General features: G+C 46.9%; 51 protein-coding genes (2 of these 51 cut by a window edge). 25 read left to right on the plus strand and 26 right to left on the minus strand.

The genetic code is table 11. From position 1 onward, the window contains the following. Nucleotides 1–1,325, minus strand: partial view of a DUF885 domain-containing protein gene (locus tag ACO0KV_RS02820; RefSeq protein ID WP_423039662.1) — the 5' portion only. 475 nt of this gene lie to the left of the window's left edge; 1,325 of the gene's 1,800 nt are visible here — the first part of the coding sequence; the start codon lies at nt 1,323–1,325; its stop codon lies off the left edge, out of view. A 263-nt stretch (nt 1,326–1,588) separates the two neighbouring features. Here ACO0KV_RS02820 and ACO0KV_RS02825 point away from each other — a divergent pair, with 263 nt between their 5' ends. From ACO0KV_RS02825 to ACO0KV_RS02860, 8 genes are all read left to right on the plus strand, one after another. Continuing rightward, nucleotides 1,589–2,725, plus strand: a complete 1,137-nt coding sequence (locus tag ACO0KV_RS02825; protein ID WP_423039664.1) for a methyltransferase — start codon at nt 1,589–1,591, stop codon at nt 2,723–2,725. Between the two features lie 95 nt (nt 2,726–2,820). Continuing rightward, nucleotides 2,821–3,033 (plus strand): hypothetical protein, encoded by a 213-nt coding sequence (locus ACO0KV_RS02830; RefSeq protein ID WP_422993493.1) that lies wholly within the window; start codon nt 2,821–2,823, stop codon nt 3,031–3,033. A gap of 260 nt (nt 3,034–3,293) precedes the next feature. Next, complete coding sequence (locus ACO0KV_RS02835) at nt 3,294–4,274, plus strand: bifunctional riboflavin kinase/FAD synthetase (RefSeq protein WP_423039666.1); 981 nt, start codon at nt 3,294–3,296, stop codon at nt 4,272–4,274. Between the two features lie 50 nt (nt 4,275–4,324). Further along, entirely contained in the window at nt 4,325–7,189 is a 2,865-nt protein-coding gene (ileS, locus tag ACO0KV_RS02840) for an isoleucine--tRNA ligase (protein ID WP_423039668.1), read from the plus strand. Nucleotides 7,190–7,339: 150 nt separating this feature from the next. Further along, nucleotides 7,340–7,876, plus strand: coding sequence for a signal peptidase II (lspA, locus tag ACO0KV_RS02845; RefSeq protein ID WP_423039670.1), 537 nt, complete (start codon nt 7,340–7,342; stop codon nt 7,874–7,876). Between the two features lie 18 nt (nt 7,877–7,894). Beyond that, the gene (gene coaBC / locus ACO0KV_RS02850) at nt 7,895–9,097 is read left to right on the plus strand and encodes a bifunctional phosphopantothenoylcysteine decarboxylase/phosphopantothenate--cysteine ligase CoaBC (RefSeq protein WP_423039831.1); all 1,203 of its coding nucleotides are present in this window, start codon (nt 7,895–7,897) and stop codon (nt 9,095–9,097) included. Between the two features lie 68 nt (nt 9,098–9,165). Then, nucleotides 9,166–9,615, plus strand: a complete 450-nt coding sequence (gene dut, locus ACO0KV_RS02855; protein ID WP_423039672.1) for a dUTP diphosphatase — start codon at nt 9,166–9,168, stop codon at nt 9,613–9,615. A 249-nt stretch (nt 9,616–9,864) separates the two neighbouring features. Next, the gene (locus tag ACO0KV_RS02860) at nt 9,865–11,493 is read left to right on the plus strand and encodes a SulP family inorganic anion transporter (RefSeq protein ID WP_423039674.1); all 1,629 of its coding nucleotides are present in this window, start codon (nt 9,865–9,867) and stop codon (nt 11,491–11,493) included. A gap of 87 nt (nt 11,494–11,580) precedes the next feature. On the opposite strand, the gene ACO0KV_RS02865 is transcribed toward ACO0KV_RS02860, so the two are convergent. The 3 genes from ACO0KV_RS02865 to clpS all read right to left on the minus strand — a co-directional run bounded on the left by ACO0KV_RS02865 (nt 11,581) and on the right by clpS (nt 14,540). Then, nucleotides 11,581–11,859 carry a hypothetical protein gene (locus ACO0KV_RS02865; RefSeq protein ID WP_423039676.1) on the minus strand — a complete coding sequence of 93 codons (279 nt, stop codon included), beginning with the start codon at nt 11,857–11,859 and terminating at the stop codon, nt 11,581–11,583. A 75-nt stretch (nt 11,860–11,934) separates the two neighbouring features. Beyond that, a complete protein-coding gene (gene clpA, locus ACO0KV_RS02870; protein ID WP_423039678.1) occupies nt 11,935–14,235 on the minus strand; it encodes an ATP-dependent Clp protease ATP-binding subunit ClpA in 2,301 nt (766 codons plus the stop codon). After that, on the minus strand, nt 14,232–14,540 hold the full coding sequence (clpS, locus tag ACO0KV_RS02875) for an ATP-dependent Clp protease adapter ClpS (protein ID WP_186862136.1): 309 nt from the start codon (nt 14,538–14,540) through the stop codon (nt 14,232–14,234). The genes clpA and clpS overlap by 4 nt, the downstream gene beginning before the upstream one ends. 387 nt (nt 14,541–14,927) lie before the next feature. Here clpS and ACO0KV_RS02880 point away from each other — a divergent pair, with 387 nt between their 5' ends. From ACO0KV_RS02880 to ACO0KV_RS02890, 3 genes are all read left to right on the plus strand, one after another. Continuing rightward, entirely contained in the window at nt 14,928–15,131 is a 204-nt protein-coding gene (locus ACO0KV_RS02880) for a cold-shock protein (RefSeq protein ID WP_110257373.1), read from the plus strand. 132 nt (nt 15,132–15,263) lie between these two features. Further along, the gene (locus tag ACO0KV_RS02885; RefSeq protein ID WP_423039680.1) at nt 15,264–16,625 is read left to right on the plus strand and encodes a cache domain-containing protein; all 1,362 of its coding nucleotides are present in this window, start codon (nt 15,264–15,266) and stop codon (nt 16,623–16,625) included. A 2-nt stretch (nt 16,626–16,627) separates the two neighbouring features. Continuing rightward, complete coding sequence (locus ACO0KV_RS02890; protein WP_423039682.1) at nt 16,628–17,269, plus strand: response regulator; 642 nt, start codon at nt 16,628–16,630, stop codon at nt 17,267–17,269. Between the two features lie 82 nt (nt 17,270–17,351). On the opposite strand, the gene icd is transcribed toward ACO0KV_RS02890, so the two are convergent. Next, nucleotides 17,352–18,605, minus strand: coding sequence for an NADP-dependent isocitrate dehydrogenase (gene icd, locus ACO0KV_RS02895; RefSeq protein WP_423039684.1), 1,254 nt, complete (start codon nt 18,603–18,605; stop codon nt 17,352–17,354). Nucleotides 18,606–18,845: 240 nt separating this feature from the next. Between icd and ACO0KV_RS02900 the strand changes: the two genes are divergently transcribed. The 3 genes from ACO0KV_RS02900 (at nt 18,846) to ACO0KV_RS02910 (ending at nt 20,294) form a co-directional block, all read left to right on the plus strand. Next, nucleotides 18,846–19,391, plus strand: a complete 546-nt coding sequence (locus ACO0KV_RS02900; protein ID WP_423039686.1) for a pseudouridine synthase — start codon at nt 18,846–18,848, stop codon at nt 19,389–19,391. 169 nt (nt 19,392–19,560) lie between these two features. Beyond that, nucleotides 19,561–19,743 (plus strand): hypothetical protein, encoded by a 183-nt coding sequence (locus ACO0KV_RS02905; RefSeq protein ID WP_423039687.1) that lies wholly within the window; start codon nt 19,561–19,563, stop codon nt 19,741–19,743. A gap of 95 nt (nt 19,744–19,838) precedes the next feature. Further along, entirely contained in the window at nt 19,839–20,294 is a 456-nt protein-coding gene (locus ACO0KV_RS02910; protein ID WP_423039689.1) for a DUF192 domain-containing protein, read from the plus strand. Between the two features lie 285 nt (nt 20,295–20,579). On the opposite strand, the gene rpsT is transcribed toward ACO0KV_RS02910, so the two are convergent. After that, nucleotides 20,580–20,843, minus strand: a complete 264-nt coding sequence (gene rpsT, locus ACO0KV_RS02915; protein WP_423039691.1) for a 30S ribosomal protein S20 — start codon at nt 20,841–20,843, stop codon at nt 20,580–20,582. 287 nt (nt 20,844–21,130) lie between these two features. Here rpsT and ACO0KV_RS02920 point away from each other — a divergent pair, with 287 nt between their 5' ends. Beyond that, entirely contained in the window at nt 21,131–21,724 is a 594-nt protein-coding gene (locus ACO0KV_RS02920; protein ID WP_423039693.1) for a GNAT family N-acetyltransferase, read from the plus strand. Nucleotides 21,725–21,789: 65 nt separating this feature from the next. Next, the gene (locus tag ACO0KV_RS02925; RefSeq protein ID WP_423039695.1) at nt 21,790–22,959 is read left to right on the plus strand and encodes a vWA domain-containing protein; all 1,170 of its coding nucleotides are present in this window, start codon (nt 21,790–21,792) and stop codon (nt 22,957–22,959) included. 38 nt (nt 22,960–22,997) lie between these two features. Here the strand turns inward: ACO0KV_RS02925 and ACO0KV_RS02930 are convergent, their stop codons facing one another. Continuing rightward, complete coding sequence (locus ACO0KV_RS02930) at nt 22,998–23,834, minus strand: response regulator (RefSeq protein ID WP_423039697.1); 837 nt, start codon at nt 23,832–23,834, stop codon at nt 22,998–23,000. Nucleotides 23,835–23,967: 133 nt separating this feature from the next. Between ACO0KV_RS02930 and ACO0KV_RS02935 the strand changes: the two genes are divergently transcribed. Next, entirely contained in the window at nt 23,968–25,959 is a 1,992-nt protein-coding gene (locus ACO0KV_RS02935) for a DNA topoisomerase IV subunit B (protein WP_423039699.1), read from the plus strand. 83 nt (nt 25,960–26,042) lie between these two features. Continuing rightward, a complete protein-coding gene (parC, locus tag ACO0KV_RS02940) occupies nt 26,043–28,358 on the plus strand; it encodes a DNA topoisomerase IV subunit A (RefSeq protein WP_423039701.1) in 2,316 nt (771 codons plus the stop codon). Between the two features lie 106 nt (nt 28,359–28,464). On the opposite strand, the gene ACO0KV_RS02945 is transcribed toward parC, so the two are convergent. The 7 genes from ACO0KV_RS02945 to hutU form a co-directional block, all read right to left on the minus strand. Then, nucleotides 28,465–30,117 carry a diguanylate cyclase gene (locus ACO0KV_RS02945; protein WP_423039703.1) on the minus strand — a complete coding sequence of 551 codons (1,653 nt, stop codon included), beginning with the start codon at nt 30,115–30,117 and terminating at the stop codon, nt 28,465–28,467. Further along, nucleotides 30,118–30,561, minus strand: coding sequence for a response regulator (locus tag ACO0KV_RS02950; protein WP_423039705.1), 444 nt, complete (start codon nt 30,559–30,561; stop codon nt 30,118–30,120). It lies immediately after the preceding gene. Nucleotides 30,562–30,707: 146 nt separating this feature from the next. Then, a complete protein-coding gene (locus ACO0KV_RS02955) occupies nt 30,708–34,445 on the minus strand; it encodes a DUF748 domain-containing protein (RefSeq protein ID WP_423039707.1) in 3,738 nt (1,245 codons plus the stop codon). A 150-nt stretch (nt 34,446–34,595) separates the two neighbouring features. After that, entirely contained in the window at nt 34,596–35,807 is a 1,212-nt protein-coding gene (gene hutI, locus ACO0KV_RS02960) for an imidazolonepropionase (protein WP_423039709.1), read from the minus strand. After that, complete coding sequence (locus ACO0KV_RS02965; RefSeq protein ID WP_423039711.1) at nt 35,807–36,418, minus strand: HutD family protein; 612 nt, start codon at nt 36,416–36,418, stop codon at nt 35,807–35,809. Before ACO0KV_RS02965 ends, hutI begins: the two co-directional genes overlap by 1 nt. Nucleotides 36,419–36,447: 29 nt before the next feature. Beyond that, nucleotides 36,448–37,989, minus strand: coding sequence for a histidine ammonia-lyase (gene hutH, locus ACO0KV_RS02970; RefSeq protein ID WP_423039713.1), 1,542 nt, complete (start codon nt 37,987–37,989; stop codon nt 36,448–36,450). A gap of 81 nt (nt 37,990–38,070) precedes the next feature. Then, complete coding sequence (gene hutU, locus ACO0KV_RS02975) at nt 38,071–39,774, minus strand: urocanate hydratase (protein WP_423039715.1); 1,704 nt, start codon at nt 39,772–39,774, stop codon at nt 38,071–38,073. A 198-nt stretch (nt 39,775–39,972) separates the two neighbouring features. Here hutU and hutC point away from each other — a divergent pair, with 198 nt between their 5' ends. The 4 genes from hutC to ACO0KV_RS02995 all read left to right on the plus strand — a co-directional run bounded on the left by hutC (nt 39,973) and on the right by ACO0KV_RS02995 (nt 42,018). Continuing rightward, nucleotides 39,973–40,686, plus strand: coding sequence for a histidine utilization repressor (gene hutC / locus ACO0KV_RS02980; protein ID WP_423039833.1), 714 nt, complete (start codon nt 39,973–39,975; stop codon nt 40,684–40,686). Nucleotides 40,687–40,861: 175 nt separating this feature from the next. Next, nucleotides 40,862–41,059, plus strand: coding sequence for a hypothetical protein (locus ACO0KV_RS02985; protein ID WP_422991286.1), 198 nt, complete (start codon nt 40,862–40,864; stop codon nt 41,057–41,059). Nucleotides 41,060–41,086: 27 nt separating this feature from the next. Continuing rightward, complete coding sequence (locus ACO0KV_RS02990; protein ID WP_423039717.1) at nt 41,087–41,791, plus strand: DUF2242 domain-containing protein; 705 nt, start codon at nt 41,087–41,089, stop codon at nt 41,789–41,791. 17 nt (nt 41,792–41,808) lie between these two features. Then, nucleotides 41,809–42,018: a DUF3820 family protein gene (locus tag ACO0KV_RS02995; RefSeq protein WP_423039835.1), complete on the plus strand. Its 210-nt coding sequence runs from the start codon at nt 41,809–41,811 to the stop codon at nt 42,016–42,018. 207 nt (nt 42,019–42,225) lie between these two features. Here ACO0KV_RS02995 and ACO0KV_RS03000 read toward each other — a convergent pair whose 3' ends face one another. From ACO0KV_RS03000 to ACO0KV_RS03020, 5 genes are all read right to left on the minus strand, one after another. Beyond that, nucleotides 42,226–42,630 carry a hypothetical protein gene (locus ACO0KV_RS03000; RefSeq protein ID WP_423039719.1) on the minus strand — a complete coding sequence of 135 codons (405 nt, stop codon included), beginning with the start codon at nt 42,628–42,630 and terminating at the stop codon, nt 42,226–42,228. A gap of 256 nt (nt 42,631–42,886) precedes the next feature. Then, nucleotides 42,887–43,714, minus strand: coding sequence for an SAM-dependent methyltransferase (locus tag ACO0KV_RS03005; protein ID WP_423039721.1), 828 nt, complete (start codon nt 43,712–43,714; stop codon nt 42,887–42,889). 35 nt (nt 43,715–43,749) lie between these two features. Then, nucleotides 43,750–45,471, minus strand: a complete 1,722-nt coding sequence (locus tag ACO0KV_RS03010) for a diguanylate cyclase (RefSeq protein ID WP_423039723.1) — start codon at nt 45,469–45,471, stop codon at nt 43,750–43,752. Between the two features lie 58 nt (nt 45,472–45,529). Next, nucleotides 45,530–45,748: a hypothetical protein gene (locus ACO0KV_RS03015; RefSeq protein ID WP_423039725.1), complete on the minus strand. Its 219-nt coding sequence runs from the start codon at nt 45,746–45,748 to the stop codon at nt 45,530–45,532. A 95-nt stretch (nt 45,749–45,843) separates the two neighbouring features. Next, nucleotides 45,844–47,550 carry a M14 family zinc carboxypeptidase gene (locus ACO0KV_RS03020; protein WP_423039727.1) on the minus strand — a complete coding sequence of 569 codons (1,707 nt, stop codon included), beginning with the start codon at nt 47,548–47,550 and terminating at the stop codon, nt 45,844–45,846. A 120-nt stretch (nt 47,551–47,670) separates the two neighbouring features. Here ACO0KV_RS03020 and ACO0KV_RS03025 point away from each other — a divergent pair, with 120 nt between their 5' ends. Further along, the gene (locus ACO0KV_RS03025) at nt 47,671–48,765 is read left to right on the plus strand and encodes a threonine aldolase family protein (RefSeq protein WP_423039729.1); all 1,095 of its coding nucleotides are present in this window, start codon (nt 47,671–47,673) and stop codon (nt 48,763–48,765) included. A gap of 428 nt (nt 48,766–49,193) precedes the next feature. Here ACO0KV_RS03025 and ACO0KV_RS03030 read toward each other — a convergent pair whose 3' ends face one another. Genes ACO0KV_RS03030 through ACO0KV_RS03055 form a run of 6 tightly spaced genes read right to left on the minus strand, consistent with a single transcriptional unit; the run spans nt 49,194 to nt 55,077 of the window. Beyond that, a complete protein-coding gene (locus tag ACO0KV_RS03030; protein WP_423039731.1) occupies nt 49,194–50,531 on the minus strand; it encodes a TAXI family TRAP transporter solute-binding subunit in 1,338 nt (445 codons plus the stop codon). A gap of 25 nt (nt 50,532–50,556) precedes the next feature. Continuing rightward, nucleotides 50,557–51,351 carry a competence/damage-inducible protein A gene (locus ACO0KV_RS03035; RefSeq protein ID WP_423039733.1) on the minus strand — a complete coding sequence of 265 codons (795 nt, stop codon included), beginning with the start codon at nt 51,349–51,351 and terminating at the stop codon, nt 50,557–50,559. A gap of 15 nt (nt 51,352–51,366) precedes the next feature. Continuing rightward, on the minus strand, nt 51,367–52,179 hold the full coding sequence (locus ACO0KV_RS03040; RefSeq protein ID WP_423039735.1) for an EI24 domain-containing protein: 813 nt from the start codon (nt 52,177–52,179) through the stop codon (nt 51,367–51,369). Next, nucleotides 52,176–53,174: a sterol desaturase family protein gene (locus ACO0KV_RS03045; protein WP_423039737.1), complete on the minus strand. Its 999-nt coding sequence runs from the start codon at nt 53,172–53,174 to the stop codon at nt 52,176–52,178. Before ACO0KV_RS03045 ends, ACO0KV_RS03040 begins: the two co-directional genes overlap by 4 nt. A 60-nt stretch (nt 53,175–53,234) precedes the next feature. Continuing rightward, on the minus strand, nt 53,235–54,047 hold the full coding sequence (locus tag ACO0KV_RS03050) for a polysaccharide deacetylase family protein (protein WP_423039837.1): 813 nt from the start codon (nt 54,045–54,047) through the stop codon (nt 53,235–53,237). 55 nt (nt 54,048–54,102) lie between these two features. Then, nucleotides 54,103–55,077 carry a cytochrome D1 domain-containing protein gene (locus ACO0KV_RS03055; protein ID WP_423039739.1) on the minus strand — a complete coding sequence of 325 codons (975 nt, stop codon included), beginning with the start codon at nt 55,075–55,077 and terminating at the stop codon, nt 54,103–54,105. A 247-nt stretch (nt 55,078–55,324) separates the two neighbouring features. Here ACO0KV_RS03055 and ACO0KV_RS03060 point away from each other — a divergent pair, with 247 nt between their 5' ends. After that, complete coding sequence (locus ACO0KV_RS03060; protein WP_423039741.1) at nt 55,325–55,681, plus strand: FKBP-type peptidyl-prolyl cis-trans isomerase; 357 nt, start codon at nt 55,325–55,327, stop codon at nt 55,679–55,681. A gap of 153 nt (nt 55,682–55,834) precedes the next feature. On the opposite strand, the gene orn is transcribed toward ACO0KV_RS03060, so the two are convergent. Continuing rightward, complete coding sequence (orn, locus tag ACO0KV_RS03065; RefSeq protein WP_423039743.1) at nt 55,835–56,422, minus strand: oligoribonuclease; 588 nt, start codon at nt 56,420–56,422, stop codon at nt 55,835–55,837. Nucleotides 56,423–56,461: 39 nt separating this feature from the next. On the opposite strand from orn, the gene ACO0KV_RS03070 reads away from it, so the two are divergent. After that, nucleotides 56,462–57,671, plus strand: partial view of a M48 family metallopeptidase gene (locus ACO0KV_RS03070; RefSeq protein ID WP_423039745.1) — the 5' portion only. The gene runs 47 nt beyond the window's last position; only the first 1,210 of its 1,257 coding nucleotides appear in the window; its start codon is at nt 56,462–56,464; the stop codon falls past the right edge of the window.

Below are 57,671 nucleotides of genomic sequence, written 5' to 3' on the forward strand. Positions count from 1 at the left end.
TGTTGCAACTGAGTATAGTGACCAGGAATGGCTTCATGAATACACAGAATTTGCAATACCCAGCGATTATATTCACGCAAGGTGCTCTCAATTTTTTCAGCAGATTGCCCATCAAATGGCGTGACGTTAAAGTAGGTATTATCGTGTGGACGAAAAATCCCCGGCGCCTCAATCGACGCAATCGTCACGCCGCGTTCATACTCCGGCGTCTCACGAACGATTAACGGTTTTTTACTGTCCAGCTCCAACAAATCATGGTCTTTGATCCATTTTTCTAACACCGGCAGTTGCTGGCGAATAGCGGGAAATAGCTCTTCGCCTTTGATGTGTTGCTCAGACAGTTTAGCGATCACCATCGCAATTTTTTGTACACGATCGTCTGGCTTAGGCTGATCGCCCATGGTTTTAGACCAGAGTTGATCGGCGAGTTTTTCCATATTGCGATGCGCCTCATCTTTCGCCGCTAACGCCCGCTGATAAGTCTGCTCGGCGGTGAAGGAGGATTGAATATCAGCTTTAAATTTACCTTCATACCGCTCTTTCCCGATACGGAATGAACGCGCTGTATCAGGCGTCAGATGTTTTGCCGTCTCGGTCAAAAAGGCAACATAATCATTCAGTGCTTCACGGGCATTTTTTAAACCAGTCTGAAGCGCTTGTTTCTGCTGAGTCGTTAGATTTTCTTGCGCTGCAGCTTGTTCAAGTTCGGATAATACTGTCAACGCACCGGCGCTTTGCTGAATTGCCAGTTGTGTATGCTCTATTGTCGGTGAATGGATGCTCGCTTTTGCAGCCGCATAATACGCAGAAACCGCCTGCAGACGACGTATGGCGATACGTACCCGTTCTGCTTTGGGGGCAAAATCGGTATTCAGAATCGCATCAAAATTACCCGCGATATTATGTTGCGTTGGATTCCACTCAAATTCACGAAATTGGGTCAGATACCAGCGTGTCCCCTCAAGATACTGACGCATCAACACCAGATCTGTCTGGTCATTGACGGATAAAGTCTCGCTAGAAACGATCAACAAATGGGTCAACCAGCGATCAATAAACTTCAGATATTGATCCCGAGTCGCCTGATCTGGCAAGGTCAACTTTGCCGCATCGGTGTACTTTCCGGCGGCCATCGCCATATCCGGATCCTGCTTCCACAGCGCGACCAGAAACTCCTGTTTTAATCGAGTAAATGCAGATGCACTTACCGATGCCGTTGCAGCAGTTGATCGTGTTCTCGCAATGCCGTCGGCATGGGCAACAGGCGTTATCTCAGAGGTAGAAATCAACGTTGCAATCGCTGCACGGTAGAAATGTTTTTGCATGGTTTTCCAGGAGTTCAATGCTGTCGATAAAAGAGGAAAGTGGACAGGTTACTTAATATATTTATACAGATAGCCTAACATAAGCTTATTAGACGCAAAATCCCATCCCTTATAAACAATTTATTATTCGGAAATGGGGTAAAGGTTTTCCGTAAATCTTGCCTTATTCGGTCAATTTGCAGTCATTTCTTTGCTACACTGCTGTCTTAGTCACGTTCAATCTCCATATCGCCCATCAATCGGGCGACTTCCATAAGAAAATAATGAATTCCCCTTCTCCGCAATTGCACTGGATAGAAAACGACGAACCCCGCTCATGCCGTTGGCATGCAGAAAACGGAGCGCCACCGCCTAAACGGGTGCAGATCGCAGATGACCGGATGAATACCGAAACCGCCTACAAACTCGCCTGCGAGGGTACAGCTTTACTTTGGCGTGGGGATTTCCATAACGGCAAGCAATTGCTGCAATCACTGGCTCGACGGATTGATAAAAAACCCGCCAGTAAAAAAGCAAAGATACCAACTAGTGCGTCTGAAGCATTTCATTTATATCGCCAGGCACAATCGCAGCGAGCACGCGTCTTGGCAATGGTGCTGATTCCGTTTGAAGCGGATTACGGCATTTCATTACGTCGCGCGCCGGATGTCAGACTCGCCTGCACCGAAGTCTACGGCCCGCCCAGCGACGCCTTCGTTGCTTCATTACGAGAATTATTAGGGCTCATTGGCGCGCATGAGTGGCGTAAAAATGGCGTCGCGATTAAGGCACTGGATGCAAAAATTCATCCGTATTACGGCGTCTTCTCGCCAGTACGCGGCGAATACATCGATCTCGTTGCGAAAGCGCCACTACCCTCTACGGAACTTGCTTTTGATATCGGTGTCGGTACCGGCGTGTTATCTGCCATATTGGCAAAACGTGGAGTGAAAAAAATCGTTGCCACAGACCAGGACAAGCGCGCCCTCGCCTGCGCCAACGAAAATCTGCAAACATTAGGCTTTTTAAATCAGGTCACGCTGCAGGAAACCGATTTATTTCCAGAAGGACGTGCACCGTTAGTCGTGTGTAATCCGCCGTGGGTACCGGCACGCCCGAATTCGCCAATTGAATATGCAGTCTATGATCCAGACAGCCAGATGTTAAAGCGCTTTCTGGCAGGCGTGGCCGAACATCTTGCACCACACGGGGAAGCATGGCTGATCATGTCAGACTTTGCACAACATTTGGGATTACGTAGCAGCGAAGAGTTCTTTAGCTGGATTGACGCTGGCGGTTTAACGGTCATCGGCAAAATGGACATTAAACCACAACATGCAAAATCGACGGACGCAACGGACCCCTTACATGCTGCTCGGGTAAAAGAAGTCACCTCGCTGTGGCGTTTAAAATTGAAATAATATTCCATCAAGGCAATCACGTTATATAAAATACGCCACCAACGTTCGCAGGCACGCTCGTGCCTGCGACGGCTTTCAAATTGAATCGACTTATCATGAATAAACCAGCCCGCATCCTCACCTTCAAATGCAAAAAATGCAGCAAATCTGTACAAGTATTCTTGCAAAAAGTATCCGCCTGCTCTCATATCCAGCCGTACCAAGGTATCTGCACTTGCGGTGAAGTGATGAAACATGCAACGGGAAACAAAGATGCTGTTGAATCCTTTCTGAGCTCAGATAGTGTTACTTGGTCACATCACCACTGATCATCTGGTTGATTTAACACGGCCCCGTCGGTGTGATAATTTCTTACTAAAAATCAATTGTCTTTTTACCACCCATATGAGTCCAGTGGTGAAAAAGTTACCTAAAAAACATCCTTGTGCAGTTCAAGCCTGATTCGACTGCTTTTCAAGCCGTAACGCCGTGTGATTAACCACGAGAATCGGCTTTTTCAAGGCGAATCAAGGCTATTCACTGCGAAGTCATTTATAATCTACCGCTTTGCAGCAGTTTTCTGGAAACAATGAAGGTATTTCGCGGACTTCCAAATGAAGCCTCCCGTGCTCCCTGTGCACTGGCGATAGGCAATTTTGATGGTGTACACTTGGGACACCAGACTTTGCTCGCGCATTTACGTGCTGCGGCAAACCGTTTGAACCTAGAATCAGCGGTGATGACCTTTGAACCTCATCCACGTGCATTTTTTGCAAAACTCGCTGGTGATCTCTCTCTCGCGCCGACTCGAATTGCTAATTTACGTGACAATTTATCATCACTAAAACGTGCAGATGTAGATCGTGTGATCGTTGAACACTTCAATGCCCATTTTGCCTCGTTGTCACCACACGACTTTATCAAGCAGATCCTTGTCGATGGCTTGCACGTCAAATGGCTGATGGTTGGCGATGATTTTTGTTTTGGTGCTAAGCGTGCAGGTAACATTGCCATGTTGGAAGAAGCCGGCAAGCAATACGGTTTTGAAGTCGTGACCTTGCCTGCTGTGCAGAACAAAGGCGTCAGAATATCGTCTTCAGCGGTACGGACTGCGCTGGCGGCTGGTGATTTTAACGAGGCCAAAGACTTACTCGGCCATCCTTACCGGATTTCTGGTCATGTGATTCACGGTCAAAAACTAGGACGCACAATCGGCTTCCCAACGCTTAATCTGCGCATTGCGCACCATCGCCCTGCTGTCGTTGGCATTTTTATTGTACAGGTGCATGGTCTCTCTGAGCAGCCACTGCCAGCGGTTGCCAGCCTTGGTGTCCGGCCAACGGTCGACGACAGTGGTCGTGTGTTACTGGAAACGTATGTCTTCAACTATCAGGGCAATGCCTATGGTAAGGTCGTACAAATCGAGTTTTTAAAGAAACTGCGTGACGAAGAAAAGTACAGTGATCTGGAAACGCTGACTGCCGCGATCAACAACGACGCTGACCAAGCACGCGCCTATTTTGCAGCGACTTCCCGCATTCCGGCCAGCAACGCGACCGACCGAATTTGAAGAAACTCTCAGCCGTTTCTTCTTCCTCTATTTATAAAAGAAAATTCATCATGTCCGAAAATAAAACAGCTAAAGCTGCGAGCAAATACCCGGTTAATATGACCGAAACACCATTCCCCATGCGTGGCGATCTCGCTAAACGCGAACCAAAATGGGTTAAGGAATGGCAAGAAAAAAATATCTATCAACGGATTCGTAAAGCCAGTGCTGGTCGTCCTAAGTTTATTCTGCACGACGGCCCACCGTATGCGAATGGCGATATCCATATTGGCCACGCCGTTAATAAAATCCTGAAAGACATGATTATCAAAGCACGCAGCATGGCTGGCTTTGATGCACCGTACGTACCAGGCTGGGATTGCCACGGGATGCCAATTGAAATTCAGATCGAAAAATTGTTCGGTAAAAACTTGCCGGTCAATGAAGTTCAATCCAAAGCCCGCGTTTATGCTGAAGAGCAGATCGGTCGCCAGAAGGCTGACTTTATCCGCCTAGGCGTGTTAGGTGAGTGGGACAATCCCTACAAAACCATGAACTTCAGCAATGAAGCCGATGAGTTGCGTGCGCTCGGTCAATTGCTGGAAAAAGGCTACGTCTATCGTGGTCTGAAGCCAGTTAACTGGTGTTTTGATTGCGGTTCGGCGCTGGCTGAAGCTGAAGTTGAATACGAAAACAAACGTGACCCGTCGATCGACGTTGGCTTTCCGTTTGCCGAACTTGACAAGCTGGCACAAGCCTTTCAGTTAGATAAACTGCCGCATGACAAAGGTTATTGCGTGATCTGGACCACCACACCGTGGACCATTCCGTCAAACCAAGCCTTGAACATGCATCCGGAAATCACTTACGCGCTCGTAGAAACTAGCCGTGATGGTGCACCGTTATTGTTGATCATCGCCAAAGATCTGGTGGAAACCAGCTTGGCAAAGTACGAACTCGAAGGCAAAGTGATCGCTACTTGCCTCGGAGCCGCGTTGTCTGAAATCAAATTCAAACATCCATTGTCTGCACTCGATGCAGGCTATGACCGTTACTCTCCTGTGTACATGGGTGACTATGTCACGCTCGATAGTGGTACTGGCGTTGTTCACTCCGCACCTGCTTACGGTATCGAAGATTTCCAGTCATGCAAAGCGCATGGCATGAAAGATGACGACATCATCGCGCCTGTCATGGGTGATGGTAAATTTGCGTCGACACTGCCATTCTTTGCTGGCATGACCATCTGGGAAGCATCCAAGCCGATCTGCGAAAAACTACGCGAAGCTGGTGCCTTATTCTCATTGAAGATGTTTGACCACAGCTACATGCATTGCTGGCGTCATAAAACACCGATTATCTATCGTGCGACGTCGCAATGGTTCGCCAGTATGGACAACACACCAAACGATGGCGCTACCAGCCTGCGCGAAACAGCACTCAAAGCCATTGATGAGACAGCGTTTTTCCCGAGCTGGGGCAAAGCTCGCCTGCACGGCATGATCGCGAATCGTCCAGACTGGACGCTGTCACGTCAACGTCAATGGGGCGTGCCAATGGCATTCTTCTTGCACAAAGAAACGGGCCAGTTGCACCCACGTACTCCAGAATTGCTCGAAATCATTGCCAAACGCATCGAAACCGAAGGCATCGAAGCCTGGCACAAAATCGAGCCATCAGATTTATTGGGTGACGAAGCGTCAATGTATGTCAAAAACCGCGATACGCTCGACGTTTGGTTTGATTCTGGTGTCACGCACAAAACGGTCTTACGTGGTTCACATAAAGAACAATCCGCTTACCCTGCCGATCTGTACCTCGAAGGGTCCGATCAGCATCGCGGCTGGTTCCACTCTTCTCTGCTGACTGCTTCCATGCTGGATGGACACGCGCCTTACAAAGCCTTGCTGACACACGGTTTCGTGGTTGATGGCGAAGGCAAGAAAATGTCGAAGTCCAAAGGTAATGTGGTTGCGCCACAAAAGATCTCCGATACCCTTGGCGCTGACATTCTGCGTTTATGGGTAGCGTCGACTGATTATTCAGGTGAATTGTCGATCTCTGACGAAATCCTCAAACGCGTCACAGAATCCTATCGCCGTATCCGTAACACCTTGCGTTTCTTGTTGGCCAATACGTCGGACTTTGATATCAGCAAAGATGCGGTGGCGATTGCGGACATGCTGGAAATCGATCGTTATGCAATTGCGAACATGGCTGTTCTGCAAACAGAAGTACTTGCTCACTACCAACAGTTTGAATTCCATCCTGTGGTCAGCAAACTGCAATCTTACTGCTCTGAAGATCTGGGTGGATTCTATCTGGATATTTTGAAAGACCGTTTGTACACTAGTGGCACGGCCTCAACTGCGCGCCGTTCTGCGCAAACAGCGATCTGGCATATTACACAAGCGTTGTTACGTCTGATGGCACCGATGTTGTCATTCACGGCAGAAGAAGCATGGCAGTTCTTCGCCAGTGCTGATGCATTCAAAGACAGTGACGAAACGATTTTCACGCAGACCTATTATGCGTTACCTGAAATTGCTGAGAGTGCAGCATTACTGCAGAAATTTGCAACTCTGCGCGCAGTTCGCAATGACGTGACCAAGCAACTCGAAGAAGTACGTGTTGCTGGTGGCATCGGTTCATCCCTGCAAGCGGAAGTCGTGATCAAAGCCAGTGGCGATAAATTTGATGTGTTGAATAGCTTTGCTGATGATCTGAAATTTGCGTTGATCACATCGGCAGCGAGCGTTGAGCAAGTCACTGACGAAACCGCAGAAACAGTCACTGTGACACCATCGACGTACCAAAAATGCGAGCGCTGCTGGCATTATCGTGCGGATGTTGGCAGCCATGCTGAACATTCTGGCTTGTGCGGTCGCTGCTACAGCAACCTCTTTGGCGCGGGCGAAACACGTCGTTTTGCTTGATGACTGATCTCATTGATATCATCGATATCAGCGCTGACATCACGACAATGACAGTCGTCATATAAAGAAAAGACCGGCAAACTACCGGTCTTTTCTATTGCAAGATAAAGAAGCACCCTTTAGTAACTTACCTCTTTTTAATGAAAACTCATGGCGACTAAAAAACGTTCTAATTTTTCTGCAGGCTCCCGCTCATCAAGCTCCTCTGGCTCGTCAGGATCGTCACTCATCCCTTGGTTAGGCTTAGCGGCGATTGTGATTTTGCTTGATCAGGTCAGTAAAATCACCATCACGAAATTATTCAGCTACGCCGAATCAATGAGCGTGACCTCGTTTTTCAATCTGGTCTTGGTCTACAATAAAGGTGCTGCATTCAGCTTTCTGGCCACCGAATCGGGATGGCAACGCTACGTCTTTACCGCGCTTGGTCTGGTTGCTGCGGCTTACATCACGTACTTATTGAGTCGTCATGCAAGCCAGAAATTATTTTGCTGGGCATTATCCTTAATTATGGGTGGCGCGTTGGGCAATGTAATCGACCGCCTGATGTACGGACATGTGATTGATTTTCTGGATTTTCACTATCAGGATATTTACCACTTCCCAGCATTTAATCTGGCGGACAGCGCTATTTGTCTGGGCGCAGCTTTGTTCATTCTCGATGAATTACGTCGCGTCAAAAAATAAGGAGTTTGCATCATGAGTCTGCGTCTCTCCGGAAAAAAAATCGTTCTCGGCCTGACTGGTGGCGTCGCCTGTTATAAAGTAGCGGAACTGACCCGCGCCTTGGGCAAAGCAGGGGCATCAGTACAAGTCGTCATGACTCAGGCTGCAACCCAGTTCATCACGCCAGTGACGATGCAAGCCTTGTCAGGCAACACGGTATTCACCGATCAGTGGGATGCGCGTATTCATAACAATATGCCGCATATTGATCTGACCCGCGATGCAGATGCTATCGCCATTGCGCCTTGCAGTACCGATTTCATGTTCAAGCTGGCACACGGCGCGTGTGACGATCTGCTATCGACCTTGTGTATCGCCCGTCCCGCCCATGTGCCGTTACTGATCGCACCGGCGATGAACGTAGAGATGTGGCAAAACCCAGCGACCCAACGTAACGTGGCACAAATCAAAGCAGATGGCATTCAGGTCATGGGTCCCGCTGCAGGCGATCAGGCTTGTGGTGAGACAGGCATGGGCAGAATGTTGGAGCCAGATCAGTTACTGACTGAGATCATTGCTTCGTTTCAGAAAAAAAGTCTCGCTGGCAAACATCTGCTCATTACCGCTGGCCCTACCTTTGAACCTATCGATCCGGTACGTGGCATCACCAATTTATCCTCAGGCAAGATGGGTTACGCCATCGCCCGTGCCGCATGGGAGGCAGGTGCCAACGTGACGCTCGTATCAGGCCCAACCGCACTGGAACAACCTTATGGCATCAAGCGTATCAATGTACAGACCGCTCAACAAATGCATGACGCAGTGATGACCAGCCTCAAGGCACACTTGCAGGATGCGTTTATCGCGGTCGCCGCGGTGGCCGACTGGCGGGTGGTGAACGCCAGCGATCAGAAAATTAAAAAGATGTCTGACAGCGATACGCCACAGCTAGAATTTGCACAAAATCCTGATATTCTGGCACTGGTTGCCGCCTTACCAGACGCGCCTTATTGCGTCGGTTTTGCCGCGGAATCAGAAAATTTATTGCAGTATGGCACGACCAAACGCATCAAGAAAAACATCCCACTACTGGTCGGAAATATCGGCCATCAAACCTTCGGTCAGGACGACAATGAGCTCATATTATTTGACGCCCTTGGTCACGAGGCACTTGGTCGCGCGGATAAACAAACTTTGGCTGGCAAGCTGATCGCAGAGCTGGCAAACCGCTTACCCAATTAACACGGTTGACAACGAACCCACGAGGGGTTGTTGTCAGCGCTATTTTTCACTTTACTACCGTACACATCATGAAACAGATCGACCTCAAAATCCTTGATCCACGTATGCAAGACCAGTTACCAGCGTACGGCACGCCAGGTAGTGCAGGACTGGATCTGCGCGCTTGTATCGATGAAGCCATCACTATTAAACCAGGTGAAACGGTGCTGATTCCAACGGGTCTCGCAATTCACATCGGTGACCCTGCTTATGCCGCCATGATATTGCCGCGCAGTGGAATGGGTCATAAACATGGCATTGTCCTCGGCAATCTGGTCGGCTTAATCGATTCCGATTACCAAGGTCAATTAATGGTCTCGACGTGGAACCGTAGTCAAAATGACTTTGTACTCAACCCGATGGAACGACTGGCACAATTGATTATTGTTCCGGTGCTTCAGGTCGGATTTAATATCGTGAATGAATTTGGTGAAAGCGAACGTGGTGAAGGTGGTTTTGGCAGCACAGGCAAACATTAACCATTCAGTTCTCATCGCTTTCGTACACACCGGCAGCGACTCCCCTGCATTAATTCTGCACCATCTCTGTCTGACATCGATTATCAGACCTCCAAATGAGAATTGGGGGGAGTCCCCCCCTTTTTTTAGCATTGAAACTGAGTAATAAACAAATACTAAGAGAATCACTCAGTCTGTTTGATTCTGTATAAGAAAGGTAGGCAACGCATGGAGTTCAGATGGTCGAGATTTCGCTTCGCAATGCCGGTATTGAGTCTACAAGATCTGATTGCTGGCTTGTCCATTGCAGGCTTACTGCTACCTGAGGCAGTTGCCTATTCAAGTATCGGCAATTTACCGCCGCAAGCCGGCGTGCTGGCATTATTTGCAGGGCTATTGTGCTACGGGCTGCTAGGTAGCAGTCGGTACGCCATTGTTTCCGCCACGTCTTCATCGGCAGCTGTCATGGCGGCGGCGACGGCGTCGATGGCAAATGGTGACCCACAACACAGGATGGCACTTGCTTTGGGTCTTACTATCCTGAGTGGCATCTTTTTTATTCTGGCTAGTCTCGCTAAGATTGGCAGTGTTTCAGAGTTCATCGCTAAACCAGTACTACGCGGTTTTGCATTTGCCTTGGCACTGACAATTACGATTAAACAATTCTCAAAAATAGTCGATGTGCATTCTACGGAAAGCAACTTTGCCTATTATGTCGCGGATATTTGCGCACAGATCGGGCGATGGAATATCAACGGCATCCTGGTTGGTACAGTCGCCTTGTTTCTGCTATTTTCATTAGCCCGTTTCCCCAAAATCCCTGGGGGTTTAATCACGATTGCGGTAGGGATACTGGCAGGTAAGTATCTTCATCTTGACCAATATGGCATCCACCTTGTCGGCAAGATGGAGTTGCAACTGCCAACGCCCGGTTTGCCAATACTAGGACACAATGAATGGACACGCTTAGGGGAGCTCGCACTGGCAATGGTGCTGATCTTGTATGCCGAATCCTATAGTTCTATTCGCACCTATGCCCTTAAGCATGGTGACCAAACTGCAGCAAACCGTGATTTGTTTGCCTTCGGCGTCGGCAATATCGTTTCTGGTTTATTTCATGGTATGCCAGTAGGCGCAGGCTATTCAGCGACATCTGCCAATGAAGCGGCTGGTGCACAATCCAAACTCGCAGGGTGGTGTGCTGCGCTGACCGTGTTACTCATGGTCTGGTACTTACTCCGCTTTGTAGAACTAATCCCCGAGCCTGTATTAGCGGCTATTGTGATCCATGCAGTTTCGCATTCATTAAGTTTGTATGCATTTAAACCTTACATGGTCTGGCGGAGTGACGTCATCGTCGTACTTGTTGCTATCGCAGGCGTTATCACATTTGGCGTGTTAGATGGCTTATTGGCAGCGATTGCAATCAGTATCGGCTTGATGCTGCGACGCATTGCAACAGCAAGCGTCTCGGTGCTGGGCCGACTCGGTCACAGCCACGACTTTGTCAGCATGCAAAATCACCCTGAAGCAAGATCAATCCCTGGAGTTATCGTCTTTAGACCTGAATCCCCGATGTTTTTTGCGAATGCGGAACGAATCACAACAGAGATCAGGAATGGCATTATGGTTGCTGATGAACGCATTCATAGCTTTGTTATCAGCCTGGAAGAGTCTTACGATCTTGATAGTTCTAGTTTGCAAGCGTTGGCTGATCTATCAAACTTTGTAGGAAGCCGACAAAAGCACCTGTTATTTGCCAGAATTAAGGATCATATCCAGGATATTCTTAATAAGGGGGTGACCCTTGGCCTGATGCCACCATACGAATGCGGAATCAGTGTCGATGACACGGTTGCGATGGCAACCAATAAAAACAAAAAACAAAGTAAGTGTTAATTCAATATACAACGTTGAAATTTCCCAAGAAAAAAGCCCGGTTCGTAGAATCGGGCTTTTTTTACTTAGTATTCGCTAATTATTTACTTATTTTTTTGCTTTACGGCTACGGCCTGCAGATTCCCTCAGAATAGTGTAGTTCCATTCATCTTCGTGTACACCTGAATCATCTGCGACCCGCACTCGGAAAAGATCATCCTCTCCCTCGATTCTACGTCCAACACCAGTATATTTTTTGGATGCATCTCTACGGTCATACACGTCAACTTCAACTGCCTGTCCCGCCAGCGCAGCTGGAGAGAGTATGGAGTCTATCGTCTTGACCGTGTACTCAAGTACATATAACGGCAATACCATCCCTACCATACTACCTCCCGTTACGATTGCTTTGCTTCATTGACAAACAATGGTCAATACCATGCTTACCTTGGGCAAAGTAGATTATTCGACTTCGACAATTTCTTGAGACGCTTCGGGCGGTGCAGCATCGCCTTCACTGAATTCTAGCTTAATGAGATCTTTATCGTCCAGATCAACGATGACTCGACCACCTGAAACGAGACGCCCAAACAACAGCTCATCCGCTAAAGCTTTGCGGATCATGTCCTGAATCAAACGAGCCATAGGACGCGCACCCATCAGTGGATCAAAGCCTTTTTTCGCTAGGAACTTACGCAAATTATCGCTGAATGTGGCCTCAACTTTTTTCTCGTGTAACTGTTCTTCCAGTTGCATCAAGAATTTATCAACGACACGCAAGATAATTTCTTCATCCAAGGCACGGAAGCTAATGATTGCATCAAGACGATTACGAAACTCTGGCGTAAACATCCGCTTGATGTCTGCCATCTCATCGCCGGCTTCTTTGCTGTCATTAAAACCAATAGAACGTTTCTGCAAACTTTCCGCACCGGCGTTCGTCGTCATGATAATGATCACGTTACGGAAGTCGGACTTGCGGCCGTTGTTGTCTGTCAATGTGCCATGATCCATGACTTGCAAGAGAATATTGAACACATCAGGATGCGCTTTTTCAATCTCATCGAGCAGTAAGACCGAATGGGGTTTTTTGGTAATCGCCTCAGTCAATAAACCACCCTGATCAAAGCCAACATACCCTGGAGGTGCGCCAATCAGACGACTTACCGCGTGACGCTCCATATATTCGGACATGTCAAAGCGAATCAATTCAATACCCAAAGTGAAGGCCAACTGTTTCGCCACCTCCGTCTTACCCACACCGGTTGGTCCGGAGAACAGGAACGAACCAATAGGCTTATCTGTTTTACCGAGTCCGGCACGGGCCATCTTAATGGCTGATGCCAAAGCGTCGATGGCAGGTTCCTGACCAAAGACCACGTTTTTCAGGTCGCGGTCAATGGTCTGTAATTTGCTGCGATCATCCTGATTGACCGTTTGCGGTGGAATACGGGCGATTTTAGAGATGATATCTTCGATATCAGCCTTGCCGATGGTTTTCTTTTGCTTTGATTTAGGCAAAATACGCTGTGCAGCACCCGCTTCATCGATCACATCAATTGCCTTGTCTGGCAAATGACGGTCATTAATAAAGCGCGCCGACAACTCTGCAGCTGTTGTCAACGCTGAGGCCGAATACTTCACATTGTGGTGCTCTTCAAATTTCGATTTCAAACCACGCAAAATCTGTACAGTTTGCTCAACCGTTGGTTCATTTACATCAATTTTTTGGAAACGACGTGACAACGCATGGTCTTTTTCAAATACACCACGGTACTCAGTGTAGGTCGTCGCTCCGATACATTTTAACTGTCCGCTCGACAAGGCTGGCTTGAGCAAGTTAGAAGCATCCAATGTGCCACCCGATGCAGAGCCAGCACCAATGATGGTATGAATCTCATCAATAAACAAAATACCGTTTGGTGTGTCCTTCAATTGTTTGAGCACGCCTTTTAAACGTAACTCAAAGTCACCGCGATATTTAGTTCCTGCCAGCAAAGCGCCCATATCTAGCGAATAGACAACCGCCGTTTGCAAAATGTCAGGTACATCACCTTCGGTGATGCGTAGCGCAAGACCTTCTGCAATCGCTGTTTTACCGACACCCGCTTCACCCACCAACAGAGGATTGTTTTTGCGACGACGGCATAGAATCTGGATAACACGTTCAACTTCGCTGTCGCGACCAATCAACGGATCAATCTTACCTTCAGCTGCTTGCTTGTTCAGATTCTGCGTAAACTGATCAAGGGGGCTTTCTTTGGATTGCGCATCAGCATGCGCTTCCTCACCACCCTCGGATGACTTCGGAGGTTCGTTCAAGTTATCTTTGCGAACACCGTGGGAGATAAAATTCACCACATCCAAACGTGTCACACCTTGCTGGTGCAGGTAATACACGGCGTGCGAATCTTTTTCACCAAAAATAGCAACTAGTACATTCGCACCAGTGACTTCTTTCTTCCCATTTGACGATGATTGCACGTGCATGATTGCCCGTTGAATCACGCGTTGGAAACCAAGTGTAGGCTGCGTATCGACCTCACTGGTACCAGAGACTGTTGGCGTATTGTCGGTAATAAAATTACTGAGGGTCTTACGCAAATCATCGATATTGACCGCGCAAGCCCGCATCACCTCCGCTGCAGACGGATTGTCTAGCAGCGCGAGCAATAAATGCTCAACGGTGATAAATTCATAACGAGCTTGTCTGGCCTCAACGAATGCCATGTGCAAACTGACTTCCAATTCTTGCGCAATCATACTTCCTCCATCACACATTGCAGGGGATGTCCTGCCTTACGAGCGTGTGTCAAAACGAGTTCAACTTTAGTCAGTGCAATATCTTTCGAATATACGCCACAGATGCCTTTGCCGTCCCTGTGCACTTTAAGCATGATCTGCATGGCAGTCTCACGATCTTTATTAAAGTATTCCTGGACAATGGCAACGACAAACTCCATGGGAGTATAGTCATCATTCAATAAAATCACCTGGTACATAGATGGTGGCTTCAGCTTTTGTGCCTGCCGCTCCAATATCGTACCGTTTTCATGCTTATTTCCCATACGTCTATTCTAGTACGTTGATTCAATCCAGAGGCAAATATTAAGCGAATAAAACGGGCTTATTTCATCGCTATCCAAATGTTACCCTCTTTCCTGACTTTTCACAGATGGTGATCAATTTACGTAGATCAAGCTTTACGCGCAAAGTCTATTTTACGTGTTGTCTTTTGATGCGAATTTGCAAAATTTAATTAAAAATACAACAATACAACATCCCTCTAGAAAAGTTTCTTGACTTTAGTTTTTTTTCCGCCAAGAATGACAATTATTGACTAAATTCATGTTTGATCGTCAATAAGAAGGGGGCAAGTTGAGGGAAGGCTAGCATGTTGCTAGGTTTCTTGCTTTTACGGCTCGTGTGATTAGTTTCTAATTGAAAGATGCATTATGGCAACAGGTACCGTCAAGTGGTTCAATGATTCCAAAGGCTTTGGCTTTATCACTCCGGACGACGGTGGTGAGGATTTGTTCGCCCACTTTTCCGCAATCCAAATGAACGGCTTCAAGACTCTGAAAGAAGGTCAAAAAGTATCGTTCGAAGTCACGCAAGGCCCTAAAGGCAAGCAAGCTTCTAACATTCAAAACCCTTAATTCTGGGTTCTAGCTGTTTTCAAAAACCCCGCTATTGCGGGGTTTTTTTATTTAAGGGCAAGAGCAATCATCATTGGCCGCAGATGCCGAATCAATCCAATCTGAGGACAACATCAACAAAAGGCATTCTGGATGAAACTTCGCTATAAGTTTATTCTGCTCACTATCATTCCGCTCCTGCTATCCTTCGCAGGAATTGCCATCGCAGTTTTTTTTCAAGCGACCAATCTCGCGAAACAACAGCACATCAGTATCGAAAAAGCTTATCTAAACAGTAAAGAGACCGAATTAAAACATTATGTCTCTCTTGGAAGATCTGCCATTGATCATCTCTACCAAAATGGCACAATGAATCCTAAAAATCAGGAGGAAGCCAAACGAATTCTTGCAGCCCTCGATTTCGGGGATGACGGCTACTTCTACGTGTACGATATGCATGGCAAAAATCTCATGCATCCACGCCAGCCAGAATTGGTAGGAAAAAATCTCTGGGCACTCAGCGATCCGCAAGGAAACCTCACAATACAAAAACTCATCCATGCTGCCAGCCAAGGCGGCGGCCCCGTACGCTACCTATGGGAAAAGCCCTCGACCCATCAGGTAGTGGCTAAATTAGGGTATGTCATCCCACTTCAGGGGTGGGACTGGGTTCTGGGAACTGGCATCTACCTTGATGATGTGGATGCTGCGCTCGACAAAGTTGATGCACAGTTTATCAAAAACATTCACAGCACCCTATTTTGGATCGCAGGAATCACAATTATTTGCGCGTTATTGATCGCCCTTTCAGGGTTGGCATTAAACATCAGTGAATCGCGGCTGGCAGATGCCAAACTCAAAACACTGGCACGCAGTATTGTTACCTCACAAGAGGATGAGCGAGCAAGGCTATCACGCGATTTACATGATGGCTTAAGCCAACTCCTTGTTTCTACCAAGCTACAGATTGAATCTGGAGTAGCTAAACTAGAATCACCGACGATCAGCGAAGATAAAGCATTGATCGCATTTGCGCGTGCAACAAAGCAAATTAATTCAGCGCTCACCGAAGTCCGTCGCATCTCACACAATCTTCGCCCAGCGATGCTGGACGATCTCGGCTTAGTGATTGCATTTGAACATTTAAGTGAAGAATTCCACCATGCCACTGGAATTGATGTGACTTTTACCCCCCAAGATAATCGATTTAATTTAAACGCGATCAGTAATACCGTACTTTATCGTGTTGCTCAAGAGGCACTAACTAACATCCATAAGCACGCGCACAATGTCAGCCATGTAGAAATTAAATTACACTCTGACAATAAATATGTTACTTTATTAATCAATGACAACGGTACGGGGTTTAATTTGCAGGATATCGTTAATCACCCAAAACGTGGCATCGGGCTCAGTAATATGCGTGAGCGAATGGCAAGCGTTCAAGGACAATTTGACATTCAATCCGGAGCCGATGGCACACGAATTACAGCAAAAATACCTAATGGAGAATAACGATGATTCCAGATCAAAAAATCAATATTTTACTGGTTGATGATCATCCATTAGTCAGGGACGGCCTGCGCGCACGACTGGAAACTGTTCCCCATTTTTACATATGCGGGGAGGCTGGGAATGGTGTCGATGCGCTCAACATTGCCGCAAAACAATCGATTGACCTCATTTTAATGGATATTAATCTCGGGCAATCTAACGGCATCAATCTAACAGAGCGCTTCTCAAAGGAATACCCTCATATCGCCGTCATCATGCTCTCAATGCATGAGAAAGCAGAATACGTCGCGCAGTCGATACAGGCTGGCGCGCGCGCCTACGTGCTTAAAGATGCCCCTGCGGAAGATATCATCAATGCCATTGAAACGGTCAGAGCTGGAGGCACGTATTTTAGTTCTGGGTTACGCAATACCAATAAAGACGAAGACGCGACAGAATTGCTGACACAGCGTGAAAAGCGTATTTTAGAAACTATTGCAACTGGCAAATCTAATAAATCTATTGCGCAAGAACTGGGCTTAAGCGTGCGGACTGTTGAAACCCACCGCCTAAATATCAAACGAAAGTTAAATATTGAAGGACAAGCCGACTTAATCCGGTATGCAATTAATACCTTTAGCGAAGCTGAGATGAGCAAAATATGATCCTCATTAAGATCAATGGAAATAAAAAACCGGCTTACGCCGGTTTTTTGTTGAAATGACTTATTCACTTCACCATACGCAATTACATGTGTTGAATCATAACGTCGCCGAAGCCAGAGCAAGATACTTGCGTAGCACCTTCCATCAGACGCGCGAAATCATAAGTCACTTTCTTGGCTGTAATTGCTTTTTCTGTCGAAGAAATCAACAAATCAGCAGCTTCAGTCCAGCCCATGTGACGCAACATCATTTCTGCTGACAAAATCAGGGAACCTGGGTTCACATAATCTTTACCTGCATATTTCGGTGCTGTACCGTGAGTTGCTTCGAACATAGCGATAGAATCAGACAAGTTTGCGCCTGGAGCAATACCGATACCACCAACTTGTGCCGCCAACGCGTCAGAAATGTAGTCGCCGTTCAGGTTCAGTGTTGCAATAACGCTGTACTCTGCTGGACGCAACAAAATTTGTTGCAAGAATGCATCAGCGATCGAATCCTTAACGATAATGTCTTTACCTGTTTTAGGATTCTTGAATTTGCACCATGGGCCACCGTCGATCAATTCAGCGCCGAATTCTTTTTGTGCCAGTGCATATGCCCAGTCACGGAAGCCACCTTCGGTGTACTTCATGATGTTGCCTTTGTGAACGATCGTCACAGATGGCTTGTCATTGTCAATTGCGTACTGGATTGCTTTACGCACCAAACGTTCTGTGCCTTCGATAGAGACAGGCTTGATACCGATACCAGACGTTTCTGGGAAGCGGATTTTTTTGACGCCCATTTCATCTTGCAGGAATTTGATCAATTTTTTGACCTGATCAGAACCTTCTGCAAATTCGATACCAGCGTAGATATCTTCAGAGTTTTCACGGAAGATAACCATGTCAGTTTTTTCTGGCTCACGCACTGGGGATGGCACGCCTTTGAAATAACGTACTGGGCGCAAGCAAACGTACAGATCGAGTTCCTGACGCAATGCAACGTTCAGGGAGCGGATACCGCCGCCAACTGGTGTTGTCAAAGGGCCTTTGATAGAAACTACATAGTCTTTCAACACTTTCAGTGTTTCTTCTGGCAACCAGACGTCTGGGCCATAGACTTTTGTTGATTTTTCACCTGCATAAATTTCCATCCAGCTGATTTTGCGTTTGCCAGCATAAGCTTTTGCAACCGCAGCATCGACTACTTTGATCATGACAGGGCTGATATCCACGCCAGTACCATCACCCTCGATAAACGGGATAATTGGATTGTCTGGAACGTTCAGCGAGAAATCAGCATTGACGGTAATTTTTTTACCTTCAGCAGGAACTTGAATATGTTGATACATCGTTTTCTCCGTAGTTGGATGAATAAGCGAATTGCGCTATTCTCAAATATGCCTTGCGTGTAAATGTCGTCATTGACTGGGATAGGTAATCCGAATTACCGGACTCAATCCTTGCCCTTTGCATTTAACAGTTAACTCCGCAGTTAACTCTTATATAAGACACAAGACCGTCATTTCGTATTATGCACTAGAATTTTACGAGATGCCATCAGTTTACCAAATTGCGGTTACCATAATGCTATGAAACTGATTTTACTCAATAAGCCCTACAACGTTATGTGTCAATTTTCCGCTCACCCCACTAGGGAAACTTTAGCGGATTATCTCGACATTCCTAATATATACCCGGCTGGACGTCTTGATGCGGATAGTGAAGGATTAATTTTACTTACCGATGATGGTAAGCTACAAAATCGCATCAGCCACCCTGATCATAAGCAGGCAAAAACCTACCTTGTTCAAGTAGAGGGCATACCTACAGAAACTTCGCTGAAAAAACTCTCAGAACCACTAGATTTAGGTGATTTCGTCACTCAGCATTGCATTGCCAAACATATTCATCCGCCAGCCTGGCTATGGGACCGCGATCCACCGATACGGCAACGGGCGACTATTCCCACCAGTTGGCTCTGCATCGTCCTATCTGAGGGAAAAAATCGCCAGGTACGAAGAATGACCGCAGCGGTTGGTTTACCGACTTTACGGTTGATTCGCACCAGCATTGGCAGTTTCTCATTGGAAAGCCACCCACTTCTTCCAGGAGAATGGCAGGAAGTTGAGATGTAGCGGCAAATATCGGCAGAAATCAAAATTCACAGCCTTTAAAAAAATAGCTCAAGTTCCTGTCAACCAATTTCATTCTGCACCGTTTTTAATGGTGATTCGATGCAACAGTTTCAATCGCACTAATCACGCTGACTGCACTTCTTAACAATTACTTTCTTAAGGGTCTAAAATGAAAAAATTAATCGCCGCTCTAATCGCTGGTCTGTTTGCTTCCGCTGTATTTGCTCAAGCTCCAGCAGCACCGACAGCTCCAGCAGCCTCCGCGACAGCAGCAGAAGCAGCAGCGCCGGCTAAAAAAGTTAAAAAGCACAAAAAAGCAAAGAAAGAAGCCGCAGCAGCAGCATCAAAATAAAACCGTAATCAGGTCAAAAATAAAGGCGGGAGCTTTTCCTGCCTTTTTTTTTTGCTGTAGGATAGCGCCTTTACATTTTACATTCTTCATCGTCCATGACAAAAATCACCATGATCGCTAAGCAGTTACTGGGAGCCGCCGTTTTGGCGCTGATTTCATCCACCTCTCATGCGCAAATGCAAGGCAAAATGCCTGTTAAACAACTCTCGGTTGGGATTTACGTCATTCAAGCAGAAGTCGCCGCAACACCCGCTGAACGCGAGCAAGGACTGATGTTGCGTACAAAAATGGGCAACAATGAGGGCATGATTTTTGACTTTGGTGCACCTGCGGGCGTTTGCATGTGGATGAAGAACACATTAATTCCGCTGTCAGTTGCGTTTATTGACATAGACGGACGCATCGTCAATATTGAAGATATGCAACCAGAGACGCTCGACTCGCATTGCGCAAAAAGAACAGTAAATTACGCCCTAGAAATGAATTTAGGCTGGTTCAAACAAAAAAATATTAAGCCAGGCATGAAGATTGAAGGCTTGCCACTGAAATAAGCCTCACCTTATAGGAAACAAGTGGGAATCCACTCGTTTGAGGTGCGAGAGGCCTGCACCTGAGCTTAAGATACGCGGAGTCGCCATTGCCGAAGTTATCATTTTCCAAGAAAAGAAGGAGAGAACACCTACTCTGTCTTTGGAACCTAGAAACTCATCACAAGTTGAATCGCAGATTAGCAAGACAATAGCAAAAAAGCAAAAAACCGCAATAAATTGCGGTTTTTTTTCACTTTTTATATCCACTACACTGGCCATGACGACCAGTAAGCAAAAGCAAGGCGATTAAGCCAATGCTTTCAGAGCGGATGCCAAGCGGCTCTTATGACGAGCTGCTTTGTTTTTGTGAATGATTTTTTTGTCAGCGATACGATCGATAGTCGATACGGATGTTTGAAAAATTGTTGCAGCAGCAGCTTTATCACCAGCTTCGATTGCTTTACGAACAGCTTTGATTGCTGTGCGCAGAGTCGAGCGTTGGCTGGAGTTGTGTGCGTTTTGTTTAACTGCTTGACGAGCACGTTTGCGTGCTTGTGCGGTATTTGCCATGAGATTTCCTAAACGTGGTCAAAGCGACGAGGTCAAAACATTTGATTAAATGCCACGCCGCAAAATTCTATACAGCTTTGCAGTATAACGGCTTTTATTTTCGTTAGCAAGCATTACTGTTGTTCTGAGTGAATAGAAGATTATAACGCGTAACAATTCTGTTTTCATCTTTTTTTCATATCTGTTACGCAACAAACCCTACATTTTATGAGAAAGTTGCATGTAAAGAATTGCCACGCATGCTTGTTTTTACATATTTGATTTTAAAAACTCAAAAGGAAGACGTTATGAAATGCACCCCTATTCACCTATCTGGCCAGTATGTATCGTTGGAACCCCTCACGCAGGACCACCTACCTGACATCCAGCGCGCCGCTGCTGATGGTGAATTATGGAACCTCTTCTTTACGTCTGTACCAAGACCAGAAACAACACAGCAATGGATAGACACCGCATTAGAAATGCAACGACAGCAAACCGCCATCGTTTTTGTAATCAGAGAGAAACATAGTGGCACCATTGTTGGCTCCACCCGTTATTTCAGAATAGAAGCGCAAAACAAGCGCCTTGAAATCGGTCATACATGGTATTCACAATCAGCACAACGAAGCGGCGTGAATACCGACTCCAAATTACTGTTACTTACCCATGCATTTGAAGTATTCGACTGCATTGCGGTCGAATTTCGCACTGATTTTTTTAACCACAAATCTCAGGCAGCCATTGAAAGACTTGGCGCTAAACGCGACGGAATCTTACGCAATCACACGATCATGCCAGACGGTCGTATCCGCGATACGGTGGTTTATAGTATTCTGGAACATGAATGGCCTGGCGTGAAAAAGAATTTGCAATATATGCAGATAAAATACGCAAAATAACTATCGACAATGCCTGTCGCTAAGTACTAGGTTAAGTGCAAATGTTTTTTTGGAGAGTAGACAACATGTTGATCGATTTTTTCTTTACCCTGAAAGATGCCAAAATTCCGGTATCAATCAAAGAATTTCTGATGCTTCTGGAAGCCTTAGAAAAAGGACTGATCAGCATGTCACTGGATGATTTTTACTTCCTCTCCCGCACAATCATGGTCAAAGACGAGGCACATTACGATAAATTTGATAAGGCATTCGGACTGTATTTCAAAGGGATTGACACTATTTTTGAGAAACATCCAGAGATTCCCTTCGATTGGCTGACAAAACGCCTGGAACGCGAACTGACTGATGAGCAAAAAGCCGCTATCGAAAAATTTGGCTACGACAAATTAATGGATCGCCTGAAAGAACTCTTAAAAGAACAAAAAGATCGTCACGAAGGCGGTAGTAAGTGGATTGGCACGGGCGGGACCTCACCATTTGGAAATGGTGGTTCGAACCCTGAAGGAATACGTATTGGCGGCAAAGGCGGCAACCGCAGCGCGGTCAAGGTGTGGGAAGAACGGGCATTTAAAGACTACGACGCGGAGCGCGAACTCGGCACACGCAACATCAAGGTTGCTCTGCGCCGCTTGCGCAAATTTGCCCGCCATGGCGCAGAAGAAGAGTTCGCGCTGGATGCGACCATCAAAGCAACCGCCAATAACGCAGGCTATCTCGATATCAAGATGCAACCTGAGCGTAAAAACAACATCAAAGTACTGATGCTGCTCGACGTCGGCGGCACGATGGATGACCATATCGCCCAGACTGAGGAATTATTTTCAGCTGCTAAAACAGAATTCAAAAATATGGAGTTTTTTTATTTCCACAACTGTGTCTACGACCATTTATGGAAAAACAACCGCCGCAGACATGCAGAAAAATTTCCCACCTGGGATATTTTGCGCAAATACCCTGCTGATACCAAATTGATCTTCGTGGGCGACGCTACCATGAGCCCTTACGAAATCCTGCAACCTGGCGGCTCTGTTGAGTACAACAACGACGAAGCTGGCGCGGTCTGGCTGCAACGCTTTGCTAGTACTTTTCCAAAGTACATTTGGCTCAACCCAGAACCGGAAGGATTATGGCAATACCGTCAGTCGATTTCAGTGGTCCGGCAGATTATGAGTAATCGCATGTTTCCGGTGACCATCGAAGGGTTAGAGCGCGGCATGCGTTTATTGAGCAAATAAGCCACGCCCTGCGTTGGGAATACCGTAGACAAGACACATCAACGCTTACTCTTCAGTTGCAGGTATTTATTGAGAGTGCGCATTAACACACGCCGTGACAATGGCTTGACCAAAAATCCGGCACATTTCACACGCTCGGCAAGTACATTTTGGTATTCAAAAGACTTATCAATCAAGAAAATAACCGAGGTTTTTAGACCGTCGTTTTGTTTTTTTAGGCCATCACATAGTCGGTATGGATCAACGTTAGGCGTTGACGTGTTAATCAGTGTCAATACGTGCTGATTATTTCTATCAAGCAATAAAGCACTGCGCTCGTCCGAGGCCAACGTTACAGTGAGCCCATAGGGATCCATCACCGCTGCAACATATTCACGAAAATGGGTATCTTTATCAACGATTAGAATACCACCTTTGGCAACTGGCAGTTTCCGTATCCGTTCATAAACCGTAGGATCAGTCAGATCAAGATCAAGACGCTTTTCTCGTCGCCGTTCGTGAACTGTAAGGGGAGCATAGGCGCCCAATGTGGTGAGTAGTAACTCGCGTTTATTGATAATACTATCTAACACATCGAATATTTTTCGCCAGCGTATAGGTTTTGACATGACCTCATAGGGCAAAGGCACATCAGTTTTACCAATTAACAACACGGGTTGTGCTTCGCCAGGATTTAAATCTGATAAAGTCGCCAACGCGGACAATTGTTCAGCGTTAACAATGTACATATCAGGATCTTGCACAGACCCTGGCATCAGGCAGGTGTAGCTATACCCTTTCTCACGTGCTACAGCAAGCACTGCGAAAAAAGTTTCTTCCTCTTTAGCGGAAAATCCAAGCAGTCGGATCGCGATCGTTGGAGTTTTTTGTGACATCGTTTATCCATCAACTCATTGCAGCTACAATAGCTGTAAAACGTAGGAAAGAATACATTGAAATTGTGTACTACTGACATAAAAATTGCAAAATACCATTACATTTTAACCAAAACAACAGTTTTCTATTTGCATGGCCACTAAAAAAAATACCTCCCCATCTGACTATAGCGAGTCGTCAATCCGCGTCTTAAAAGGTCTGGAGCCAGTCAAACAACGACCTGGCATGTACACCAGAACCGAAAACCCTTTGCACATTATTCAAGAGGTCATTGATAACGCCTCCGATGAGGCCTTGGGTGGTCACTGTAAGAATATTCTCGTCACGCTCAACGCAGATAGCAGCATTACCGTTGAAGATGATGGACGCGGCATTCCGGTGGGCTTACATCCAGAAGAAGGCGTTCCTACCGTAGAAATCGTGTTTACCCGCCTTCATGCTGGCGGTAAATTCGATAAAGGCTCTGGTGGTGCTTACGCCTTTTCTGGTGGATTACATGGCGTTGGCGTATCCGTTACGAACGCACTTTCCAAACGACTTGAAATCACGGTCTGGCGTGAAGCTGGATTACATCAGTTAACCTTCGCAGATGGCGATGTGATCGAGCCTTTGCGTAGTCAGCCACTGGGACGTGGCGACAAAAAGAATGGCACGCGCGTCAGTATCTGGCCAGATGCGAAGTACTTTGACTCAGCAAATATTCCCTTTGCCGAACTTCAGCGTTTATTACGTTCAAAAGCGGTCTTGCTGCCAGGCGTGAAAGTCACACTAGCCAATGCTAAAACTGGCGAGAGCCAGACCTGGCAATATGACCAAGGCTTGCGGGGTTACCTGACAGAAGCCTTAGCACAATCATCGCACGGTGAGCCATTAATTCCTTTGTTTGAAGGTGAGCAGTTCGCCACCTCCGAAAGCGATGGTTTTGCTGAAGGCGAAGGTGCATCGTGGGTCGTCGCTTGGACCGAAGAAGGCAATGTGGTGCGTGAATCCTATGTCAATCTGATCCCAACACCCGCTGGCGGCACCCATGAATCTGGTTTGCGTGAAGGGTTATTTGGCGCAGTGAAGAGCTTTGCTGAAATGCATTCCCTCTTACCAAAAGGTGTCAAGCTGCTGCCGGAAGACGTTTTTGCACGCGTCTCATTTGTGTTGTCCGCCAAAGTGTTAGACCCACAATTCCAGGGACAAATCAAAGAACGCCTCAACTCACGTGATGCAGTACGTCTGGTGTCTTCCTTCACCAAACCACCTTTAGAACTGTGGCTCAATTCGCACGTTGAATACGGCAAGAAGCTCGCTGAACTGGTCATCAAACAAGCACAATCGCGCTTACGTTCTGCACAAAAAGTCGAAAAGAAAAAATCCTCCGGCGTCGCTGTGTTACCTGGCAAACTGACAGATTGCGAATCTAACGATATTACCCGTAATGAATTATTTTTAGTCGAGGGTGATTCGGCAGGTGGATCAGCAAAGATGGGGCGCGATAAAGAATTCCAGGCAATCTTACCGTTGCGGGGCAAAGTACTGAACTCGTGGGAATCTGAACGCGATCGTCTGTTCGCTAATAACGAAATCCATGACATTGCTGTAGCGATTGGCGTTGACCCGCATGGTGCGAATGACAGCCCGGATCTGAGTAATCTACGTTACGGTAAAATTTGCATCCTCTCTGATGCGGACGTCGATGGCTCGCACATTCAGGTTCTTTTACTGACGCTGTTTTTCAAACACTTTCCACAACTCATCGCGCGTGGCCATATCTGCGTCGCGCGTCCGCCGCTGTTCAGGGTCGATGCACCAGCCCGCGGTAAAAAGCCTGCGCAGAAAATCTATGCACTGGACTCCGGTGAGCTGAACGCTATTGAAGATAAGTTGCGTAAAGACGGCGTCAAAGATGGTGCTTGGTCAATTTCCCGATTTAAAGGTCTGGGTGAGATGAATGCCGGACAGTTATGGGAAACCACCATGAACCCAGATACGCGGCGCTTATTACCGGTATCACTAGGTGAGTTTGATCAGGACTTCTCTGAAGCCCGGTTCAATATGCTCATGGGTAAAGGCGAAGCCGCTGCGCGCCGCTCATGGATAGAAGAACACGGCAATGCGGTGGAAGCAGATATCTGATCCGTAGATATCTACAAGATCAATAGCAAAACGTCCTGTCATATTGATGACCACTGAATTTAGGTATTAAAAAATTAAACACTATGAGCGAACAAGCGAATTTATTTGAACAAACACCACCGCCCAATGATGGTGAAGCGCTGACACTGGCAACCTTTGCTGAGCGAGCGTATCTGGACTACGCTATTTCCGTCGTAAAAGGCCGCGCATTGCCTGACGTTTGCGACGGTCAGAAGCCTGTTCAACGGCGTATTTTGTATGCGATGAATGAACTCGGCCTGAACTCAGCCGCCAAACCTCGTAAATCCGCCGCTGTTGTCGGTGATGTTCTCGGTAAACTGCATCCACACGGTGATCAATCCGTCTATGACGCCTTAGTGCGTATGGCACAGGATTTTTCTTTACGTTATCCGCTGATCGACGGTCAGGGCAACTTTGGTTCGCGCGACGGCGACGGCGCTGCAGCGATGCGGTACACCGAAGCCCGTCTGACACCGATCTCCCGTTTGTTAATGGATGAGATCGATCAGGGCACTGTGGATTTTCAGCCAAACTATGACGGCACGACCGAAGAACCAAAACTGTTACCCGCCAGATTGCCATTCGTTTTGTTAAACGGCGCATCCGGTATTGCCGTAGGTCTAGCAACAGAAATCCCGTCTCATAACCTGACCGAAGTTGCCAGAGCTGCCGTCGCGCTGATCCGTAATCCGGCATTAAAACATGCTGAATTAATGGAGATGATCCCAGGCCCAGATTTCCCGGGTGGTGGTCAGATCATCACGCCTGCTGCTGCTATTGCTGATATGTATGCATCTGGCCGTGGCAGCATGAAAGTCCGCGCACGCTGGAAAATTGAAGAAATGGCACGTGGTCAGTGGCAGGCCGTCGTCACCGAGCTTCCTCCAGGGACGTCTTCGCAGAAAGTGCTTGAAGAAATCGAGGAACTCACTAACCCTAAAATTAAAGCGGGTAAGAAAACACTGTCACCAGAGCAAATCTCTTTAAAACAAGTGATACTCTCGGTACTCGATACGGTACGTGACGAATCTGGCAAAGATGCGCCGGTACGACTGGTGTTAGAACCAAAATCTAAAAACCAAGATCAAACCGAGTTCATGCAAATGTTATTGGCGCATACGTCGCTGGAAACGTCTGCCTCAATTAATCTAGTCATGATTGGTGGCGATGGACGTCCACGCCAAAAAGGACTACTTGAGATTCTGAGTGAATGGATTGCATTCCGTTTTACGACAGTAACCCGTCGTACCCAGTTCCGACTCAAAAAGGTCGATGACCGTATTCATATTCTCGAAGGCCGTGAGGCGATTCTACTCAACATCGACGAGGTGATACGTATCATCCGTGAGTCAGACGAACCCAAACCGGCACTGATTGAGGCGTTCAGACTCTCTGACCGTCAAGCCGAAGATATTCTTGAGATCCGTCTGCGCCAGTTAGCACGTCTGGAAACGATCAAAATCCAGCAAGAATTGGCTGAACTACGGAAAGAAAAGGCGACGCTGCACGATCTGCTTGATAATCCAGTATCCATGAAAAAAATGCTGATTAAAGAGATCGAAACCGACGCCAAACAATTTGGTGATGCCCGTCGTACCGTGATTGAAGAAGCGGCACGCGCCTCGGTCGAGCAAAAAGTCGTCGATGAACCAGTGACTGTCGTTATTTCTGAAAAAGGCTGGGTCCGTGCGCGTACGGGTCACGGTCATGAACCAGCACAATTCACTTTCAAAGCCAGTGATAGCCTCTATGGCACCTTTGAATGCCGCACCGTCGATCATTTACTCGTTTTCGGCTCCAATGGTCGTGTCTACTCCGTCGCTGTTGCTGCATTGCCTGGAGCGCGGGGCGATGGCGTGCCAATTACCACCTTAATTGATCTCGCCAGTGGTAGCAAAATTTTGCATTACTTTGCGGGACCAAATGACGCGGGTTTACTGCTGACGTCAACTGCGGGCTACGGTTTCACGGCAAAGGTTGCCGATATGGTAGGACGGATGAAAGCAGGTAAGGCATTTATGACGTTGGAAGAAAACGATTTACCACTCGCACCGACGACGATTAGCGATGATGCTAGTGCAATCGCCTGTCTATCAGAAAAAGGTCGCCTGCTCGTCTTTGGCCTCAATGAGATTAAGCAACTGTCTAGCGGCGGACGTGGCGTGATTCTCATGGAATTAGAAGACAAAGAAAAACTGCTGTCTGCGCAGGCAATCAGTCAGAAAGGTGTCAAAGTATCCGGCATCGGTCGTGGTGGAAAAGCACAGGAAGTCAATCTGAGCGCGAGTGGCCTGACTATCCACATCAACAAGCGTGCGCGCAAAGGCAAGGCGCTGGAATCGAAGTTAAAACCAAGTAGTCTGCAAAAAATCAGCTAAGCTAACCTGAGCAAGCAATAAAAAACCCGTTTTCAAGAACGGGTTTTTTATGTAAAAACGTCAAACGATGACCATCACTGTCTTAACAGTATTGTCTGTCACATAGTTAAGCCAGCGTAATACGGTTTCTACCGCTTTGTTTGGATACATACATCGCCGCATCAGCCACTTCGAATAATTCATCCGCGTCAGTCGTCGCCTCAAGATCAGCAACACCGCCCGAAAATGTCACTGAGAACTCGACTTCATCCGAATGCTGACGAATTTTAGCAAATGCGATACGCACCTGATCAAGAACTCTGCGTGCGGTTGTGGCCGTCGTATCAGGGAAAATAATCGCGAATTCTTCACCACCATAGCGACCAACAATATCACTCCGGCGCAAACGCTGGCGCAACAGGCGAGCGAGCGTACGCAATACCTGATCGCCGGTGGCATGGCCATAATTATCGTTAATCTGTTTAAAGTTATCCAGATCAATCATCGCTAGCGCCAGGTGCGCGCCGTTCCGACCTGCCTGCAACATCTCAGACGACAGTTGCTCTTTGATCGCCGTGTGGTTATATAAGCCGGTTAAACCATCACGCATAATCAGAGCCCGCAACGAACGATAGCGTTCGGCTCTGGTAGACAATGATGAAATCAGATATTCCGGTGAAACAGGCTTAGTAATGAAATCATCCGCACCAGCGCGCACAGCATCGAGTTGTTTTGACAGATCTGCTTCGCTCGACAAAAACACGATCGGTACGTCGACGTAAGAGTTATCTTGACGTATCAAATGTGATAACTCAACACCGCTACAAATTGGCATATAAACGTCGAGCAACAAGAGCTCGGGACGAAAATCGGTCATCACTGATAACACCTGTGATGGATCACTCAGTAAGCGTACATTCATCCCAGCATCACGCAAGATAGCGCCGTAGAATTTAGAAGTCACAGTATCATCGTCGACGATCAAAATACGGTAGCCTTTATACTCACCACGCTGCAAAATGTTATCAATGCGCTCAGTAAGTGCGACGACGTCCAATGGCTTGGTAAAGTAACCGTCGCCTTTCGCGCGCACGGCTAACAACCGTGATTCAAAACTGCTTGATTTCGACACGAAAATAGTGGGAATGCGTAATCGTTGCAGCTGTTCAATTTTTTTTATTTCATCGACACCTGCAATTTTTCCCTCGGGAAAACTCAACTCAATAACAATAACGTCTGGTCTGCGCTTAGCCACAGCAACGGCGAGGTCTTTTAATTGCGGTATGCGCGTCACTTCATAGCCAAAGTGCTCTAACTGCGTTGTAATAGCCTGTTGCTGCGTATTATCTTCATCGACCAGATAAATCAAACTAGACGGATGATTAACTTCCTTTACCTCGTGATCATCTTCAGGCTCTTCAGCCTCATGCGTGGCCATCTTTGCCAAGCGACCACGTGTGGAAGTGAAATAATCACGTAACTCGTCAGCAAAAGTCTTTAATTCATTTTCTGGGGGGCAGTCAGATACCAACCAAGGCTTCAGTTTAGACTCGAAGACACGCGCTTGCTCGCCAAGCTCTACAAATCCGAAGGTACCTGCAGATCCCGCCATAGTATGAAGATGCCTATGCAGAACGCTTAATGCTTCTTTATTTGAAGGCGCACTCAGAAGAGCGTTGAGCGCCTCAATAATCTCATCGAATTTCGATGGTAGCTTCTGTAAAAAAACAGCTTCTAATGCACGTAATTTTTCTTGTAAACTGTCATTTTTCTCAGTCATCTATACCCTTTCCTGCCAAAGCTTCAACACCTGAGTTGATAACTCCATAGGATCAAATGGTTTGGCGATCACTCCAATCGCCCCCAAAGATTTGTAAAAATCCAACTCAGAAGACTGCACTTTTGCAGTCATAAACACCACAGGTGTCGCTGCTGTTGTTGGTAATTTTCGTAATTCTGCCAATGTGGTTGGCCCATCCATATTTGGCATCATGACATCAAGCAGCAATAAGTCAGGCACGAATCCGCTATGTATTTCAGCTAAAGCCTGTGCACCAGAGCTACATGTTTTTAAAGCAAATCCACCAACAATCTCTAAAGCAATCTGCGCCACCGTTTGAATATCTGGATCATCCTCAACATACAAAATATTGGCCAAATTTGCTGATGTCATTGTTTCTCCCCAAACGTAAAATCCCAACTCGATTTGTTCAGGATAAATCAAGACGCATCCCAAAACAACATCAATTACAACCCAGTAACAAAAAACAAACGAAGAATAGCAACTTCTTTTGCATGAATGATCATGCAATTGCTTGAAATAAAAAACGCATTAGTCTTCGTTCATTAATGGCGCAATGTCTATGACAATTATTTCAATGAAAAATCAACACGATTGGGTTTCCCTTGATCTTTGATGCCACTACTATCAAGCTTTGGCGCAATTAAAAACAAACGATCTCGATCAACTTTTCCGGTGTTTTCAAGATAGTCTCTCACAACATCTTCACGCTGTTGTGCTAACGCGCGCAGATCGTCGGCGGAGACGGGCAAATTTTTCAAAATCAACGCTTCGGCTTCCACCGTCGGCAAGGTCTTTGCCATGCCGATTACATTTTTTGGCTTGTTGAATTTTTCCGACTGATAGACGATTTGTACATATTTAATTCGCTCTTCTTGTGTCAATTCAACGTCCGCCGCTTTGATACTTCTATCCTTTTGATGCAGTTCACGCCATTTAGCTTCACGCAACTTGATTTCCAAGACTTTCTTACGAACGCCATCGCTATCGCTTTCAGGGTCAACGCGACCAACAATATCGAGTTTGAGGCTTGAGCGATTATTCAACGCTTTTGCCAGCGTATCTAACTGATCCGTTGCACCAATCGGTAAGACCGCCAAGCCAGGATTAAACTCAACATACGCTAATTGCTCGCCGCCACCAAACATTGAACCAAGTAGCGCAAAGGGTGACGTCACCGCTTTGGTAATCAGGTTCACAAAGACCTTGAAAATGATGCCACCTACTGAAAATTGTGGATCACTCAAGGAACCTGCAACGGGTAGATTAATCGATATACGCCCCTGATTATCTCTTAACAAGGCTACAGCCAGCATTACGGGTAACTTGGTTACATTTGGACCATCGACGTGCTCACCAAAAGTCAACTGATCGAGCGTGATTGAATTATCGGCTTTCAAGCTCTGATTTTCGACACGGTAGCTGACTTGCATAGAAAGCTTGCCTTTTTCGATTGGGTACCCAGCATATTTAGCGGCGTAAGGCGTCAAACGGGTCAACTCTAAGCCATTTGCGCTGCCTGTAATGTCTAAAAATAAGGGCGACGTCAAGGGATTAATTGCGCCAGAAATCAATAATGGTGCATCATTATCAACATTACCATGCAGCTCTACATTTGCAGGTTGTGGATTGTCGGAAGCAAGCAAGCCAATGGTACCGCTGATGTTCGTTAAATTAGCGTGATAGTTCGGCTTAATGAAGTTATCTGCGAAATTCACATTACCACTACGCAGTTCGGTCTGTGCAATGCGAATAATCATCGGTTTATTTGACTTGTCTGACTTCGCAGGCTTGGCCGTGTCAGACGCAGCAAGCGGTGCTACCTGTGATGACACATTGCTTGTCGTTGTCTTTCCGGATGCATCGGTTGCGACTGCTTTTTCTGTCATCGTGGTGGCAGCGGCATTAGCGGCACCATTTTCATCGGCATGAGGTGCTGTCTTGCTCACCAGGATATTCTGCAGATTCAGTTGTGCGTTATCCGACAAAACGAGTCGCGCAAAAAAATCATTCAGTGTCAATTTTTTCAAATTAAACGCATCTTGCGCACCACCAATTGTGGTGTTGATGCCATCGAGGCTAATTGCTTTCCACTCCAAAAAATCTTCATTACTGCCATTTTCATAAATTTTGAAATCATTAAAACTGACACTACCGTTGTACGCAATCTGACGCTGATCTTGCAACACATTGGTGATATCAAGTTTACCTTTAGCACTGGCAGATCCTTTTGTAATTTCAACATTGAGCAACTGTGAAAAATATGGATACAGAGACGCGACAGGTAAACTCTGTGCATCGATCATGGCACCAATTTGTTTTAATTGTGGTGCGGCCTGCGCCGTAAAATTCAATTGCCCCTTACGGTTAACGTGTGACTTCAGGCTGACCTTAAACGGCTGCGACAAATCACTATTGAATTGTGTCAGGCTAAGGTTAATTCCATTGACATTGAGCTTCACGACTGGTGTCACTGACGCATCACCAAATACGACTTCGCTGTCCTTGAGATCAAATTGACCGAGTGCAATTTTCCAGTCGTAGGCTTTGTCTGTAGTTCGCGATGTCGTCACGTTTTTTGCAGGGTGCGCATCATTTGCTAACCAGTGCTGTACGCCGAGACTTGCTTGCTTATCACGTCTGATATCAGCTTTGACGCCTTGCAGCGTCACTGTAGGTAATGTCACTGTATGGCTACCGGTATCTAACTCGGCCTTATCGAGCATCAGCGATTCAAAACTAAAACTCCCCTCTTCTGGCTTACCTTGTACGTTTGCATGTTCAAGATTGGCACTCAACTCCGTGAATTGCACCTGTGCAGGGCTTACTTGTAAATGCGAGCTCGCATTCAGTTTTCCACCAAGACGCGCATGTAAAAATGGGGAGACAAAATTTTGGTAATGCGATAAATCGATGTCTTTCAATTCCAGCTTGCCCTGTACTGTGCCAGTCAATGCCTGCAAGTCACCTTCAAAATGAATGTTCTCATCATCGCTGGTTGCGAGGCTCAATATCACTGGCGCCGCCGGCGCATCTTTAGCACTGCTGAGGTGATGCGCTTGCAAAGCCAGATGTTGTAACTCTATGGTTTGCTCTGGCTGCGCATGTACGGCATCAGAGATGTGAATCGCACCTTGCTGAACGTCAAGCGAAGTAATCGTAATCAAAGGATACGTGCTCACCTTTGCGGGTGCAGGATTATTTTCTAGCGTTGTCTTTACGAGCTTATTCTGCCCATTTTTCTGAGGTGCAGGCGTGCTTAAGTTAGTCCAGTTAACACCATTATTTTTTGAAAAATCTACCCATACCTGCGGGTTATTCAGTCGTAGCTGCGTGACTTCAGCTGCCGCGGTCAGGAGATTGATTTGCTTGATCTGCACATCCAGATCAGAAAATTTTAATAAATTAGCAGCGCGTCCATCTTTCACATCGACATTCTGCAAATGAATGCCGCCACTCAATAATATCTGTGCATCCGGCTCACGTTTAAAACGTAGATCAAGTTTTGTACTCAGCGTGGCATGTGCAATCTGAACTGGCAAAGCAACCGGTAAATAGGCAACATATTGCGCAAGATCGAGTTGCTCGACATCGAGTGCTAATGAGGTATCAAGGCTTTTAACAAACGGTTTTGAGCGCGCATTGAGAGCAAAACCTGCACCATTTACGCGCCCGGATAGCTTAGGGTCAATAAAACTATCCAAGGTTTTCGGAAAGTTAGAAATAAACGGTACGCCAACTTGTAAATCAGTGATTTTAAACAGCTTCGCTTTTACTTGGTCATCAAAACTGATTGCACTGTCTTTTAACTGGATATTTGCCATCGCGAACCGAAATGGTGTATCGCTCTTTGGCATGGCATCTATTTTATCGAGGATGTCGCTGAAATTATAGACACCCTTACCATCAGAACTCAATCGTACCAGATGCAAGTCAGCGGCCATCAGCTGCAACTCGTTTAATACCAGCGCTTGATGAAATATTGAACTCAGAGAAACACTGACTACCAGCTCTTTCACTCCCAACGCCAATGCTTTCTTATCCGCCTCATACAAGCGAACGCCATCTAGCGTGAGTGCCAACTGAAACGGCGAGAAACTAATGCGATCGATCTCTAACTTACGTCCAATCTGCTGCTGCACTTGTTCAGTTGCCACTCGTTTGACGTAACCAGGCAAAAACGCCCAACTGACTAAGGCCATCACCAAGATCAACATCAGCAAGAAGCCAACGTAACGTGCAACATTCCAGCGATGCCAAAACGATGTTACGGTACTAGGTGGAGTTGGTGGAGTGGTGGCTGTCACGGTATACCTCAGAGCTTATTGATATTCATTCTTACCAACATTATACGACTGCAAAGTATATAAAAACGGCAAACCCTGCCAAGGCAGGGTGAACAAATGTGAATTACAAATATAAAACTAAGCCACCGGAGTGATGCAAAACAAACCCCTTTATGCCATACATTTCCCTGCGACAACTTTCATAACCACAGGATTACCCCCGATGAGATAACTGAGGTCAGCAGGCCGATCGATACGCCACAAAACAAAATCTGCTGCCTTACCTACTTGCAGCGTTCCAACCTCATCAGCCAATCCCAAAGCACGCGCGGCGTGACAGGTTGTGCCTTGCAAAGCTTCGAGGGGGGTCATGCGGAACAGGGTCGCGGCCATATTCATCGTTAATAGCAACGAGCTTAACGGCGATGTACCGGGATTACAATCCGTTGCCAACGCAATGGGGACGCCTGCCGCCCGTAGTCCTGCTAAAGGTGGATATTTAGTTTCGCGTAAAAAATAGAAAGCGCCGGGCAGCAATACGGCGACCGTACCAGCCGCAGCCATCGCGGCAATACCATCTTCCGACAAGTATTCAAGATGGTCAGCAGACAATCCCTGGTATTTCGCGGTTAAACTTGCGCCGCCCTGATCTGATAATTGTTCGGCATGGAGTTTGACAGGTAGACCAAACCGTTGTGCAGCCTGAAACACCCGCTCTGTCTGTGATAGACTAAAGCCGATTTTTTCGCAAAACACATCAACAGCGTCGACCAGATTTTCTGCCACCAGTGCGGGTAACATAACATCACACACCATCGTAATGTAGTCATCGGCGCGTCCCGCGTATTCTGGCGGTAAGGCATGTGCACCAAGAAAGGTAGTTTTAACCCGCACAGGATATTCGCGATCGATACGCCGTGCTACCCGTAAAATCCGCGCTTCAGTTTCCAGATCAAGGCCATAACCAGACTTAATTTCTAAGGTTGTCACGCCTTCAGCAAGTAGATTTTTCAGACGTGGCAGACAGGCCTGCATCAACTCCTCTTCACTGGCAGCACGTGTGGCATTCACCGTCGCCACAATACCACCACCCTGCCGCGCGATTTCTTCATAAGCTACGCCATTTAAGCGTGCTTCAAACTCATTACTACGATTTCCAGCGTAGACCAGATGTGTATGACAATCGATTAAACCCGGGGTCACCCAACATCCCTGCCCATCGACAACCGTGTCTGCTGTCATGGTTTCCGGAAAATCAGTCGCAACACCAAACCAGGCGATTTTACCGTCGCGGACCGCTATTGCCGCGTCGCGTATTTCACCATATCCAGCGATCATCGTCGCAAGGTGGAGGTTCTTCCAGATGGCGTCAACATGCAGCATCAGCTTTGTCCCATGTTTAAAAAGTGAATCGTGATCAGATACAACTGCGCATCGTCAGCAGCGGACAAGCCCACAATAACCCCCTCGTGCTCGTGTCGCTCTTCAAACAAACATAAATCACCCTGTACTAAAGACTCGCCAGAACTCAGCGTTGCAGATCCTTGTGCGCAATACAGTAATACCTGTTGCGAATCGCCAGCAGAAACAAAGTGGTCGCCAGCAGATAATCGCTGCATATGATGTTGACACACGTCACGTCGGGTCATCATATTAAGATCAAGTACGGGATCAGCAATCAGCTCCGCATTGATCGGTAATTCGCCAGCAAAGCGATAAGGTGCCACCGAGCGCGTTAATGACACGTTGGCTTGAGGCGCTTGCGCACCATCATCTGTATGCAGAATCAGGCCTTCACCGGAGAGAATGGCTAACGTGCGATCAATCTGAGAGAAATGCGAAAACGGACCATCTGCATTCACCGCGGCGGTACTCAGGCGCCAGACGAAATTTTCTAGGTGCGCATCCACCGGAAAAATCGCCAGCTCCGTTGTACTGCCACCGCCATTTTTCCATGGCATGGTGTGGTAATCCTGTTGGGTCCATTTACGCATAGTCACTCAGTCAAAAATGAAGTCCGAAATTAAGCCAAATACAGATGCTGGTACAGATGCTTGCATTGTGTACTTAAGCTACCAGAAACGACCAGATTTTTCGCTGCCTCGATATCCGGTGCGAAGAAACGATCTTTGTCGTAGAACGCGACTTTAGCACGCAAGGCCTGATGGACTTGTGTCAACATGTCAGACGTTTTGAGCGGCGCATGGAAATCCACCCCTTGCGCCGCAGCCAGCAATTCAATGCCGACAATCGTTGCCGTATTGTGCGCCATTTCGTGCAAGCGACGTGCGCCAAAGGTTGCCATACTGACGTGATCTTCCTGGTTCGCTGACGTTGGAATCGAGTCAACGCTGGAAGGATGCGCGTGTGATTTATTTTCAGAGGCTAATGCCGCTGCAGTAACATGAGCGATCATAAATCCAGAGTTCAGACCAGACGACGGCACCAGGAATGGCGGCAAGCCAGAAATAGACGCATCAATGAGCAAGGCAATACGACGCTCAGAAATGGCGCCGATTTCGGCAATCGCCAGCGCCAACGTATCCGCCGCAAACGCGACAGGTTCTGCATGGAAGTTGCCGCCAGAAATTACTTCACCTGTTTCAACAAACACCAAGGGGTTATCCGTCACCGCATTGGCTTCAATCAATAAAGTACGCGCAGCATTATTGATGATATCCAAACACGCGCCCATCACTTGTGGCTGACAACGTAAGCAATACGGGTCTTGGACGCGTTCATCATTCACCAAATGCGACAAGCGAATTTCACTCCCCTTTAGCAGGTCACGATAAACCGCCGCCGTGGCGATCTGCCCTGGTTGGCCACGGCTGCTGTGAATACGTGCATCAAATGGTGCATCACTACCTTTAGCTGCATCGACAGACAAGGCGCCCGTAATCGTCGCGGCTTCGAGTAAGCGTTCAGCCAGGAACAAGCCATTGAGTGCCAGCGCGGTGGATACTTGTGTGCCGTTAATCAGTGCCAGGCCTTCTTTCGCGGCCAACACCACAGGCGTAATACCTGCTTTCGCTAAAGCGTCTTTCGCCGCAACGAGTTTGCCGTCCACGCGAACATCACCCTCGCCCAGCAATGCCAGCGTCATGTGCGATAACGGCGCCAAATCGCCAGATGCACCAACCGATCCTTTGACCGGAATTGTTGGCATAATGCCCGCGTTATACATTGCGATCATGCTATCGATAACGGAAGCACGGATTCCAGACACGCCACGTGCCAGACTCGCAATTTTCATTGCCAAAATCAGACGCACGATCTCATCTGAAATCAACTCACCCGATCCCACCGAGTGCGACAAAATCAGATTACGCTGCAACAGCTCTAATTGCTCATCAGGAATACGGGTTTTTGCCAATTTGCCAAAGCCAGTGTTGATACCGTATGCGGCATCACCTTTCGCAACGATCTGATGAATCGTCGCCGCAGATGCGTTGATACCGGTGTAGGCCGAGGGTGTCAGTTTCAGTGCTTGCGGTGCGGTCCAGATGGCACGCAGATCGGACAAGCTAAACTCGCCCGGATGAATTTCAAAATGTGTCGTCATTCTTGCTCTCTCAATCTTTACGATATTCAGTGCGGCAGAGCATCATTCATATCGCCAATGCCCTGCTGTTCTTCTGAAAATTTATTTAATCATTGGTAAATTCAAGCCTTCGCGCTTGGCGCAGGCAACTGCTTGCTCGTAACCTGCGTCGGCATGACGCATGACACCGGAACCACAATCGTTAACCAATACCCGCGCCAGTCGTTTCGCGGCTGCCTCGCTGCCATCAGCAACGATCACCATGCCGGAATGCTGCGAGTAGCCCATACCAACACCGCCACCGTGGTGCAACGATACCCAACTCGCACCACCGGCGGTGTTGAGTAAGGCATTGAGTAATGGCCAGTCAGATACCGCATCGGTGCCATCTTTCATCGCTTCTGTTTCACGATTCGGGCTGGCGACAGAACCGGTATCGAGGTGATCGCGACCGATGACGATTGGTGCTTTCAATTCACCGTTTTTCACCATTTCATTAAACGACAAACCGGCAATGTGACGCTCACCCAAGCCTAACCAGCAAATCCGCGCTGGTAAGCCTTGGAAAGCGATACGCTCGCCTGCCATATCCAGCCATTTGTGCACGCCTTTATTCTGCGGGAACAGTTCTTTAATTTTGGCATCCGTTTTACGGATATCTTCCGGATCACCCGACAATGCCACCCAGCGGAACGGCCCTTTGCCATCACAGAACAAAGGACGAATATACGCCGGTACAAAGCCCGGGAAATCAAACGCATTCTTCACGCCTGCATCAAATGCAACCTGACGGATGTTGTTACCGTAATCCACAGTTGGAATGCCCATTGCATGAAAATCTAGCAACGCTTGTACATGCACCGCACAGGCTTGTGCTGCGTCTGCCGTCAGTTTGCCATGTTGGCTCGCATCCTGTTGTGCAGTTTTCCATTGTGCGACAGTCCAGCCGATTGGCAAGTAGCCGTTAATCAGATCATGTGCCGATGTCTGGTCCGTCACCATATCCGGTTTCATACCGCCTGCTTTTGCGCGTCTTACCAATTCAGGCAAAATCTCAGCAGCATTGCCTAACAAGGCGATAGAGACGGCTTCTTTACGATCACAATGATGCTTGATCAGTGCCAGTGCATCATCCAGATCTTTGGCTTGTTTATCGACATAGCGGGTCCGCAAGCGGAAATCGATACTGCTTTGCTGACACTCGATATTCAGAGAGACTGCGCCAGCAAAACTAGCTGCCAGTGGCTGCGCACCGCCCATACCGCCAAGACCAGCCGTCAGAATCCAACGACCGCCCCAGTCACCGTTAAAGTGTTGACGCCCTGCTTCTGCAAAGGTTTCGTAAGTGCCTTGCACAATGCCTTGGGTACCGATGTAAATCCAGCTACCCGCAGTCATTTGTCCGTACATGAACAGCCCCTGACGGTCAAGCTCATTAAAATGTTCCCAGTTCGCCCATTTAGGAACGAGATTGGAATTGGCGATCAAAACGCGCGGGGCATCCTCATGGGTTTTAAACACGCCGACAGGCTTACCGGACTGAATTAACAGCGTTTCATCTTCATTTAACTCTTTGAGTGACGCTAGGATCTGATCAAAGCACGCCCAATTGCGTGCCGCACGACCAATACCACCGTACACCACCAGATGTTTTGGATTTTCAGCGACCGCCGGATCCAGATTATTCTGAATCATGCGATAGGCCGCCTCAGCAACCCAAGTTTTACATACTTTCTCAGCACCAGTCGGTGCGTGAATTACACGGCTGGCATCCCAGCGAGGATCGTTTTGAAGCGTCGTTGTCATCTTGTCTCTCTCCAAGTCTCACAGTCATAGCTCAAATAGCGCGATTTGCACCGCATTCAACACAAAAACCCACTGCCCGACAGTCAGAATATGCCATTGACAGTCCAATGCGTTTTGTTGGAAGAAATTCTAAGTTGTATATACAACTTTTGCAAGAAGAATTTTAGTGAGACAATATGCTGATAATTCAATAGGATAATCGTGTCAAAAGTTCAATCTCAATCCCCTGCCTTCCAGACCATTAAAGACTATCTGCTCAAGGAGATCCAGACAGGCACATGGAAAGAAGGTGACGCCATTCCTTCCGAAGCGATGCTGGCAGAGCAATTTGGCGTCTCACGCATGACCGTCAACCGTGCTGTGCGCGAGCTGACAAGCGAACAAATTCTGAACCGGATACAAGGCTCAGGGACCTACGTTGCCCAGCAAAAATACCAGGCAACGCTGGTTGAGATTAAAAGTATCGCTGCCGAAATCCGTCTGCGCGGCCATGTCCATCGTAGTGAATTGCATTTACTTAAAGAAATTCCAGCATCTGAGCAACTTGCGCAAGAATTTCATGTCAAAGCTGGGCATCGCTTATTCCGTTCGGTAATTGTGCATTTTGAAAATGACATGGCAATTCAGGTCGAAGACCGTTGGGTCAACTCGAGCGTGACGCCTGAGTATTTAGCTCAGGATTTTAGTAGCATGACACCAAATGAGTATCTGGTAGCCGTGGCGCCGCTGCAAGGTGTGGATTACAGCATTGAAGCATTGATGCCAACCAGACAGGTGGCGGAGATGCTCAGGATTTCGATGAAAGAAGCTTGTCTGGTATTGCATAGAAAAACACGCTCACAAGGCAAAATCGCGACGATCGTCACAATGTGGCATCCCGGAACACGCTACCAGTTTGCGGGAAGTTTTTAAAGCAAGAACTCTGTCAGCGGAACAACATTGACGAACGTTTTGACGTTAGAAAACACAAGGCAATACCAGCTTAACAACTGAAAACAATGCGATACCTGACAACCAGTTAGAATACGCACAGTTTTCAAGAATACAAAACATAACGCTTTAGATCCTATTTACACGAAAGTACGCCATGGCAAAGAAAAACGACATCGATCCTGAAACAGAAGCACTGATCGCATGGTGTATTGAAGTAGAAGGATTTCTGGTCGCTGGCGGTGCCACTGTGGCCCAAGCGCAGGATCATATTGAAGAACAAATTGAATGGTTCACCGATTTATTTTTTGATGGTCTGACACCAGAAGAAGCTGCTAAAGAAGCTTTAGCTTAATTATTACCACTTGGTTTAGATTAGAACATGTATCGTCGCTTTTTATTGATTCCCCTTGCGCTATGCCTATCCGGTCTGAGTGCCTGCTCTAGCAACAAGAATGCAGCGTTCCAACATGAAGAATTTGGTGAAACCGGTGTATTTACCCGTAACTACCCTGGCAACGAACACGCTGCCTGCGAAGCTGCGAGACGCGCATTGCTCAGCCAGGGCTACGTCATCAGTGACTCGAAACCAACGAACATTAAAGGACGTCGCAAATATCAACACGATGTCGATACCCATGCAGAAATCGAATTCAATGTTGTTTGCGTCGCAGACAGTAAGGGAAGCAACAGCAGCACCGTATTCGCAAATGCTATTCGCGATCGCTACTCACTCAAAAAAAGCAACACTTCGGCTAGCATTGGCGTGAGTGCCATTGGCTCTGTGTCGCTACCGTTTGGCACCACCGATGACTCACTGGTCAAAGTAGCGAGCGAAACGATCGCAACGGGGCAATTCTATGGTCAGTTTTTTGATCTGGTTGAACGCTATCTGGATGCAACAAAATATCCTAATGAGCCGGATGCCGATAAAAAAGACGTCGCCGATAAATCCACCAAATCGGCGGAGCCAACGCCAAATTCTGTGAGCACTAGTAAAACGGATACAAACAAAACGACAGACGACGACCCAGCGACTGTGGCTCAAAAAAATGCAAAAAATCAGAAGAACTTTGAAGATGAATAACAATGTTTGAAAAGACGATGCAAGCAGATGACTTACAGCGATTACTGACGTTGAAAATGCCTTACGGAAAATATAAGGACAAACTCATCGGCGATCTGCCTGGGCATTATCTGGGCTGGTTTGCGCGCGAGGGTTTTCCTAAGGGGGAAATCGGGCGATTACTGGAATTGATGTACGAAATCGACCATAACAATTTGCGTGACCTGCTCAAGCCATTGAGGAAATAAATCAGTCACCGCGGTAGTCACCGAGTTAGTCGCTCTTGCGTGAGCTTTCTACAGCATACGGATAACAGAAAATAAGCAAAAGAAACAAAAAAAAACAAAAAAAAACAAAAAAACAGCAATACTCATCGAGTTTGCTGCTTTTTTCTCAACAGCATATACAAACAATAGGCCATTGCGTATCACGCTGTCTGAGCGACGGCGTGAACCTTATTTGAGCTCTGTTTTCTCTGCATCCTTATTCTTTTTACCTGCAGCAGACGCTGGCAAAAATTTCATAGGATCATTGATACCTGCAGCATACGCTGTAACTACGCTGCGTGAACGCAGGCAAGAAGCGCTCAATACTGTCGCGTCAGAGGCAGCAGAATTGACACAAACCTGTAATTCCTTCACGGCATCGAGTGGAATACCAGCCGCAGCAGCGACAGAAACGATAGATTGTGGGTTCGCACCACTGGAAACCAGGCTATCCACGGTTGCCTGCAAGTTGGCGCTCGTCGTCAGGGCATTAAAAATACCATCAACGGATGTATCAACACCCTCAGCGGAAGCAGCAGAAATACCGCCAACCAGAGCCAGACCGACGACTGCACTTTTCAAAAATTTATTCATGGTATCTCCTCAACAGATCGATAAATCGATAAACCGACAATGGGTCAATGGGTCAATTGGATAAATTATATTGCCCTAAGTAATTTATTTTAATGAAGACTGATGTAAATAGAAAGCACAGATTTAAAATTAAAAAGAAATAAATCATAGCAATTTCTTTGCAGAAATGTTTTGACGCTTTCATGGTACATATTGGCATGTCTGTTGTCGCTCCTCACCTGAGGACAAGTGATAACAGCCAACTAAAATGATTTCCTTATGGCGATGTGTACCCAATAGCGCGATCCCTCTCTAACGCCTTGAGTTGATCCATCACCTGTTGATCTACCTTAAGATCCTGCTCTGCCGGAATCACCAACGTGGTAAATTGCTTCAATTCCGCCTGCGGCACATCACGTAATCGGATTTTCTCAGCACGAACCTGCTCTAACGGATGGGTGGCAGCTTCATACAAAATCACTTCGTGATCCAATGAGTAGGTGTTGGCCAGCTTATCAGTAATGATTTGCAAATGGGCTTGCTCCGTATCGAACCGCTTCATCGTCAAATCACCAGCAATACCAATCTGCCACACGATAAACATCGCTGTAGGATCAATCACCCGCTGATAAATCATGAACTGTGTGGCTTCCATTGATTGCATGCCACGCGTTCCGGGGTCAATTCCCAGATCAGCAACCAGACAATCCAGCGCAGAGATACCCGGCTCCATGTGTGCTTCAAATCCTTCTTTACGCGCATCAGCAATTGCCATGTGCGAAATGCATGCAAAGATACCTGGATGCCCATAAAACGCCGCACAAACCCGCTTACCTGCACGGACCTCCGCGAGTATCGTGTCTGCCATCCTACGGTAGGTATCGCGCCGTGTTTTACCATCGATTTTTGTATCTTGGTAGTGATCATTCAAGCAGACATATTGTTTGGCGATTTCTTGCAACCATTGTCGCGTAAAAATGTTAGGAACGGCAGCAATAACAACATCAAACGATTCTATATAGCTTTTAGAAATTGGCGTTAGCTGCCCCGCCATACGCATTCCCGTACCGACACACACGAGTTGCCCAGCTTGTTGCATGGTCATGATAGAAGTGAAGAGTAAAAATAAAGATCAGTGAATTATTCAAATACCGACACACAATTACGGCCATCAGATTTGGACTTATAGAGTGCTTTGTCAGCACATTCCATCAATACTTCAAAACTGCTACTACTGTGAGTATCCACAGTGGCGATCCCGAAACTCGCTGTTAGCGGGAACCGAAAACCACTAGGCTCAGTATCAATCGCCGCGATTGCTAGGCGGCAGCGTTCTGCGAGCTGCAACGCAACTTGGGCATCCGCAGCAGGCATACAAATCGCAAACTCTTCGCCTCCCAGTCGACCGAACGTATCACCAGCGCGTAAGACATCCTTGACCGCAAGACAAACGTTACGCAATACCCAGTCTCCCGTAGGATGACCAAAGTTGTCGTTGACGCGCTTAAAGAAATCCATATCAAACAGAATCAGACTAACAGCCGAGGTCCGATCAGCGACAGCGTTGGCGCTGACAGTGATGAAATGGCTACGGTTACTAATTTGCGTAAGTCCATCCGTTTGTGCGTGCCGTTTAAAAATATTCTTTTGTTGTATTACGCGCGACAGCCAGATTCCAGACGCCAGCAACAACATGACCGCCAGACCAACCAAGAGCAATAAGATCTCGTTATTTTTCTTCTCTAATTGCTTTTCGAACGACAGTAATTTATTTTTTTGCTCGAGCAAGGTGAGCTGATTTGCTTTGTCCTGCATGTCAAATTTAACGCGCTGATAGGCGACATTTTTTTGTAGCTGCTCGTCCAATAATTTATTTTTAAGTACTAGGGCAGCATTGGCAAACTCGAGTGCCGCAGCATACTGACCTTGGGCTTGTTTAATTTTTGACATCGTTTCATTGGACAACTCAAGCAATTGGTTGTACTTGGCAGTGGACGCATTTTGCAACGCCTTCATAGAAACATGTTCTGCTTCAGACAACTTTCCAAGCTTCAGATATCCGCGACCTAAAGCCTCTTGTAACTGCACCGTTGTTTCCGATACTTTTGAGGATTCTGTATCTGTGCCGAGCAAAGGAATAATAGACTTAACACCTTGAGAAAACTCCCCTTTATCGATTAAATCAATCGCAAATAAGGATTTTATGATGTACGAAATAAATGCTCTGCCATTACTATCGCAAACCGTGAGCGCAGACGGAATTTTTTGTTGTGCCGTATCGTGTTGCGCACGGAGAATATGGATTTCGATTTGATTTGCCAGTCCATAGCAACGCGCAGACAAATCATCATTCGTTCCTCGCAATTCAAGCATACGCTCTGTATAGACATATGCCTCGTCATATGCGTGCAACGAAATCAGAAGAGAAACAGCAGATTGTAGTGTAGAAATTTTTGCGTTTGTGTCTGACAATTTCGAAAGAAGAGAAATACCTTCGTTCATCGTTTTCAACGCGTTTTCATACTCATTGAGTTCAATATATGCAGTAGATAACTGATATAAGAACATTGACCGCACATTAGGATCAGTCACCTTATTTAAATAAGAATTAACAACTGCAATCCGGTCCAAGTTACGCCCTTGTAATCCAAGAGATGAGGACTTTAAGAGATAAAACTTGGTTTCTTCTTCTTTAGTAAATTTGCTTATTTGTGTCTCTAGTACAGAAAGAATTTGATTACTTTCTTCCGGTGTTTTTTTTAGAGCGAGCGCTGTCGCATCCAGTAATTGCTTGATTGTTCGCGTTTCAGAAACACTTCCAGAGGCAAGTAACGGACACGCAAAAAATAGAGCAAGTACCATACATAGTCTTGCTCTATTTTTTGATAAGGATTTTAAAATTTCGGCAAGTGCCAAAAATTTACTCCGTCGAAAAATGCGTAACTTCAATTGTTGGTAATTCAGCTGGCTTAATACCTACCGCATGAGCAACTTTAACTTTATCACCAGAATTAAATGTTGCTTGCTCCTCATGCGTCAAACCATACTTAGTCATTGCATGGGTAGGATCTTTTGCATGCGCTGTACGTGCATCTGCATTTTGATCGAGGTGATTCAGATAATCTAATAACTTTGCCATACACGACCCATTTAAAATTAGTTGATAGAATTAACACAGCCTACGATTCTATTATGTTTCCACCAAAATTGTAACAAAATGAAAGGTGGTTAAAATTAAATTATGCGTAACACTGGGTAGCGATTCCATTCTGGCTCGACAAACCGTTGACAATGCGCAAAAATAAAATCCAATACCGCATTTTGATCGCTTAAAAGCGCAGGATTTTCTTGCTTCCAAGCATCAAAAGCGGCACGTACAGCAGGTTCATCACGCAAAATTTCAGCCGCTGTATCTTCGAACACATAATCTGAATATGCTTCTTTTTTCTCCAAGCAGCTATTAAAGAACCCCCAACGAAAAAAACTATCGTGCGCTTGTGGCTCGAGTGTTTCAATGATGTAACGAGCCTGCGACTGATCGAGCGTGATCACATAGTCGCCTGCCTGCACAGCGATGTGTTCTTGCTGACGTTTCAGCTCGACTTCGTCGTGGAACATATGCCCCTCATAGGGATGCAAACGTGACTTCACCGAAGTGATGCGGTAAGTATCCACTTCCATCAGTTGATCGGCACTTAATTGTTGCATTTGCACACCATTCCATTGCAAACGCTCTATCACTGCTCTCCACGACTGTGGTACCAGATACGCTTTTGGTTGCTTAACGGAAATATCAGCAACAAAATGATTAAAGTACGGAATCGGTTTTTCCCACGGCTGGCTGCGATCATAGGATAGACGGGTGTAATTACCGATAGCGCTCGGATGATACACAGCTTGATATCCCTTAAACAAGAACGTAGATGCCTGTGCGTGGTCAGCTGTCCAATGCACCGCGGTTTGTTGATTTTTGCTTGCAACTTCGCGTGCCTGAACACGTAAGTCGTGGATTTGGGTACCGTTGGCAATGGTAAAGTTCAGCACGGTCTCAACGAGGGCACGCATGGATTCATAACGATCAGCGAACGGCTTGAGCATGTGGGTTTCCGGCATAAAGCCGATTGTATGATGCAGCGTCGCGTAACCGGTCGAAAAACGTGGTGTTTCTAAAAAATCTTCAATACCGTGATCAGGGATATCTTTGACAGGATTAACATACGGACAGGTTGGCCAGCCGCGCGTCGCCATCTCGGTATAAATTGCTGGCAGCATCTGCTCCTTCAGAAAAGGCCCCAGACCATAGCCCAGCTTATCCGTTTGAGTCTGAATTAGCGTCATGGTGTAGTGGTAGTCAGCACCATTCGAAGTGTGCGTATCTACCATCACATCCGGGCTCCACGCGCTGAAGAAGCGGCTAAAGGCTTGCGCATTAAGGCTGTCGCATTTAATAAAATCGCGATTCAGATCCAGATGCAGACTGTTACCGCGGAAGCCAAAACTTTCAGGTCCATCCTGATTCACCCGTGAAGTAGTTTGGCGATTCAGACTACCATCAACGTTATACAGCGGAATAAACAAAAAAACCGTTTTACCTAATGCAGCACGACGTTCTGGTTGCAGACAAAAATCCCGCACCAGCGCCATACAACCATCGACGCCTTCTGGCTCGCCAGGATGAATACCGTTGTTATTAAAAAATACTGGTCGTCCTTGCGCCTTTAACCGCACACGATCAAATTCACCATCAGCGGTAATCACGCCCGCGTGTAGTGGACGTCCGGCGTCAGACTGCCCTATTTCTATAAAGTGCAGCGTCTCAGGAAACGCTTGTGCTAACTCTTGATAGAACCGAATGCAATCCTCCCACTGGGTGGTCTGATTGCGGTTGCCGCTCTCATAAGGCGTGATAAAGTCAGGAGCAAAAGACGGCGTGATAGTCATAGTCTGGCAGTGTCAAAAATCTGGAAAGTCTTGATTCTAGCTTACATTCCAAAAGGAATTGAGACTCGTGGCATACTGCCACTTAAAATTTAATGATGGATTTATTTTCAGGAGAAAATCTTGACCGATGCTGAATTATCAAAATTAAAAAGTGCATGTCATACGCTGTTAGGAGGCCATAAAGCACTAACACCTGCAGAAACGTTTGCACTGATGGCGTACTGGTGCGAACAACATCACGTAGAATTTGACACTTATGGTGACGGTGCCGTGGTGCAGGAGTTTGAGCAAAAAATCGCCAGTCTGCTGGGGATGGAAGCGGGCTTATTCTGCATGACTGGAACGATGACGCAAGCCACCGCATTGCGACTGGCAAGCCAAGAGCGCCGCAATCCGCTGGTCGGCTTACATGCGAGCTCACACATTCTGATCCATGAACGCAGTAATTTTCAGACGCTACAGCACTTTCAATCGATCACCCTCGGACAGCCGCATCGTCCATGGACACTTAAAGATCTGACGTCACAAGCTGAACCTCTCGCTGCGCTGCAGATCGAGTTACCGATGCGGGAAATTGGTGGTCAGCTACCCGAATGGGATGAGCTAGAAGCGATAAAAGCCCACTGCCACACGCATCAGATTCACTTGCACATGGACGGCGCACGCTTATGGGAAGCCGCTGCCTATTACGGTAAAAGCCTGCAAGAGATTGCCCTCGGTTTTGATTCGGTGTACGTCTCTTTTTACAAAGGGATGGCAGGCTTAGGTGGTGCGATGTTGTTGGGAAAACCGGCATTTCTGGCAAAGGCACAGGTATGGATCCACCGTCTGGGTGGTAACATCTTCCGTCGCACCCCTTATCTCGCTTCCGTTGCGATGCAGTTTGACCAACGCTTGGCCGCGATGCCCGCCTATTTTGTACGCACTCAACAACTCTACGACATCCTGCGTAACTACCCCCAGTTCCGCACCAATCCAGCGGAGCCGCAAGCAAACATGCTACATCTCCACTTACCAGTCTCACCAGAAAAAGCCATTGCCATCCGCAACGCCATTGCTCAGGAACACGGCATCTGGCTCTTCAACAACGCAGTAGCAACTGCGCTGCCGAACAGCAGCATGTTTGAGTTATACGTAGGTGATCAGTTGTTGCATCTCGACGATGACAAACTGCGCAAGGCGTTGGATTTGTTTGCTGCAGCATTAAGTCATTAGTGACATTGCGCGCATACGCATCAACGCTGAGCATTAGTGTTTAAGTTTGAGTTTGAGTTTGAGTTTGAGTTTGAGTTTGAGTTTGAGTTTGAGTTTGAGTTTGAGTTTGAGTTTGAGTTTGAGTTTTAGTTTGAGATTAAAATCAGCGTGGCAGATTTAGTGCTGCTGTTAGCCTTGTCCGATTGAGACAAAGCAATGTGTACTTCACGGAAAACGGATCAGAAAGTGTTTTTGTTTGAGCGCAGGGAATTTAAACACTTTCCCGTTTTGTGTAACGCACACATTTTGCTGGCACGCAGTGCGGCATCGGCAGGACAACCTCTGAGGTTGCCTTTCTTTTACTTACTTTGCTTACTTTGCTTACTTTGCTTACTTTGCTTACTTTGCTTACTTTGCTTACTTTGCTTTTAACAAAAGACAAGTAAAAATCAAACTACTTCTACACCTTTCATCCGCTCCTGCAACCTCTCCCGCACAAAACGAATATGACTCCGCAAATGATATAACTCTTCCATATACGACAGTGGCAAACTCGTGTTATTCACTTTCTCCTCAATATCATCCAGATGCAGCAATTGTTTCTCTAGCCGCTGCAACGGCGAATTCTCATCGGCCTCATCAATCCATTGCTCAACAATGCGCAACTGACCATACCAACGATAGATTCTGGAACGGATACGCCACACATACAACGGCGGGATGACTTTGGACAATGGCAACAACAACGCGCCAGCGGTAATCAGCACCACCCACATGCGATCAAAAAAGTTCGCCATCCAAAAGCTCATATACCGTTGCAACATCGGCGGACCATTTTTATAAAACTTTTCAGCCTCGGTGGCGACGGGGATTTCTGTATATTTATCGGATGGAAATTCACCCTGATCACTAAACCAGTCGGCTTTACTATGAATTTTACGCGCCGCCTGCAACAGCAAACCCGTCAAAGCAGGATGTAGGCTTTCATGTGCAACCAGCGTCGCGGTGGGGGCGATCAAATGGTAGTCACGCGAAGGAATATCAAGTCCAATATCAACGATGCCCCGCGGCAGTACAACACTCGACAAAAAAGGAAAACGACGCGTGTAGGCTTCTGCCTGAACAAAATCAAATAAACGGACTCCCGGTGTCTGTAACAGTTGTTGTACCAGTGGCGAATCACTGGCGGCGCTCAATACCACTACATCCATCTTGTCGCCCAAAAATGCCTTGGTAGCATCGACATCATTCAGACGCAAAATTTGCACGTCCGATTCCTGCATGTTATTGACATTCAGTATCTGCGAAAAAATCCGGTGCATGCCATTACCTTCTGCGCCAAGGTTAACGCGCTTACCTTTGAGATCGCTAATGGTATAGAACTCTTTTGTGCTGCGATAAAAAATCCAAATAGGCTCATAAAACAGGCTGCCGAGCGACACCAGACCTTTATCTTCTGCGGCTTGTGTTTCGGTTGAACCACTACGAACAAAGCCGACCTGGATTGCAGAATCCGGATCACTGATTTTTTGCAAATTCTCTTGCGATCCCTGCGAGGGATTGATGTGCAGCGTCACCTTGTTTTTTGCTAACTCGGTCGCATAGAGTTTGGCAAATCGCTGGTAAGAACTATTCTCAGGACCGGCCGAGAGTTCAATCACACGATCAGGTGCCGGATCGACGAGGTAATAAGCGGCACCCACAATAATACAAAGTACCAATAGCATGGGGCCAAATGCAACTAACAAATCGCGTAAAGAAAATAACGTGAACTTAATTTTTTTCATCTGGCATCATGCAGTGAGATTGTATTTATTTTGGTGAAATTAGTACGTATTCTGAATGCAATGCATCTAACCCAGCACACATTTTTTCGAAGGCAGATTCTACCTGCTGCGGATCCCCTTTGACCCCCAGTTCGATGTGGCGACGCTGTGTTTCAGTTCCAACACTAGGCAGGCTAAATATCTTGATCAGCGGGAACGCTGCTTCTAATTGCTCCATCAACGGTGTTAATACCGATTCAATGGCCTCATAGACGATGACGGCTTTTTCTGCACGTGCTTCTTGATGGAATAAATGGGCATAATGCGTATCGAGCACCCATTCCATCATCGGCCAGGCCATGACCGGAAAACCAGGGACAAAATAATGCTCTCTGATCGCAAAACCAGGAATCTTATTAAAAGGATTCGGAATCAGGTCGGCACCGACCGGAAATTCGCCCATTTTCAGGCGATGTAGATTATCTGGCGCAGTGAGATCTACTGTCTTACCGGCCTCTGATGCCATATCCGTGATGCGCTCCTGGATCAGGCGCTTGGCTTCAGGATGCAGCGTCAGTTCCAGCTGCAACGCCTCTGCAGCACACTGGCGCGTATGATCGTCTGGCGTCGCGCCGATGCCACCTGTTGAAAACACGATATCACCGGATGCGAAACTACGCTGTAGCGTCGCTACGATACGTTCACGGCTATCGCCTACATATTCTGCCCAATCCAGTTGCAAGCCGCGCGTAGCCAGGATCTGGATAAATTTTGACAAATGTTTGTCTTCGCGTTTGCCCGACAAAATTTCATCGCCAATGATAATAATACCAATTGCCATCATCTATCCTTGTTGTTAAGTTATCTGCTGATCCTGGCGATGCTGTTCTAACGCAGCCAGACAATAATGCTGGAACCACAAACCGGTAAACACAAAAACCAATACATATAACCAGATTGCAACGCCCGCCATCAACGGCAAAAATAGGACCGAGATAACGCCACCCAACCATATTAATCCAGGAGCGGCGCCAACGAGGCCCGCGACGGTGCCAATAAACAATAAAGACCAGCGGTGCTGACTAATCAGTGCTTTCCGCTCTTCCACATCGGCATGTATTGACAGCGCATCGTAGACAATCACGCGGTATGTCAGCCAACCCCACAATATTGGTTGCAATACCAAACTGATCACCGGAAATAAGGTCAGAGGCAACGTCAGCAACCAGATCGCTGCAAAAATCAGAAACGAGCTCAATGAAAACCACAGACTACCCACTACCGATCCACCGCGACGCTGCTCGAGCGACGGATAATATCGACCGCCGACATGTCTGCTGATCGTGGGCATCGCAAATAGCCCTATACTCAATAAAGCGGTAAATACCATCATTGGTAACAACAGCCACATCGCCACCAACGGGGCAACCATCGCTTTGAAGGCAAATAACCCGAGCATCGACAAAACCTCACCCGCGCTCTGGAAACTGTTATGCGTATTGAACCATTGTTGCACAAAATCGATCAGGGCTTGCATACCAAACCACATGGCGACGCTCCAGAGCAATAACGCTGCAAGGAACGGTAAAAAGGTCAATAACAACATCCGGATATGCAACTGAGATGCAATCGCCCGCCCCCAAGACACCCCAATTTTTGCGACACTCATCCGTGGATATCCTTTACTTTGTTGACCTGCTTATCAATGCCACCCATACGTTTTAAGCCAAGCCATTGCTGCGACCAGAATCCGGCCCCATACTCACGCGCGCAGCCTAGCGGCTCAGGCAACTGATCACGGATACCTGTCGAGACAAACTCCTGACTAACATGTGCCGTACCAAACAGAACATCCCAGACCGGAAACAATACCGCAAAATTATGTCCCCCTAGGGTACCTTTGCCCTTGGCTTCATGACCAATCCCTATCGCATGGTGGGTACGGTGATAACGTGGCGAGACCAGCAAGTATTCTCCTATTCGTCCAAAATGCACGCGGATGTTGGCGTGTTGCAGACTTTGCAGCATCTGCGTAACCATCACCAGCAGCACATACTGTCCCGGTTCGACACCAATGACAATGGCGATGACGCCCATATACAAATCGCGTAAGAAATCGTCCAGCAAATGATTGCGGTTATCAGTCCACAAGTTCATATCGCGTTGGCTGTGATGCAAGCTATGTAAGCCCCACCACCAGTCGAACTGATGCTCGGCACGGTGATACCAGTAATCAAAAAAGTCGAGTACAACAACATACGCCAGAAACAGCAACGTGGGATGCACTAAAAAACCGGACCACATATTCTCGAGGTTGAAGGGATTCACACCTTCAAAATGTAAAATCGCTGTCAGCTTGTCGAGTACCGGATTAAGCACGAAAAAAACCAGAATCGAAAACGCTCCAAGGCGATGTAATGCCGTGTAAATGAAATCGTTCCAGCGTGCGTAGCGGTTTTCAATCTTCTGCGCCGGAATCCAGGCTTCGAGAGGACGCAATACAATAAATAAAACGATCAACTGTAGCACGCCAAAAATGAACCACTCCACGCCCTCAAATGCGTCCTCAACAAACTCGCCCAATCCCAATGAAAACATCGCCGGTTGAACGATGCTTTCAAAAATCCACGCTTGTAGCGTTGTAATTACTTCTGAAAAATTCATGCCTTGATTGTGTGTGGTGATGGTGTGTCGTAATTACTTAAATGGACTCAACATGTTGGCTCAGTGCTTTGGTTCCGTCTTTATACGATAAGCAGGATGTTCACGTAAAGTCGCAAAACAAAAACCTTTTTTCTCTAATCCGCTAATTAACGGTTCAAGATTCTCAGGCATCCACGCCTGTTGACGCGACCAGATCCCCAAATGTGCCATAAAGATATCGCCGTCACGCAAATGATCCAATGCCCGCTTCAATAGATCGGGATTACTGAATTTCTCGCTAGATAACTCATCGCCAGAAAATCCGGCTGGTGCCCAACCGACATGGCGATAGCCACAGGCTTCGCCTACTTTGAGCAACTGCGGCGTCAACTTGCCACCCGGTGCCCGCCACAAGGGATCGAGTGTATGACCTGTCAGTTGCAGAAAACGTTCATCGACACGGTGCAATTCGGTGCAATATTGTTGGGGTGTCCAGGCTAGCTCCTTACCCGCCTGAGCACCAAATTGTGGTTTAACCAGAATCCGGCCATGTGGCAAGTCGCGAATTACATAGACGTGATCAAACGTATGCGTACCAAATGTATGTCCTTCGGCAACCAAGTCTTTCCAGTAAGGCGCCCAGCTTGGGTCGAGTGAGTAATCACCCCGAATAGTTTTTTCATTGGCTAGAAAAAAACTAGCCTTGATATGATGCTGACGCAGGGTATTGGCAACGAGCATAGCTTGCGACTGGCTACCGGTATCAAACGTCAGATAAACAGTCGCTTTACAACTTTTTGTATCACCGTTAACAGATGCCGCCAGTGCATTGACGATCAAGATAGGTGAGATTGCCAGCAATGCGAGTATACTTTTCCATTGACGTTGAAGCATCAATGTTAAAACAGGGCCATTCAGCGACTGGCAGAACAATCCGCGCAGCGTAGAATTACATATCTGGGGCGCGATTCGCAAAGAACACTCCATGTGGTGATCGTCCGACAGGAATCAGCTTAATAACTTTTCTGGATGGGATATCAATCACCGCCACCTTTTTAATCCAGCGTAAGGTCGTCCATAGTGTTTTACCATCGGCACTCACTTCCATACAATCAGGACCGCCAGGTACCGGAATGCTACCGATATTTTCTAATGTCTGTTGATCAATGATGGTGATTTCATTGGAAGTACGGTTAGAGACGAAAATATGTCGTTTGTCACCCAAGGCACGGAAGTTGTGCGTACCAACACCTGCGGTAATTTTCTTGACGGTTTTTTGCGCACGCCAATCAATGACCTCAACATAGTTACTTCCCATAATACCGACCAACAGGTATTTATCGTCTGGGGTCATCGTTATCCCTGCCGGTAATTTACCGACAGGCAGTGTCCATTTGACTTTTTGCGTCGCAAGATCAATTGCTGAAACCTGATCACTACCCTGCTGCGTGATAAACGCCGTCGTACTCGCCTTATCAAATGCCATATGACTAGGCAGCTTTGCTAATGGTACGCGACTGGCTAATTTCAAATCTTTACCGTCATAGCGGTAAATATCGACACGATCCAAACGCAAGGAATTCGACACAAACCATTTCTGATCCGGTGAAAATCCAATCTGATAGGGATCCGCGACATCTTTAATACGGCGCTGAATTTGTCCGGTGAGCGGATCAAGAAAAACTAACTCGTCACCAACTGCATTCGCGATGATCAGCGATTTGTTGTCTGGTGTCGCCATCAGATGATGCGGTTCTTTGCCAACAGGGAAAGTACTGACTTCTTGATACGTTTGTTGATCCAGTAGCGTTACTGTTGCATCACGAGAATTCAAAACCACAACCACATTGGCTTGTGCCGTTGAGACAAAAAAAGGACTTAAAAGTGCAAACAGTAAAGATGCCAACAGAGGACGACGACGCATGAAAAAAGACCGCTAAAGAATAAAATAAGCCAGCATTTTACCGTGCATAGACAGGCGGTGTTCGTTATGCACAGCTGTTTTCAGTAATTTATTAATGTTTTAATATCAATAAGACAATTCAAGTCTTTCCATATAGAAAGTTATTACGTTTCGCCCCAATCAACAACAAAATACCAGCGCAAATAAAAGCGATGGCCGAGAATTTGTTCTACAATTGCCCCACTTTTTTTAAGATTAAAGGATTCCCATGAGCTCGATCACCACCGTAAGCGGTTTGCAATACGAAGACAAAGTTGTTGGCGAAGGCGCAGAGGCACAAGCTGGTAACCACGTTGTTGTGCATTACACAGGCTGGTTGCAAAACCCAGACGGTAGCGCTGGCAAAAAATTTGACTCCAGCAAAGACCGTAATGATCCTTTCTCTTTCCCACTCGGCGCAGGTCATGTGATCAAAGGCTGGGACGAAGGCGTTCAAGGCATGAAAATTGGCGGCACACGTATTCTGACGATCCCATCAAGCTTGGGCTACGGCCCACGCGGCGCGGGCGGCGTGATTCCACCAAATGCCACATTGATTTTTGAAGTTGAATTGCTGGGTGTTTAAATTAAACATCGTCTGAACATCTTATTTTTCTGATGTCATCGAGAAGCAGAGAAATTGATACGAAAAAAGCGCCGTTACCGGCGCTTTTTTTCTTTTCGTCTCCCTCTGTTTTTCTGAAGAAAGGTTCGCAGAGACGCTTTAGAAAATGCTGAATTACTCTTTAATGAAGTGTTGACGGTAGTATTTCAATTCTTCAATCGATTCAACGATATCTGCTAATGCAGTATGTTTTTGCTGCTTTTTGAAACCAGCCAGCAATTCTGGCTTCCAGCGGCGGCACAGTTCTTTCAGTGTCGACACATCCAAATTGCGATAATGGAAATACGCTTCCAGTTTTGGCATGCCACGAACCATGAAACGGCGGTCTTGGCCGATGGTATTGCCACACATCGGGGATTTTCCAGCTGGTACATAAGGCTTCAAAAACTCGATCAGCGCGGCTTCTGCTTGCGCCTCTGTAACGGCTGAGGCTTTGACTTTGTCGATTAAGCCGGAACGACCATGCGTACCCTTGTTCCAGGCGTCCATTTTATCGAGCGTTTCATCGGATTGATGAATAACAAAGACAGGACCTTCTGCAAGCACATTAAGTTGTGAATCAGTAACAACGACTGCAACTTCGATAATTTTGTCGGTATCTGGCTCCAGACCAGTCATTTCCATGTCAACCCAGATCAAATTCATCTCATTTGGACGGGCTGGAACATTTGTGTTTGCTTGAATGTCAGTAGCTTGTGACATAATTCTTCCTTAGCTTTTTTACGAATCTCCTATTTTCCCATGAATTCAGTTACGTTTTCGGTTTTCTTCGTCAGCTTTCTGCTGATCACACTCGCCGTGCAGTTCTGGTTAGGCTCGCGCCATATCCGGCATATCTTGCAACATCGTTCCAAGGTACCGCAAGAATTCGCGAACAAAATTCCACTGGAGGCACACCAGAAAGCCGCGGATTACACCATCGCCAAAACCAAATTCGGTTTGGTGTCATTGCTGTTTAACGCGGTCGTACTGATGATCTTCACGCTGTTTGGTGGTTTGCAACTGTTATCGGTCGTGGTCCTAAAACTGACCGGACCTGGCATGATGTACCAGATTGGCTTGTTAGCAGCATTTGCCACTGTCAGTGGACTGCTGGACTTGCCGTTTTCTTATTATTCGCAATTTGTACTAGAGCAAAAATTTGGGTTTAATAAAATGACACCAGCCTTGTTCTTTGGCGACATGATCAAAAGCACGGCGCTGGGCGCGGTCATTGGTCTGCCATTAATCTGGGTAGTCTTAAGCTTAATGGATAAGTCCGGCAATCTGTGGTGGCTGTATGCCTGGTTTGTGTGGACTGGATTCCAGTTATTGATGATGCTGATCTACCCAAGCGTGATCGCGCCACTCTTCAATAAATTCACGCCTTTAGAAGACGATAGTCTGCGCAGCCGCATTGAAGGCTTGATGCAGCGCGTCGGTTTTGCCTCAAAAGGCTTGTTTGTGATGGATGGCTCTAAACGTAGCGCACACGGCAATGCTTACTTTTCAGGCTTTGGTGCGGCAAAACGCATTGTTTTCTTTGACACATTGATTTCGCGTCTGGCGCCAGAAGAAATCGAAGCCGTGTTGGCGCATGAGCTGGGGCATTTCAAACTCAAGCACATCGTCAAACGTATGGTGGTTATTTTTGCCGTTTCACTGGCTTTTTTGGGCTTGCTTGGTTATTTGAAAGAACAAGTCTGGTTTTATACTGGCCTGGGTGTTGATCCAATGTTGCTGGCCAAAAATAATGCGATGGCCTTGATTTTGTTTATGCTGAGCCTACCAGTATTTACCTTCCTGTTTTCTCCGCTGACCTCGATCAGTTCACGCAAGCATGAATTTGAAGCCGACGCGTTTGCTGCTAAGCATACCAATGCCCAGGATTTGGTCGCTGCGCTGGTTAAACTGTACGAAGATAATGCGTCAACGCTGACACCAGATCCGCTGCATTCAGCGTTTTATGATT

This window comes from Undibacterium sp. RuRC25W (assembly GCF_049339825.1).
In the GTDB taxonomy this organism is placed as follows: Bacteria; Pseudomonadota; Gammaproteobacteria; order Burkholderiales; family Burkholderiaceae_D; genus Undibacterium.

Excerpts from the sequence above, each read along its gene's own strand:
- rpsT (WP_423039691.1), bottom strand. The coding sequence starts at position 20,843 with ATGGCAAATACCGCACAAGCACGCAAACGTGCTCGTCAAGCAGTTAAA.
- hutI (WP_423039709.1), bottom strand. The coding sequence starts at position 35,807 with ATGCTGCATGTTGACGCCATCTGGAAGAACCTCCACCTTGCGACGATG.
- ACO0KV_RS03000 (WP_423039719.1), bottom strand. The coding sequence starts at position 42,630 with ATGAATAAATTTTTGAAAAGTGCAGTCGTCGGTCTGGCTCTGGTTGGC.
- ACO0KV_RS02835 (WP_423039666.1), top strand. The coding sequence starts at position 3,294 with ATGAAGGTATTTCGCGGACTTCCAAATGAAGCCTCCCGTGCTCCCTGT.
- ileS (WP_423039668.1), top strand. The coding sequence starts at position 4,325 with ATGTCCGAAAATAAAACAGCTAAAGCTGCGAGCAAATACCCGGTTAAT.
- ACO0KV_RS02985 (WP_422991286.1), top strand. The coding sequence starts at position 40,862 with ATGGCAAAGAAAAACGACATCGATCCTGAAACAGAAGCACTGATCGCA.
- clpS (WP_186862136.1), bottom strand. The coding sequence starts at position 14,540 with ATGGGAAATAAGCATGAAAACGGTACGATATTGGAGCGGCAGGCACAA.
- ACO0KV_RS03015 (WP_423039725.1), bottom strand. The coding sequence starts at position 45,748 with ATGGCAAAGTTATTAGATTATCTGAATCACCTCGATCAAAATGCAGAT.
- ACO0KV_RS02965 (WP_423039711.1), bottom strand. The coding sequence starts at position 36,418 with ATGCGTAAATGGACCCAACAGGATTACCACACCATGCCATGGAAAAAT.
- ACO0KV_RS02925 (WP_423039695.1), top strand. The coding sequence starts at position 21,790 with ATGTTGATCGATTTTTTCTTTACCCTGAAAGATGCCAAAATTCCGGTA.
- ACO0KV_RS03050 (WP_423039837.1), bottom strand. The coding sequence starts at position 54,047 with ATGCTTCAACGTCAATGGAAAAGTATACTCGCATTGCTGGCAATCTCA.
- hutH (WP_423039713.1), bottom strand. The coding sequence starts at position 37,989 with ATGACGACACATTTTGAAATTCATCCGGGCGAGTTTAGCTTGTCCGAT.
- ACO0KV_RS02935 (WP_423039699.1), top strand. The coding sequence starts at position 23,968 with ATGGCCACTAAAAAAAATACCTCCCCATCTGACTATAGCGAGTCGTCA.
- ACO0KV_RS02830 (WP_422993493.1), top strand. The coding sequence starts at position 2,821 with ATGAATAAACCAGCCCGCATCCTCACCTTCAAATGCAAAAAATGCAGC.
- ACO0KV_RS03045 (WP_423039737.1), bottom strand. The coding sequence starts at position 53,174 with ATGAATTTTTCAGAAGTAATTACAACGCTACAAGCGTGGATTTTTGAA.
- ACO0KV_RS03040 (WP_423039735.1), bottom strand. The coding sequence starts at position 52,179 with ATGAGTGTCGCAAAAATTGGGGTGTCTTGGGGGCGGGCGATTGCATCT.
- clpA (WP_423039678.1), bottom strand. The coding sequence starts at position 14,235 with ATGATTGCGCAAGAATTGGAAGTCAGTTTGCACATGGCATTCGTTGAG.
- orn (WP_423039743.1), bottom strand. The coding sequence starts at position 56,422 with ATGTCACAAGCTACTGACATTCAAGCAAACACAAATGTTCCAGCCCGT.
- ACO0KV_RS03005 (WP_423039721.1), bottom strand. The coding sequence starts at position 43,714 with ATGACCATGCAACAAGCTGGGCAACTCGTGTGTGTCGGTACGGGAATG.
- ACO0KV_RS02825 (WP_423039664.1), top strand. The coding sequence starts at position 1,589 with ATGAATTCCCCTTCTCCGCAATTGCACTGGATAGAAAACGACGAACCC.
- ACO0KV_RS03035 (WP_423039733.1), bottom strand. The coding sequence starts at position 51,351 with ATGGCAATTGGTATTATTATCATTGGCGATGAAATTTTGTCGGGCAAA.
- ACO0KV_RS03055 (WP_423039739.1), bottom strand. The coding sequence starts at position 55,077 with ATGCGTCGTCGTCCTCTGTTGGCATCTTTACTGTTTGCACTTTTAAGT.
- ACO0KV_RS02900 (WP_423039686.1), top strand. The coding sequence starts at position 18,846 with ATGAAACTGATTTTACTCAATAAGCCCTACAACGTTATGTGTCAATTT.
- ACO0KV_RS02905 (WP_423039687.1), top strand. The coding sequence starts at position 19,561 with ATGAAAAAATTAATCGCCGCTCTAATCGCTGGTCTGTTTGCTTCCGCT.
- ACO0KV_RS02990 (WP_423039717.1), top strand. The coding sequence starts at position 41,087 with ATGTATCGTCGCTTTTTATTGATTCCCCTTGCGCTATGCCTATCCGGT.
- ACO0KV_RS02880 (WP_110257373.1), top strand. The coding sequence starts at position 14,928 with ATGGCAACAGGTACCGTCAAGTGGTTCAATGATTCCAAAGGCTTTGGC.
- ACO0KV_RS03030 (WP_423039731.1), bottom strand. The coding sequence starts at position 50,531 with ATGAAAAAAATTAAGTTCACGTTATTTTCTTTACGCGATTTGTTAGTT.
- ACO0KV_RS02945 (WP_423039703.1), bottom strand. The coding sequence starts at position 30,117 with ATGACTGAGAAAAATGACAGTTTACAAGAAAAATTACGTGCATTAGAA.
- ACO0KV_RS03060 (WP_423039741.1), top strand. The coding sequence starts at position 55,325 with ATGAGCTCGATCACCACCGTAAGCGGTTTGCAATACGAAGACAAAGTT.
- ACO0KV_RS02920 (WP_423039693.1), top strand. The coding sequence starts at position 21,131 with ATGAAATGCACCCCTATTCACCTATCTGGCCAGTATGTATCGTTGGAA.
- ACO0KV_RS02930 (WP_423039697.1), bottom strand. The coding sequence starts at position 23,834 with ATGTCACAAAAAACTCCAACGATCGCGATCCGACTGCTTGGATTTTCC.
- ACO0KV_RS02890 (WP_423039682.1), top strand. The coding sequence starts at position 16,628 with ATGATTCCAGATCAAAAAATCAATATTTTACTGGTTGATGATCATCCA.
- icd (WP_423039684.1), bottom strand. The coding sequence starts at position 18,605 with ATGTATCAACATATTCAAGTTCCTGCTGAAGGTAAAAAAATTACCGTC.
- ACO0KV_RS03010 (WP_423039723.1), bottom strand. The coding sequence starts at position 45,471 with ATGGTACTTGCTCTATTTTTTGCGTGTCCGTTACTTGCCTCTGGAAGT.
- ACO0KV_RS02885 (WP_423039680.1), top strand. The coding sequence starts at position 15,264 with ATGAAACTTCGCTATAAGTTTATTCTGCTCACTATCATTCCGCTCCTG.
- lspA (WP_423039670.1), top strand. The coding sequence starts at position 7,340 with ATGGCGACTAAAAAACGTTCTAATTTTTCTGCAGGCTCCCGCTCATCA.
- hutU (WP_423039715.1), bottom strand. The coding sequence starts at position 39,774 with ATGACAACGACGCTTCAAAACGATCCTCGCTGGGATGCCAGCCGTGTA.
- ACO0KV_RS02865 (WP_423039676.1), bottom strand. The coding sequence starts at position 11,859 with ATGGTAGGGATGGTATTGCCGTTATATGTACTTGAGTACACGGTCAAG.
- ACO0KV_RS02995 (WP_423039835.1), top strand. The coding sequence starts at position 41,809 with ATGCAAGCAGATGACTTACAGCGATTACTGACGTTGAAAATGCCTTAC.
- ACO0KV_RS03020 (WP_423039727.1), bottom strand. The coding sequence starts at position 47,550 with ATGACTATCACGCCGTCTTTTGCTCCTGACTTTATCACGCCTTATGAG.
- ACO0KV_RS02910 (WP_423039689.1), top strand. The coding sequence starts at position 19,839 with ATGACAAAAATCACCATGATCGCTAAGCAGTTACTGGGAGCCGCCGTT.
- dut (WP_423039672.1), top strand. The coding sequence starts at position 9,166 with ATGAAACAGATCGACCTCAAAATCCTTGATCCACGTATGCAAGACCAG.
- parC (WP_423039701.1), top strand. The coding sequence starts at position 26,043 with ATGAGCGAACAAGCGAATTTATTTGAACAAACACCACCGCCCAATGAT.